Origin of the sequence: Acinetobacter sp. ANC 4218 (assembly GCF_002135245.1) — a bacterium.
In the GTDB taxonomy this organism is placed as follows: Bacteria; Pseudomonadota; Gammaproteobacteria; order Pseudomonadales; family Moraxellaceae; genus Acinetobacter.
This window is the reverse complement of record NZ_NEGD01000002.1, coordinates 288,358-330,820: the sequence shown is the minus strand read 5'-3', so window position 1 is coordinate 330,820 and position 42,463 is coordinate 288,358. Positions and strand designations below refer to the sequence as shown.

44 protein-coding genes (1 of these 44 cut by a window edge) are annotated in these 42,463 nt (G+C 43.3%); 21 read left to right on the top strand and 23 right to left on the bottom strand.

Annotated elements, in window-relative coordinates; all coding sequences use genetic code 11:
• The 5 genes from B9T38_RS03240 to tig form a co-directional block, all read right to left on the bottom strand.
• On the bottom strand, positions 1-171 hold a 171-nt coding region (locus tag B9T38_RS03240; RefSeq protein WP_126132691.1), incomplete at its 3' end, for a DUF4372 domain-containing protein.
• Positions 172-301: 130 nt separating this feature from the next.
• A complete protein-coding gene (locus B9T38_RS03235) occupies positions 302-1,015 on the bottom strand; it encodes a DUF2846 domain-containing protein (RefSeq protein WP_086195414.1) in 714 nt (237 codons plus the stop codon).
• Positions 1,016-1,201: 186 nt separating this feature from the next.
• Positions 1,202-2,512, bottom strand: coding sequence for an ATP-dependent protease ATP-binding subunit ClpX (gene clpX, locus B9T38_RS03230; RefSeq protein WP_086195413.1), 1,311 nt, complete (start codon positions 2,510-2,512; stop codon positions 1,202-1,204).
• A 27-nt stretch (positions 2,513-2,539) separates the two neighbouring features.
• Positions 2,540-3,145, bottom strand: coding sequence for an ATP-dependent Clp endopeptidase proteolytic subunit ClpP (clpP, locus tag B9T38_RS03225; protein WP_086175809.1), 606 nt, complete (start codon positions 3,143-3,145; stop codon positions 2,540-2,542).
• A 191-nt stretch (positions 3,146-3,336) separates the two neighbouring features.
• Positions 3,337-4,668 (bottom strand): trigger factor, encoded by a 1,332-nt coding sequence (gene tig / locus B9T38_RS03220; protein WP_086195412.1) that lies wholly within the window; start codon positions 4,666-4,668, stop codon positions 3,337-3,339.
• Between the two features lie 718 nt (positions 4,669-5,386).
• On the opposite strand from tig, the gene B9T38_RS03215 reads away from it, so the two are divergent.
• From B9T38_RS03215 to rdgB, 10 genes are all read left to right on the top strand, one after another.
• Positions 5,387-7,666 (top strand): TonB-dependent receptor, encoded by a 2,280-nt coding sequence (locus B9T38_RS03215; protein WP_086195411.1) that lies wholly within the window; start codon positions 5,387-5,389, stop codon positions 7,664-7,666.
• 107 nt (positions 7,667-7,773) lie between these two features.
• The gene (locus B9T38_RS03210) at positions 7,774-8,457 is read left to right on the top strand and encodes a Fe2+-dependent dioxygenase (RefSeq protein ID WP_086195410.1); all 684 of its coding nucleotides are present in this window, start codon (positions 7,774-7,776) and stop codon (positions 8,455-8,457) included.
• A gap of 369 nt (positions 8,458-8,826) precedes the next feature.
• Positions 8,827-11,076 carry a catecholate siderophore receptor Fiu gene (locus B9T38_RS03205; RefSeq protein ID WP_086195409.1) on the top strand — a complete coding sequence of 750 codons (2,250 nt, stop codon included), beginning with the start codon at positions 8,827-8,829 and terminating at the stop codon, positions 11,074-11,076.
• Between the two features lie 151 nt (positions 11,077-11,227).
• Positions 11,228-11,911 (top strand): Fe2+-dependent dioxygenase, encoded by a 684-nt coding sequence (locus B9T38_RS03200; protein ID WP_086195429.1) that lies wholly within the window; start codon positions 11,228-11,230, stop codon positions 11,909-11,911.
• The gene (locus tag B9T38_RS03195) at positions 11,908-13,002 is read left to right on the top strand and encodes an alpha-hydroxy acid oxidase (RefSeq protein WP_086195408.1); all 1,095 of its coding nucleotides are present in this window, start codon (positions 11,908-11,910) and stop codon (positions 13,000-13,002) included. The genes B9T38_RS03200 and B9T38_RS03195 overlap by 4 nt, the downstream gene beginning before the upstream one ends.
• A gap of 268 nt (positions 13,003-13,270) precedes the next feature.
• Positions 13,271-14,968, top strand: a complete 1,698-nt coding sequence (gene leuA / locus B9T38_RS03190) for a 2-isopropylmalate synthase (RefSeq protein WP_086195407.1) — start codon at positions 13,271-13,273, stop codon at positions 14,966-14,968.
• 88 nt (positions 14,969-15,056) lie between these two features.
• Positions 15,057-16,217, top strand: a complete 1,161-nt coding sequence (gene metX, locus B9T38_RS03185) for a homoserine O-succinyltransferase MetX (protein WP_086195406.1) — start codon at positions 15,057-15,059, stop codon at positions 16,215-16,217.
• A complete protein-coding gene (metW, locus tag B9T38_RS03180; RefSeq protein ID WP_086175817.1) occupies positions 16,217-16,810 on the top strand; it encodes a methionine biosynthesis protein MetW in 594 nt (197 codons plus the stop codon). Before metX ends, metW begins: the two co-directional genes overlap by 1 nt.
• The gene (locus tag B9T38_RS03175) at positions 16,807-17,394 is read left to right on the top strand and encodes a tetratricopeptide repeat protein (RefSeq protein ID WP_086195405.1); all 588 of its coding nucleotides are present in this window, start codon (positions 16,807-16,809) and stop codon (positions 17,392-17,394) included. Before metW ends, B9T38_RS03175 begins: the two co-directional genes overlap by 4 nt.
• A gap of 107 nt (positions 17,395-17,501) precedes the next feature.
• Positions 17,502-18,128, top strand: coding sequence for an RdgB/HAM1 family non-canonical purine NTP pyrophosphatase (rdgB, locus tag B9T38_RS03170; protein ID WP_086195404.1), 627 nt, complete (start codon positions 17,502-17,504; stop codon positions 18,126-18,128).
• Positions 18,129-18,310: 182 nt separating this feature from the next.
• On the opposite strand, the gene B9T38_RS03165 is transcribed toward rdgB, so the two are convergent.
• Positions 18,311-19,192 carry an AEC family transporter gene (locus B9T38_RS03165; RefSeq protein ID WP_086195403.1) on the bottom strand — a complete coding sequence of 294 codons (882 nt, stop codon included), beginning with the start codon at positions 19,190-19,192 and terminating at the stop codon, positions 18,311-18,313.
• 192 nt (positions 19,193-19,384) lie between these two features.
• Here B9T38_RS03165 and tatA point away from each other — a divergent pair, with 192 nt between their 5' ends.
• The 4 genes from tatA (at position 19,385) to B9T38_RS03145 (ending at position 23,209) form a co-directional block, all read left to right on the top strand.
• Complete coding sequence (gene tatA, locus B9T38_RS03160) at positions 19,385-19,618, top strand: twin-arginine translocase TatA/TatE family subunit (RefSeq protein WP_086195402.1); 234 nt, start codon at positions 19,385-19,387, stop codon at positions 19,616-19,618.
• A gap of 6 nt (positions 19,619-19,624) precedes the next feature.
• Positions 19,625-20,089 (top strand): Sec-independent protein translocase protein TatB, encoded by a 465-nt coding sequence (gene tatB / locus B9T38_RS17180; protein ID WP_424624223.1) that lies wholly within the window; start codon positions 19,625-19,627, stop codon positions 20,087-20,089.
• Positions 20,086-20,865, top strand: a complete 780-nt coding sequence (tatC, locus tag B9T38_RS03150) for a twin-arginine translocase subunit TatC (RefSeq protein WP_086195401.1) — start codon at positions 20,086-20,088, stop codon at positions 20,863-20,865. Before tatB ends, tatC begins: the two co-directional genes overlap by 4 nt.
• A 157-nt stretch (positions 20,866-21,022) precedes the next feature.
• Positions 21,023-23,209 (top strand): PhoX family protein, encoded by a 2,187-nt coding sequence (locus B9T38_RS03145; RefSeq protein ID WP_086195400.1) that lies wholly within the window; start codon positions 21,023-21,025, stop codon positions 23,207-23,209.
• Positions 23,210-23,252: 43 nt separating this feature from the next.
• Here B9T38_RS03145 and B9T38_RS03140 read toward each other — a convergent pair whose 3' ends face one another.
• The gene (locus B9T38_RS03140) at positions 23,253-24,035 is read right to left on the bottom strand and encodes an NRDE family protein (RefSeq protein ID WP_086195399.1); all 783 of its coding nucleotides are present in this window, start codon (positions 24,033-24,035) and stop codon (positions 23,253-23,255) included.
• Positions 24,036-24,128: 93 nt separating this feature from the next.
• Between B9T38_RS03140 and lgt the strand changes: the two genes are divergently transcribed.
• The 3 genes from lgt (at position 24,129) to B9T38_RS03125 (ending at position 25,881) form a co-directional block, all read left to right on the top strand.
• On the top strand, positions 24,129-24,941 hold the full coding sequence (lgt, locus tag B9T38_RS03135) for a prolipoprotein diacylglyceryl transferase (protein WP_086195398.1): 813 nt from the start codon (positions 24,129-24,131) through the stop codon (positions 24,939-24,941).
• Positions 24,942-25,129: 188 nt separating this feature from the next.
• Positions 25,130-25,516 (top strand): hypothetical protein, encoded by a 387-nt coding sequence (locus B9T38_RS03130; protein ID WP_086195397.1) that lies wholly within the window; start codon positions 25,130-25,132, stop codon positions 25,514-25,516.
• Complete coding sequence (locus B9T38_RS03125; protein WP_086195396.1) at positions 25,516-25,881, top strand: hypothetical protein; 366 nt, start codon at positions 25,516-25,518, stop codon at positions 25,879-25,881. The genes B9T38_RS03130 and B9T38_RS03125 overlap by 1 nt, the downstream gene beginning before the upstream one ends.
• Before the next feature lie 129 nt (positions 25,882-26,010).
• On the opposite strand, the gene rplT is transcribed toward B9T38_RS03125, so the two are convergent.
• Both rplT and rpmI read right to left on the bottom strand, forming a co-directional pair.
• Entirely contained in the window at positions 26,011-26,370 is a 360-nt protein-coding gene (gene rplT, locus B9T38_RS03120) for a 50S ribosomal protein L20 (protein WP_004867327.1), read from the bottom strand.
• Positions 26,371-26,382: 12 nt separating this feature from the next.
• Positions 26,383-26,577, bottom strand: a complete 195-nt coding sequence (gene rpmI / locus B9T38_RS03115; RefSeq protein WP_004637967.1) for a 50S ribosomal protein L35 — start codon at positions 26,575-26,577, stop codon at positions 26,383-26,385.
• Positions 26,578-26,813: 236 nt separating this feature from the next.
• Between rpmI and B9T38_RS03110 the strand changes: the two genes are divergently transcribed.
• A complete protein-coding gene (locus B9T38_RS03110; RefSeq protein WP_086195395.1) occupies positions 26,814-28,073 on the top strand; it encodes an MFS transporter in 1,260 nt (419 codons plus the stop codon).
• A gap of 103 nt (positions 28,074-28,176) precedes the next feature.
• A complete protein-coding gene (locus B9T38_RS03105; RefSeq protein WP_086195394.1) occupies positions 28,177-28,917 on the top strand; it encodes a TonB family protein in 741 nt (246 codons plus the stop codon).
• A gap of 38 nt (positions 28,918-28,955) precedes the next feature.
• On the opposite strand, the gene B9T38_RS03100 is transcribed toward B9T38_RS03105, so the two are convergent.
• The 4 genes from B9T38_RS03100 to B9T38_RS03085 form a co-directional block, all read right to left on the bottom strand.
• Positions 28,956-29,381 (bottom strand): YqaA family protein, encoded by a 426-nt coding sequence (locus tag B9T38_RS03100; RefSeq protein ID WP_086195393.1) that lies wholly within the window; start codon positions 29,379-29,381, stop codon positions 28,956-28,958.
• 15 nt (positions 29,382-29,396) lie between these two features.
• Positions 29,397-29,681 (bottom strand): hypothetical protein, encoded by a 285-nt coding sequence (locus tag B9T38_RS03095; RefSeq protein WP_086195392.1) that lies wholly within the window; start codon positions 29,679-29,681, stop codon positions 29,397-29,399.
• 65 nt (positions 29,682-29,746) lie between these two features.
• Positions 29,747-30,613 (bottom strand): hypothetical protein, encoded by an 867-nt coding sequence (locus B9T38_RS03090; RefSeq protein ID WP_086195391.1) that lies wholly within the window; start codon positions 30,611-30,613, stop codon positions 29,747-29,749.
• Positions 30,610-31,230 carry a glutathione S-transferase N-terminal domain-containing protein gene (locus B9T38_RS03085; RefSeq protein WP_086195390.1) on the bottom strand — a complete coding sequence of 207 codons (621 nt, stop codon included), beginning with the start codon at positions 31,228-31,230 and terminating at the stop codon, positions 30,610-30,612. Before B9T38_RS03085 ends, B9T38_RS03090 begins: the two co-directional genes overlap by 4 nt.
• A gap of 315 nt (positions 31,231-31,545) precedes the next feature.
• Between B9T38_RS03085 and B9T38_RS03080 the strand changes: the two genes are divergently transcribed.
• Complete coding sequence (locus B9T38_RS03080) at positions 31,546-32,013, top strand: Hsp20 family protein (protein WP_086195389.1); 468 nt, start codon at positions 31,546-31,548, stop codon at positions 32,011-32,013.
• A 127-nt stretch (positions 32,014-32,140) separates the two neighbouring features.
• On the opposite strand, the gene infC is transcribed toward B9T38_RS03080, so the two are convergent.
• The 3 genes from infC to B9T38_RS16710 form a co-directional block, all read right to left on the bottom strand.
• Positions 32,141-32,692, bottom strand: coding sequence for a translation initiation factor IF-3 (gene infC / locus B9T38_RS03075; protein ID WP_086195388.1), 552 nt, complete (start codon positions 32,690-32,692; stop codon positions 32,141-32,143).
• Positions 32,693-32,697: 5 nt separating this feature from the next.
• Positions 32,698-34,620, bottom strand: coding sequence for a threonine--tRNA ligase (gene thrS / locus B9T38_RS03070; RefSeq protein WP_086195387.1), 1,923 nt, complete (start codon positions 34,618-34,620; stop codon positions 32,698-32,700).
• Positions 34,621-34,878: 258 nt separating this feature from the next.
• Entirely contained in the window at positions 34,879-35,046 is a 168-nt protein-coding gene (locus tag B9T38_RS16710; protein ID WP_171263151.1) for a hypothetical protein, read from the bottom strand.
• A gap of 608 nt (positions 35,047-35,654) precedes the next feature.
• On the opposite strand from B9T38_RS16710, the gene B9T38_RS03060 reads away from it, so the two are divergent.
• Positions 35,655-37,295, top strand: a complete 1,641-nt coding sequence (locus tag B9T38_RS03060) for an acyl-CoA synthetase (protein ID WP_086195386.1) — start codon at positions 35,655-35,657, stop codon at positions 37,293-37,295.
• A 146-nt stretch (positions 37,296-37,441) separates the two neighbouring features.
• On the opposite strand, the gene yjgA is transcribed toward B9T38_RS03060, so the two are convergent.
• The 7 genes in view from yjgA to pcnB are tightly spaced (at most 47 nt apart) and all read right to left on the bottom strand, a layout consistent with a single transcriptional unit that may run on beyond the window.
• A complete protein-coding gene (gene yjgA, locus B9T38_RS03055; protein WP_086195385.1) occupies positions 37,442-37,975 on the bottom strand; it encodes a ribosome biogenesis factor YjgA in 534 nt (177 codons plus the stop codon).
• A 2-nt stretch (positions 37,976-37,977) separates the two neighbouring features.
• A complete protein-coding gene (locus B9T38_RS03050) occupies positions 37,978-38,247 on the bottom strand; it encodes an HPr family phosphocarrier protein (protein WP_086195384.1) in 270 nt (89 codons plus the stop codon).
• A complete protein-coding gene (gene rapZ, locus B9T38_RS03045; RefSeq protein WP_086195383.1) occupies positions 38,244-39,095 on the bottom strand; it encodes an RNase adapter RapZ in 852 nt (283 codons plus the stop codon). The genes B9T38_RS03050 and rapZ overlap by 4 nt, the downstream gene beginning before the upstream one ends.
• A gap of 26 nt (positions 39,096-39,121) precedes the next feature.
• Positions 39,122-39,967 carry a pantoate--beta-alanine ligase gene (panC, locus tag B9T38_RS03040; RefSeq protein ID WP_086195382.1) on the bottom strand — a complete coding sequence of 282 codons (846 nt, stop codon included), beginning with the start codon at positions 39,965-39,967 and terminating at the stop codon, positions 39,122-39,124.
• Between the two features lie 2 nt (positions 39,968-39,969).
• Positions 39,970-40,779 (bottom strand): 3-methyl-2-oxobutanoate hydroxymethyltransferase, encoded by an 810-nt coding sequence (gene panB / locus B9T38_RS03035; protein ID WP_086195381.1) that lies wholly within the window; start codon positions 40,777-40,779, stop codon positions 39,970-39,972.
• 47 nt (positions 40,780-40,826) lie between these two features.
• Positions 40,827-41,315 (bottom strand): 2-amino-4-hydroxy-6-hydroxymethyldihydropteridine diphosphokinase, encoded by a 489-nt coding sequence (gene folK, locus B9T38_RS03030; protein WP_086195380.1) that lies wholly within the window; start codon positions 41,313-41,315, stop codon positions 40,827-40,829.
• Positions 41,312-42,463, bottom strand: the 3' portion of a protein-coding gene (gene pcnB, locus B9T38_RS03025; RefSeq protein ID WP_086195379.1) for a polynucleotide adenylyltransferase PcnB. The gene runs 309 nt beyond the window's last position; 1,152 of the gene's 1,461 nt are visible here — the last part of the coding sequence; the start codon falls outside the window, past its right edge; the stop codon is at positions 41,312-41,314. The genes folK and pcnB overlap by 4 nt, the downstream gene beginning before the upstream one ends.

The following is a 42,463-nucleotide window of genomic DNA, read 5'->3' as shown; positions in this document are numbered from 1 at the left end:
TCTTAAGCTTTGCCGACAAGAAAGTTGGGACATCAATATGGCAACAAACTGATCCCAGCGGGTGGCTGATCTTAATTTTTGCCCAGAGTGGTGCAGTTTAGCCAGACGTTCAAAATCTTGTCTTAAAATGGGTTTGAGTAATTGATGAAATACGGTATTCTGATGTGACAAAACCTGAGTCCTTTATAGTTAAAGTGTTTGTTTGCACTCATATTTTAACTATTTAGACTCAGGTTTTTTTATTTAAAGCAAACTATGGGACAGCAGTGCCCATTAGGGTGCTTTTTTTATATTAAGACGATTACCACGTCAGTGGATTCCAAATCTTAAACGGTTGGGTCAGTTGCACATCTTCCGCTGGATCATATTTTGCAGGTTTCAGTTTTTGTGCTTTCTTGCGCTGCTTCCCGGTATTTTGATCTAGCGCAACAAAGTTATAACTTTCTGACTTCAGCTGAGTATAGGCGATTTCATTTAAGCCCGTTTTTTCCGGCATCAAGATTAAAGGCCCTGAAACTTCACGACGGGTAGTTAAGTTTTCTTCATCATACTTAATAAAATAAGACTGTCCTGCCTGTACGGTAAAATCCAGATATTTGGGCTTTTGGAAATGCTGCACACCCACGGGGCGGCTGGTGGAGATGCGATAAGTTCCGGCAGGCAGTTCAACCCAGTAATAATGATTGTTTAATAAACTTGGAATACGTTCACTATTGATAAACAAGCTGGATGCCACAATTTCCTGACGGTTCCACTTACTATCAGGACGGTATAAATAAACAATGGCTGCCTGATCGTTCTGTGCCTGAACTGGCTGAAAGCGCTGTCCTATCTTTTGATTAACCCAAGCACCAATGCTAAACATGCCAAAACGGTACTGTTCCAACAATCCCGGTTCATGTTCAGTATTGACAGGTTTTAAGGTCGATGTCGCTTGAGTGTGCTCCATAGCAGATTTGCCATGGCATCCCAATAAAATAAAGCTTGCACAGACTGCAATACAGACTCCACGCATGATTTTCCCTCACCGCGTATTTTTTTATTTTTGTACTAAACTGAATTAAGCACTTCATTGTTTGCTATATATTGATTTTATTTCGACGTCCACGCCGAGTTCTTGAGATTAACATTAGGTTTTATTTTTGGAAATAAAAAACGCGCGAAAACACAAGTTTTCCGCGCGTTTCTGACGAATAGCGAATTAAGCAGATTTAGAATTTATCACTTTTAAATCTACTTTAGCCGCATTTTCAGTTTCTGATTTAGGCTGACGTTCTGCTTTTAACACCGGTTTTGCTTCACCTGCAATCACTGCATCATTCACAATCACAGTCCCGACATCGGTACGGCTTGGTAAATCATACATGGTTTCAAGTAATGCATTTTCCAGAATTGAACGCAGACCACGCGCACCGGTATTACGTTCCAAAGCTTTTTTCGCTACGGCACGTAATGCTGAATCTTCAAATACCAGATCCACATGCTCCATATCAAACAAATATTGATATTGACGGGTTAAGGCATTTTTTGGCTCAGTCAGAATCTGCATCAAGGCTTCTTCATCCAGCTCATCCAGAGTTGCGATGACCGGCAAACGGCCAATAAATTCTGGAATCAAGCCAAATTTCACCAAGTCTGTTGCTTCAACCTGACGGAACAAATCAGACAACTTTCGGGTTTCATTTTTGTTCTTCACTTCAGCAGTGAAACCGATCCCGCCTTTTTCCTGACGCTGTTGCACGATTTTCTCTAGACCAGAGAAGGCACCGCCACAGATAAACAGGATATTTGAGGTATCAATCTGAATGAACTCTTGCTGCGGATGCTTACGACCACCTTGTGGCGGGATTGAGGCAACCGTACCTTCGATCATTTTCAACAACGCCTGCTGGACACCTTCACCAGATACATCACGGGTAATCGACGGGTTTTCAGATTTACGGGTAATCTTGTCAATCTCGTCGATATAGATAATACCCTTTTGCGCTTTTTCTACATCATAGTCGGCTTTTTGCAACAGCTTCTGTACGATGTTTTCCACATCTTCACCGACATAACCCGCTTCGGTCAAAGTGGTCGCATCGGCCATGGCAAATGGAACATCAAGCAAACGCGCTAAAGTTTGTGCCAGCAAAGTTTTACCTGAACCTGTTGGTCCAACCAGTAAAATATTACTTTTTGCCAGTTCAACCGCATCATCATGCTTATGGCCGCTATGGGTCACTTTTAGACGCTTGTAATGGTTATACACTGCAACTGAAAGCGTTTTCTTGGCAACATCCTGACCAATGACATATTGATCAAGTGCGGCACGAATTTCGTGTGGCTTAGGCAACGGTTTGCTCGCCCAATCGCCCGATTCAACTTGCTGGCTGGTTTGGACTAAATCTAGGCATACGTCCACACACTCATTACAGATGTAAGCGTCCTCACCTGCAATCAGTTTCCCGACTTCAGACTGCGTTTTACCGCAAAATGAACAATGCTTTTGTCCTTGAGGATGATCGGACATATTCACTCCAATATAAAAATCTGAAAATTATGGACGTTTAGTAAGTACTTCATCCACGAGACCGTATTCTTTAGCAGCCTGTGCTGTCATAAAGTTATCACGGTCAGTATCTCTGGCAACAGTTTCATAGTCTTGACCACTATGCTCTGCCATTAAACGGTTTAAACGTTCTTTAATAAATAGAATTTCACGCGCGTGAATTTCAATATCCGATGCCTGACCACGGAAACCACCTAGTGGCTGGTGAATCATCACACGGGCATTTTCCAGGCAATAACGTTTACCCTTAGCACCTGCATTAAGCAGGAATGCACCCATAGAGGCTGCCTGTCCCATACAATATGTCACGACATCCGGTTTAATGAATTGCATGGTATCGTAAATGGCCATACCTGCAGTCACTGAACCTCCTGGTGAATTAATATAGAGGTGTATATCTTTATCTGGGTTCTCTGCTTCTAAAAACAACATTTGAGCAACAATTAAATTTGCCATGTTGTCTTCAACTTCACCGGTTAAGAAGATGACGCGTTCACGCAAAAGACGTGAGAAAATATCGAAAGAACGCTCACCACGAGAAGACTGTTCAACCACCACTGGCACTAAAGCGTTATCAATTGTTGGAACATACATACGTTATTTATTCCTAAATTTTTTGTTACTCAACTCATAGTCACAATATGAGGGATAATTGCCGAAAATGCAAAATATTCCCAATTAAATAACAGATATTTTTTATATAAGCATTGTGAATTCAGGACAGGTCACGATAAGCCTGTACATAAAAAAAGGCGCATGATGCGCCTTTTTTCGGTCAGCTAAGCTTAGCCTTGTTGACGAGCTTGTTGCTCTTTCAATAAGTCTTCATAGCTTACTTTTTTGTCAGTCACTTTAGCAGATGCCAAGATGTGATCAACTACTTGATCTTCTAATACAACAGCTTCGATTTGAGCACGTTGCTGTTTGTCATTTTTGAAGTATTCAATCACTTCAGTTGGGTCTTCGTAAGAAGAAGCCATGTCTTCGATGTAAGCTTCAACGCGAGCAGCATCAACTTCAATTTTAGCGTCCGCTAAAACCTTGCTCACCAACACGCCAAGTTTTACAGATTTTTCAGCTTGTTCTTTGAACAACTCATCTGGAAGCATGCTGCTGTCAAATGCTTTTGCACCTTGAGCACCAAACTGTTGAGTGAACTGTTGAATCATTTGTTGACGTTGACGGTCAATTTCTTGAGACAACATAGAAGCAGGAACTTCAACTTCGTTTGCAGCTACAAGTGCATCGAAAGTCGCGCCTTTTACCTGATTACGAAGACCATTTTTCACTTCACGTTCCATGTTTTTACGAACGTCAGCTTTTAATTTTTCAACGCCTTCTTCTTCAGTTAGACCGAAGATTTTCAAGAATTCAGCATCAACTTCTGGAAGTTTTTGTTTTTCAACTAGCTTCACAGTGATTTTGAATTGAGCAGCTTTACCCGCAAGGTTTTCAGCCTGGTAGTCTTCAGGGAAAGTAACATCAATTACTTTCTCTTCGCCTTTCTTCATACCAACGATACCGTCTTCGAAGCCAGGGATCATACGACCAGAACCTAGAACCAGTTTAAAGTCTTCAGCAGCACCGCCTTCGAATTTTTCACCGTCTACAGTACCTTCAAAGTCGAAAGTAACTTGCATGTCTTTTTTAGCCATGCCTTTGGTTTCAGTCCAGCTTGCACGTTGCTTTTGAAGGTTTTCGATCATTTGATCGACGTCTTTGTCGTTGACTTCAGTTGCTTTACGTTCAACTTCCAAGCCGTCAAATTTCACTTCAACTTCTGGATAAACTTCTACAGTTGCTTCATAAACAAGAGCGTCTTCTTTGTTTTCAACTTTTTCAATGTTTGGCATGCCAACAGCATTGATTTTCTCTTGTTGAATCGCTTCGAATACTGTGTCACGAATTACATCGTTCACAACTTCTTGATAAATACCTGCGCCATATTCACGACGTACTACATTTAAAGGCACTTTACCTGGACGGAAGCCGTTGATCTTCACAGTTTTAGCAGTGCGTTTTAAACGAGCTTCAAATTGCTCGTTCACACGGCTCGTCGGTACAGATACATTTAAACGACGGGCAACGCCCGAAACCGCTTCAGAAGTTACTTGCATGGCTTCCTCGATATAGAAATAGTAATTGCAATTTTGAAAGTGCCACATTATATGACAACATTGAAAGATATACAAAACCGGATGTTTTAACCATTAAATTTTAAGTATTCTGATCATAAAAGTCTGGCTTAATTACAACTTTGAACATCTGTAGTGCATAAACATCGCCATTTTCTATATTTTTTTACCGCTTTCGCCTATTTTTCGCTGTTTGATACTTTTTATTTCAGTATTTTTTCTGGCTATCTTTTGTGGTTCTCATTCAGCCCTGTTTTAGCCACAGTTCATAATTTTTGTCTAAATCCCCTGTTCCTCCTGCAAAAAGCTCTTTTGAGTAGAAATTTCATGATCGCATTCCCTGTTTTTATTTTTTACGAAAAAGATTATTTACTTAAAATCAGGAATAGCCTTTAAAAGTAGAATTACACGCTTGGACTCAGCATAAACATTGAATACAAAATGAAATTTTTGTTGGTAATTGGCTATATCACTGTTAAAAAAATTAACATCAATATTCCCAATTAAAAATAGAAAAACCATTAAAATATAAGATACATATATAAATCAATAAATTAACTTTAAATAGCCACATTATTTGATTCAAAAAACAAATTGATAACTTAAAAATGATTACCAATTACAATTATAACTCATAGTGATAAAAAATAAGAATCATTATTATTCTCATACATTTTCACAGTACCCTTTTGAGTTCGAAATGGCCTTCATTAAAACACGCAAAAAAATCGTATCTTCTGCGATTGTTTCCTCACTTTCAGTGATGTCAGCGAATACATTTGCACAAGATCAAGTTGCTCAACTTGAAACTATTCATACTCAGGCGGAAGCAGAAACAGCTCAAGGTTTAAAAGTAGACCAATCTGCCAACTCCAAGTTTGTTGCTCCTTTGCTGGATACGCCTAAATCAGTTTCTGTAATTTCAAAGCAATTGATTGAAGATACTCAAGTGACAACTTTAAGCGATGCTTTGCGTACAGTGCCCGGTATTACTTTAGGGGCTGGTGAAGGGGGTAACCCGAATGGTGACCGTCCATTTATTCGCGGTTATAACTCAGAAAGTTCCATGTATGTCGATGGTGTGCGCAACGCGACTTCACAAAACCGTGAAATGTTTGCTGTAGAACAGGTTGAAGTCACTAAAGGTTCAGCTTCTGCTTTAAGTGGTGCGGGTGCTGCGGGTGGTAGCGTTAACATGATTTCTAAAGTCGCAAAAAAAGGTGACTTTTTGGAAGGCTCTGTTGGTGCAGGTACCGATAATTACCAGCGTATTACCCTAGATGGCAACAAAGATTTTGGTAATGGTATTGCAGCGCGTGTTGCAGTATTAGGACACCACAATGAAAAAGCAGGTCAAGCCGATGGGACTGAATACAAACGTGCCGGGATCGCTCCAAGTATTACTTTTGGTTTAGACACCCCTACCCGTGCAACTTTAAATTATTACTACCTAAAAACAGATGATACCCCTGATTCAGGTGTACCCTACAACAACCCAACTGGATATTCCCAATATTCAGGAAAACCAATTGATGTCAAACAAGGCATTTACTACGGTTGGGAAGACCGTGATTTCCAGAAACAGGAAAATCAGGTGGGTACAATCAAGTTAGAACATGACCTGACTGACAATCTAACCATTTCAAATACAGCTGTTTATAACAACTCTAAAAATGATTATCTGTGGACCAACCCAGATGATTCTCAAGGGAACATTTATAAAACCGGTAATGTATGGGCACGTGTAAACTCTCGTGTTGCCGATACAGATACCTTTACCGACCAATTAGCATTAACCGGTAAATTCAATACTGGTGCCTTAAAGCATAGCTTTAACTTAGGCGCAGAGTATTCAGATCAAGAAACAGATCGTACCCAATATATTATTAATGGCTTGTCTGCCACAGGTGCAGAATACAACAAATGTAGCCCTGCCGATATTGCTTCGGGCTGGTGTACTGCTGTTCAAAACCCTAATCGGGGACCATGGACAGGAAGTATCAGTACTGAAGGTGCAGACCAATACAATACACAAACCAAGTCCACTTCTGTTTACTTCCTGGACAGCATTGAGTTCCATCCACAATGGATTTTAGATTTGGGCGTGCGTTGGGATAAGTTTGATACAGAGCAAACCATGACCTATGGTGCACGAAATAGTGCTGTGACTGCAACAACCCCTACAGCTCAAGCTGGCGACAAAGTAACAACAGAAAGTGATACTGACTTCTTTACTTATCAAGCAGGCCTTACTTTTAAACCGGTTGAAAACGCTTCAATCTATGCCAGCTATGCAACATCTGCAAACCCTGTGGGTGTAGATGCTGGTGACGGTTCTGAAGGTATTGGTGCAAATTATAGCAACTTGGATCCTGAAGAAAGCCAGACTTTCGAAATTGGGACCAAATGGGACCTTTTACAAGATCGCTTGAATTTAACTGCCGCTATTTTCCGTACTGAAAAGCAGAATGCGCGTATCCAGTTGAGTCCTACTACTTATAGTAATATTGGCGAAAGCAAAGTTGACGGTATCGAGCTGGGCTTGAACGGTAAAATTACAGATCAATGGGAGATCAGTGCAGGCTATACCTATCTTGATAGTGAAGCGACCAAGAATGGCGTCAGCTGTCGCGGTACAACCTGTACTGACCAAACGGTATTTAACGGCAACCAAATGCCGAATGTTCCTAAAAACAGCGCTACACTTTGGACAACCTATCAGGTTCTGCCACAACTGCAACTTGGTGCTGGTGCAACTGCTATGGACAAAGTCTATGGTGATTTGGCCAATACCAAATACGTTCCAGGTTATGTACGTTACGATGCCATGGCACGTTACAACGTTAACGAAAATGTTGACCTGCAATTGAATGTCAATAACCTGTCTGATGAACGCTATTTCACTAAAGCATATGCATCTCACTACGCCACTGAAGCAGAAGGTCGTAGCGCAGTATTGTCACTAAATTTCAAATACTAAGCTCAATTAAAACCATAAATTAATTATGGATTTAATCTAAAATAGCCTCATAATAATGAGGCTATTTTTATAGCTAAAAGAATTCATTCTTCCAAAGGTGTATTGTCGTGATCCATCATATTCCTAACGTCCTGAGTAAAGAACAAGTTCAATATTTCCGTGAAGAAATGGCAAAAATTGAATGGGTCAATGGTAAAGTCACTGCCGGTACACTGTCTGCCACAGTCAAACAAAACCAGCAACTGCCTGAAGATCATCCCCTGACTCATCACTTAAGTACCATCATTTTAGAATCATTGGGTCAGCATCCCTTGTTTTTATCTGCGGCCATTCCTCTCGACATTATTCCGCCACTGTTTAACCGTTATGAAAACAATGAAGCTTTTGGTTTTCATGTCGACAATTCCATCCGCCGTATCCGTGGCAGCAATGACCGCTTACGAACGGATTTATCCTGCACGGTTTTTTTAAGCGACCCGGAAGAATATGAAGGTGGCGACCTGGTGGTTGAAGACACCTATGGCTATCATGAGGTTAAACTACCCGCGGGCGATATGATCCTCTACCCTTCCACCAGTGTGCATGAAGTCACGCCAGTAACCTCCGGCTGCCGTCTCGCGTCTTTCTTTTGGGTACAAAGCATGATCCGTGATGATGCGGAACGCCACATGCTGTTTAATCTGGATCAGTCCATTCAGAACTTGCGTATGCAGTTGGGTGACAAGCACGAAGAGGTCATTAAACTCACCAATCTCTATCATAATTTAATGCGTAAATGGGCTGAACTCTAAGCTTAAAATCATGAAAAGCGCATGATTCAAGTGCTGCATGAATGTTGAGGATGATTTTAATTTTCCTAAAACTGAGCAGCAGAGTTAAGCATTTCATTGTAAGTCAGTATAAAAATCCCAGCCTAATCATCATTCTTTTTCATTAGCGCAATGGATTGAGCACATCCACTGCGCTTTTTTAAACCACATTTTAAATAAAAACGAATAATCTTCTATAAATTTATTGCAAATAATAATAATTATCATTAATATTTGCACCATTGTTACAATCCATAACAATCTATCCACTTTTAGTTCCAGATTACTGACCACAAAAGTTGCAAAACAGTATTGGAATTCTGTCTTATACGAAACTAGGGATGACTGACCATGGCACAAATCAAAAGCCGTAAACACCACAGAAATGCTCAACTGGTTGCCTTAGCAGCCTCGTTCCCGCTCATGACTCATGCAGCAGCAAGCAATGGTGTCACCCAGCTGCCAACCATTACCGTGGAATCTAAAGCGGAAAATAAATATAAAGCCGATAGCGTCAGTTCCCCAAAATATACCCAGCCACTGGTCGATACCCCGCAAACCGTTTCCGTGATTAAAAAAGAACTATTAAAAGAACAAGGTGCGACGTCTTTGGTTGAAGCCTTAAGAAACACACCGGGAATTACCCTGCAACTGGGTGAAAATGGCAATACCAGTGCCGGCGATGCCTTTCAAATGCGCGGTTTTTCGACTCAAACCTCTACCTATGTCGATGGTATTCGCGATTTGGGTGCAGTCACCCGCGATGTCTTTAACCTGGAACAGATTGAAGTGGTCAAAGGCCCTTCTGGTGCGGAAGCTGGTCGTGGTGCAGCATCAGGGTATATCAACCTGGTCAGCAAACTACCACAGACTGAAAATAGCCGTGAAGTTTCTGCCACTTACAATACTGCAGAACATGCCCGCCTGACTGCTGATATCAATCAGGTAATTAATGATGGCATTGCAGTTCGTTTAAATGCCATGGGACAGGACGGCGGCGTTGAAGGCCGCGACTTTATTGAAAACAACGGCTGGGCCATTGCACCCTCGATTGCTTTTGGCCTGGATAGCGATACCCGCCTGTATCTCTATTCACAGCATATTCGTCAACGCAATATTCCGGATGGCGGTATCCCAACTATTGGCATGAAGGGTTTCTACAATGCCGATTCTGCTTTAGCTTCAGCACCTAAAGTGAATCGCGAAAACTTTTATGGTCACGTCGATGACCATGAAGATGTCGATGCAGATATGTATACGGCAAAGATCGAAAGTGATCTGGCTGAAAAGGTCAAACTGACCAACATCACCCGTTTGGGTAAAACCAGTATGAACCGTGTTTTAACCGGGATAAATACCGGTTCAGCCGGTTTAAGAACCAATGGTTCAAATGATCCAAAAGACTGGGAAGTTAACCGTTCACGTCAGGGTGTCGATCAGGAAAATAAGATTCTTGCTAACCAGAGTACTTTGAACCTGAATTTAACAACCGGTGCCATTGAGCATGATGTACTTGCAGGTTTGGAATTTTTAAAAGAACAGCAACATACGAAAACTATGGCTACGCAAATGCCGGGTCAAGCGACAGTAGCCACATCTTGGGCCAATCTTTATGATCCAGATCGCAATGAAGCAATGCCCGGCCTGATGTATAATGGGGGCTATACCCATGGTGAAACTGATACAGCTGCCGCCTATTTATTCGACACGCTTAAATTTGGCGAGCGCTTCCAGCTGAATGGTGGAGTACGGGTCGACTATTACGACACCGAATATGATGCTTTGACCTTGCCATCGGGTAGCAGCAGCTTGGTCCCTGCTAGTTTTGGTGCACATGACACCTTGGTCAGCTGGAAACTGGGAGGCCTATTTAAACCTACGGCTAAAAGTAGCGTATATGCTTCTTATGCCAAATCCCTGACTCCTCCGGGAAGCGCCAACTTTAGCCTTTCAGCAACCGGAATTAACAGTGCTGCTGCCAAACCGCAAGAAACCCATCACTATGAAATTGGCACCAAGTGGGATTTGCTCAATGATCAACTGGCACTCAATGCTGCTGCCTATTACACTGAAAATGAAAACCAGTTTACTCAGGATGCCATTACCCAAGAATCCATTCAACAAGGTAAAACGACCGTGAAAGGGGTTGAACTGAGTGCTGTGGGCAAAATCACGGATGCATGGAATGTATCTGCCGGCGTGGCTCATATGAAAACTGAACAAGAAGATCAGCTCAGCGTGAATGCAACCACAGGAGCAATTACCCGAACCAACAATGTGCGCTGGTCACCGGAATGGACTGCAAGCTTATGGTCTACTTATGATGTTTCCGGCTTTAAACTGGGCTTGGGTGCGCGCTATGTAGACGAACAAAAACGTGTCATTACCGACAGCACGGCAGCGGCGAATATGCCTAACATTCCAGGCTATGTGGTATTTGATGCCATGGCGGGCTACAGCTTGAATAAGAACGCTTCGGTCAACTTGAATGTCTATAATCTGGCAGACAAGGAATACATCAGTACCCTCAATAATGGCGGTGGCCGTGTGATATTAGGACAACCGCGTTCTGCAGCTTTAACCTTTAACTATAAGTTTTAAGCCATTCGCCAAGTCTTAGCAGATTGAGTATAAATATAGTGTGTTAGATTTAGTGACTGTTGACTCCTCGTGTATGAAATAGCAACTGTACCTAATGCACTACATGATTTATTTTTGAATCCAATTAATGTTAGGGATGCAGATCAAGCTGATGATGTTACATATTCCTGAAATTCTAAGCAAACAGCAGGTTGTCGAGCTACGACAACAATTAGATAACAGTCAGGCCTGGATTCAGGGTCAGCACAGTGCCGGCTTTCAGGCACAAAAAATAAAAAATAATCTACAGATTGATCCCAACAGCATTGCTTATCAATCCTTTGCGGCCAAAATTCTTCAGGCCTTACAACACAACCTCCTGCTCAAATCTGCGGCATTGCCCAAGCATATTCTTCCGCCTTTATTTAACTGCTATCAGGATCAGGGGCATTATGGCAATCATGTCGATAATGCCGTGCAATATTCCAGCAGCATTGGACAAGCCATTCGGACTGACGTTTCCATCACCGTATTTTTATCTGAACTGGATGAATATGCAGGCGGTGAACTGATTGTGGAAGACAATTATGGCAGTCATGAAGTAAAGCTCGATGCGGGAGATGCCATACTCTACCCGGCCACTAGTTTACATCGGGTGGAAGCGGTGACCCAAGGCAAACGGATTGCGGCATGTACCTGGATACAAAGCATGGTCAAAGATGACTGGCAGCGCAGCATGCTGTTTAACCTGGATATGAACATTATTCAATTACGCCAGCAGATTGGCGATAGCGAAGAAATTCTAGGTTTGACCAGTCACTATCATAATTTATTACGCCAATGGGGAGATCTATGAAAACCGTTGCTCCCCTCTCGCAGATTCCGGCCTATTTACAAACTATTGCCGATTATGAAATTCAGGCACAAAAGCATCTGTCTGATATGGTGTGGCAGTACTTGCAAGGCGGCTCTATGGATGAGGTCAGTGTTCGCGACAATCTGGATCAGTTTCAACAGATTCATCTACTACCCCGCATGCTCAAAGACCTGACCCAAGGTCATACCCGCTGTAAAATTTTAGGGCAGGAATATCCGCACCCGATTTTTCTGGCCCCGATTGGACACCAACAACAGTTCCATCCTGAAGCTGAAGCAGCAACCGCACTGGCGGCAGAAGTGCTGGGCAGCAACATGGTACTCAGTACCTTTAGCAATACTGACATGCGCCAACTGAAACAGGACAATCCATACAAGTGGTTTCAGCTGTACTGGCAAGGTGACCGGGAAAAATCGCTGGCGCTGGTGAAACTGGCAGAACAACAGAATTTTAAAGCCTTGGTGATTACCGTGGATTCACCGCATACTGGCATCCGTGACCGTGAACGCCGGGTATTTTTCCATTTGCCGGAAGGCATGCAGCATCCGCATACAGCGGCGCATATTCCCTTGCCTGAACTGCATGAGGGAGATCATCCCGTATTTAATGGTTTGATGAAAATTGCACCCACCTGGGAGGATATTGCCTGGATGGTTCAACAGACCTCATTACCCGTTATTTTAAAAGGAATCGTCAATCCGCACGATGCCCGGCTGGCCATACAGCACGGCGTACAAGGCCTGATTGTGTCCAATCATGGCGGTCGTGTATTAGATACTTGCATTCCTCCACTGACTGCATTGCAGTTGATTAAAAAAGTGCTGCCGGCCGATTTTCCGCTGCTATACGATGGCGGGATTCGCCGTGGTTCAGATGTGTTTAAAGCCATTGCCCTGGGCGCTGCGGCGGTTTTCATCGGGCGTCCTTATATTTATGGACTGGCAACTGCGGGAGCATTGGGTGTGGCGCATGTGATTAAAATACTGAAGGAAGAATTTGAGATTACCATAGCATTAATGGGAACAGCCACGCTAAATGACATCACTGATGAGTATATTTTCCATAAATAGTGCTGTTTATGGAAAATATTTCCCACACTCCAGTTTTATATGCAAAAAAAGAAAAATATTTCCAGAATAAATCCAGTAAGATTAAGTTATAGCTTTGCAAAAGCTGCGATAAAGCCAAGTAATAGGAATTGATGGTTTTTTTATAACTTTCGACCCATCCTTTTAGGTACCCAGCTTGCAAATTAATAGAATAGACACAATCTATATTCGTAGTACGTTGCCGTGATCTACCACTGAAAGCAACCCATGCTACTCAAGGAGTTACCTCATGATGTTGGCTGATCCAAGTAAAAAATATCGTCGCATGTACCAGCGTGTAGACTTGCCAGACCGTCAATGGCCAAATAACGAAATTACCAAAGCGCCAATTTGGATGAGTACCGACTTACGTGATGGTAACCAAGCCATTTTTGAACCGATGGATATGGATCAAAAATTCAAAATGTTCCAGATGTTGGTGAAAATTGGTTTCAAACATATTGAAATTGGCTTCCCGTCTGCATCGCAAATTGACTTTGACTTCACCCGTAAATTGATTGAAGAAGGTCATATTCCGGATGATGTGTACATTGAAGTTTTAGTGCAGGCGCGTGATCATTTAATTCAGCGTACTTTCGAATCCTTGGTCGGTGCAAAACGTGCCATCGTGCATATCTACAACTCGAACTCTCCGACTTTCCGTCAAAAAGTCTTGAACGTGGATGTAGAAGGTGCACGTCAGTTAGCAATTAATGCTGCTCAAAAAGTGAAACAATACGCAGCACAATATCCTGAAACTGAATTTGTATTCCAGTACAGTCCAGAATGTTTCTCTGCAACCGAATTGGAAGTGGCGAAAGCAGCCTGTGATGCCGTGACTGAAATCTGGGAAGCATCACCTGAAAATAAAGTCATTTTAAACTTACCTGCAACCGTAGAGGTATCTAGCCCGAATATCTATGCCGACCAGGTCGAGTGGATGCACCGCAATATCGAGCGTCGTGATGGTGTGATTATTTCCGTACACTGCCACAATGACCGTGGTTGTGGTATCGCAGCGACTGAATTGGCGATTATGGCGGGTGCAGACCGCGTCGAAGGTTGTGTCTTTGGCAACGGCGAACGTACCGGTAACGTCGATGTGGCAGCTGTGGCCTTGAACATGTATACCCAAGGTGTTGCACCGCACCTAGATTTCTCCAACATTAACGAAATTATTGCTACTGTGGAAGAATGCACCGGCTTGCCAGTCCACCCTCGCCATCCATATGCAGGCGACTTGGTCTTCACCGCATTCTCCGGTTCACATCAGGATGCCATCAAGAAAGGTTTTGAATTCCAGAAAAATGAAGAAATCTGGGATATGCCTTACTTGCCAATCGATCCTAAAGACTTGGGCCGTGATTACGATGCCGTGATTCGTGTGAATTCACAGTCGGGTAAAGGTGGTATTGCCTACTTGTTAGAATCCAATTACAACGTGGTGTTGCCGCGTCGTTTACAGATTGAATTTTCGCAAGTGGTTCAACAGGTGACTGACGAGCAAGCCAAAGAAGTTTCTGCACAAGACATCTGGGCATTGTTTAAAGATACTTATGTGGCCGTGAAAGATTCCCATTACTCTGCCAAAAACTATAAATTGTCCGATGAAAATGGCAATCAAGTCATTGAGTTAGATATTGAAGTAAACGGCGAAGTTCAGCACTTGCGTGGTGAAGGGAATGGACCGATCTCAGCCATCTTGAACGCATTACAGTTGCCAATTGATGTGTTGAACTATGAAGAACGCAGTATCGGTTCTGGTGCAAATGCCAAAGCCTTGGCCTTGGTTGAGCTTCAGGTCAAAGGTGCCGGTAAATCAGCCTTTGGTGCTGGAGTGCATGACAACATCGTGACCTCATCTATCGAAGCGATTATTGCCTGCACCAACCGCTTGATTGATCAGGGTGTATTAAGTACAGATCAGGTCATTGCTGCTGCAGTATAAGCTTTATCAAATAAAAAACTTTAGAAAGGATACCCGCAAGTGGTATCCTTTTGTTATTCATCCTAAAGATTTAAGGCGAAAATTTCCTGTGTCTTTTCCAGCTGACTCAGTGGGCTTAGTTACCCCGCAAAAGTTTATTTTCGAAGAGCCGTTAGAGCTCGAATGTGACCGAATTCTTCCACGTTTTGAGCTCATGGTCGAAACTTATGGCGAACTCAATGCCGACAAATCCAATGCCATTCTGATTTGTCATGCCTTGTCTGGCCATCACCATGCGGCAGGTTATCATCATGAAGATGACCGCAAACCGGGTTGGTGGGATGCATGTATTGGACCAGGTAAAGCCATTGATACCTCTAAATTCTTTGTCGTCGCCCTGAATAATATTGGCGGCTGCAGCGGTTCGACCGGCCCGATTTCTCCCAATCCGGAAAATGACAACCGTCCTTATGGACCGGATTTTCCTCTGGTCACCGTGCGTGACTGGGTCAAAACCCAGGCCCTGCTCTCTGACCGTATGGGCATTGATGTCTGGTATGCCATTATTGGCGGTTCTCTGGGCGGCATGCAGGCTTTGCAATGGTCGGTGGATTATCCAGAGCGTTTAAAAAAATGCGTGATCATTGCCAGTGCTCCAAAACTATCGGCACAGAATATTGCCTTTAACGAAGTGGCACGTCAGTCGATTCTGTCTGATCCCGACTTCCATAATGGCCGTTATCTGGAAAATGACAGCTATCCTAAACGCGGGCTGATTCTGGCACGTATGGTCGGTCATATTACCTATCTGTCTGAAGAAGCCATGAAACAAAAATTTGGCCGTGACCTGAAGTCAGGCAAATTTATGTATGGTTTTGACGTCGAATTTCAGGTGGAAAGTTATTTGCGTTATCAGGGCGAGCAGTTCAGTCGTAACTTTGATGCCAACACTTACCTGATTATGACCAAAGCGCTGGACTACTTTGACCCATCACGCGAGTACGAGCAGTCCTTGAAAAAAGCCATGGCCAATACCAAGTGTAAGTTTCTGGTGGTGTCCTTTACCACAGACTGGCGTTTTACCCCGCAGCGTTCACAAGAAATTGTCGATGCCCTGATTAGCAACCATAAACCTGTCAGCTATGTCGATATTGATGCAGAACAGGGTCACGACTCGTTCCTGTTTCCGATTCCGCTTTACGTTAAATCATTACGTGCATTTTTAGGTGGTGCAGAACACCTCGAAGCCACACCTAAGGAGACTGTGTAATGCGTATCGATCATCAACTGGCAGAAAAATGGATTAAGCCCGATTCCAGCGTGCTGGATTTAGGCTGTGGCGATGGCGAACTGCTGGCCCATATGAGCAAAAAGCACAATATTCGTGCATATGGCCTAGAAATTGATCAGGAAAAGATTGCAATTGCGGTAAGTCGGGGGTTAAATATTATCCAACAAGACTTAAACCTCGGTTTAAGCCGCTTTGCAGACCAGTCCTTTGACTATGTGGTGATGGCACAGGCCTTGCAAGCTGTAGATGCACCAGACGTATTATTGCGTGATATGGTGCGTGTGGGGAAACAGGCGATTATCACCTTTCCTAACTTTGCCCACTGGAAGACCCGGTCTTTCTTGGCATTAAAAGGAAGGATGCCGGTTTCGGAAGCTTTACCGTATATGTGGTATAACACGCCAAATATTCATTTATGTACTTTCCGTGATTTTGAAGCACTGTGTGCGGAAAATGATATCCGGATTATTAATCGACTTGCCGTGAATGGGGATCAGCAAGGTAGTTTACTCAGTAAACATATCCCGAATCTGTTTGGTGAAGTCGCTATTTATCGAGTGAGCGCACTATGAAAAAAATATTATTAAGCACACTATTGGCTGGACTGTTTAGCATTCAAGCCCATGCAGAATATGTTGCACCTACGGCATCGGTTTCGAGCCAGGCTGCGCAGTATTCTGTTATGGATATTAACAACCTGACCAAAGCTGCCAAAGCCGGTCAACCCGCTGCACAATTTTATCTCGGTACCCGATATCAGCAAGGCAGAGAGGTCCAGAAGGATGAGCAGCAAGCTTTTTCCTGGTACAAAGCTGCTGCCGATCAAGGTCTGACTGCTGCACAATTGAATGTCGGTCGTATGCTGGCTGATGGTATTGGCACCAAAAAAGATGAAGCTTTAGCACGTAAATATTTTGAAAAAGCAGCAAGCCGTGGCGATAACCGTGCCAGCTTTAACTTGGCGATGATGGAAGAACAAAAGAAAAACTATGTTGGCGCATATCAGTGGTATGAATTGTCTACCCGTGACGGTATGCTCGACAATAAAGTGATTTCACTGTCTGAAGGTAAGAAAACCGCTTTGGCTGCCAACTTGAGCCAGGAACAGATTCGTCAGGCACGTGACCGTGCGGACAAGTGGATTCAGGCACAGTAATTCTGCATAATTCTATAAAGCACCTTCGGGTGCTTTTTTATTGGCTGATTGTTAGTCCCCATTTCAGGTAAAATTGAACTTATTTTAAAGATTAGAGCTTTTATAGAATGTCTGCACAAGATTGGTTATCGCAAGGAACACTGGTACTGGCAAGCAACAACAAAGGAAAGATTGCTGAATTTGAAAAAATGTTTGCCGAGCTAAATTTACCTGTTGAGGTAATCCCTCAAGGCAAACTGAATATTGAAGATGCGATTGAAGATGGTTTGAGCTTTGTTGAAAATGCCATTATTAAAGCCCGTCATGCATCTAAAATTTCAGGCAAACCGGCGCTTGCCGATGATTCCGGGATTTGTGTTCCTGTACTGGGTGGTGCGCCAGGTATTTATTCTGCTCGCTTTGCCGGCGAACATGGCAATGATGCAGCCAATAATGAAAAATTGTTAACCCGACTTAAACCGCTGCGTAAAGAAGGTGAAAGTATTGAGGGCATGTTTGTTTGCGTACTTGCACTGGTTCAGCATGCTGAAGATCCGCTGCCTCAAATTTTTCAGGGCATCTGGACAGGTGAAGTGCTAGAAGCACCCCGAGGCGAAAATGGTTTTGGTTATGACCCGCTATTCTGGTTGCCTGAACTGGGTATTTCTAGTGCAGAAATGAGTAAGGAAGATAAAAATAAAATCAGCCATCGCGGTCAGGCAATGCAGTTGTTTAAAGCGAGCCTAGAGAAGTAATTTCCGCCTCTTATTACCCCCTCTCCCTTTGGGAGAGGGCTGGGGTGAGGGATTTTTAAAATACATCTCTCCCTAAACCTCTCCTAGTAGGATAGAAAAAAATTATCTTTCTCTAAAGCTTTTAGACCCTCTCTCTAACTCTCTCCCACAGTCCCACAGGGAGAGAGGACTTTTTTATATTTTTATAAACCCGGCACCAACGCATGCAACACTCCACCATAAACCCCAATCAATATCGCACTGGCCACAGTACCCGACGCAATATATTTTGCTGAATAACCCGTCCCCTGATAATGCGTTTCTAGCGCTACAATATTGGCCGCCGGCGGCAGTAGAAAGAACATCAACATCACGGCATAGGTCAGTATTTGATGCGGAATAGGCAAAAACAGATAAGCTGCTGCGCACAATAAAACCGCCAATAGCATACGGCTACTGATGATCAATAAGCTACGCTTCAAATCACTCCAGCCAATCCTGACCTTACTCAGCCACATACCCAAAACACACATACCGGCAAAGGTCACCAAGACTTTATTGGCCTGGTAAATCAGCTGTATTACGGGATGAGATTCATAGCTGCTAAAGTCCCAGAATGACAAAACAGCAGCCGTGGTCAAAGCAATAACAGGGGGCGAAAGCATTACATTTTTAATAATAAATCCCCTATCCTGCGGGGTTTCACTCACCGCCATCACTGCACAGATATTGCCAAATAAAGAACCGCCGATATACAAGGCCACAATGGTGCTGCTGGCTTCCGGTCCAAAGACGGCTAAAGCAAAAGGAAGGCCTAACCACGCACCATTCAAGTAACTAAAACACAGGGCACGTAATTTGTCTTTTTGAAAATAATAAAAACCACTAAAGAAAATAATCGAACTGAACAAGCTGAAACCGATCAGCCACAAACTGCCTTCTTTATAAAACACCATATTGTAAATGATCAGCAGGGGTATAAAGAGACGGGCCAGCAAAGCTGCCAATAATGGCCGGATCGACTTTAAAACATGCACTCCCCAATATCCGGCAAGAAAAGAAATAAGAGGAAGAATCAGTGCCATGAGGGTGCAAACTTGGTTTTTTACTGAAGAAGTCCATCCTAGCACAGCTGATATTCAAACATGATCTTGCAGGGCTCATTTTTCATATTCATCTAGCCATGAATCGCTTTGTCTTAAAACCGAAACAGAAACGTCACGGCAATGTCATACAGACCTGTTGAGATAGTTCTCAATAAAAATGAGGATATTTTCATGGCAGGATTATCAATTTGGCACGTTGTCATTTTTGCAATTGTAGTGATTTTATTGTTTGGCACATCCAAACTGAAAAATCTGGGTAAAGATGTCGGTGGTGCCGTTAAGGATTTTAAAAAATCGATCAAAGATGATGAAGTCACTACTTCTGCATTAAATGAACCGCGTACCATTGAACATCAAGGCAATCCTGCAGATGTTAATTCCACAGCAAAAACACATTCAGGCTAAAACGTTATGCTCAATATCGGTATGACTGAACTGCTGGCTTTTGGCATCATTAGTTTATTGGTGCTTGGACCGGATAAGCTGCCGGAAGCTGCTCGTTTTGTTGGCAAATGGTACGCCAAAATCAAGCGCACCATCAGCAATGTGCAAAACGATATTGACCGAGAGTTACGGGTGTCCGAATTACGTGAACAGATGCAACAGGAAATGCAGCGTATTCAAGCTCTCGAACAGAAAATGCAAGCTCAAATGCAGCAACTACAACAATCTCAGCCTGCTAAAGAAAATATCTTACAAAATGCAGTGCCACATAATAAAAATGCTTCTACTGTTTATATTTTTATTCAATCACAACAGTCTTGTCATATTTATCTAAAAATACCGGATTGTGCCAAGCAGACAATGGTTCAACCCGCACCATTAAATAACATGCCTGCAAGTACACAGTTCAATCCGTTAAAGGTGGCCGTATGAGTACTCCCCTAGAGCACCAGTTACCCGCTCCCCTAGCAACGCAACAGCAACCACCACTTGAAGAAATGCCTATTACCAAACATTTAATGGTATTGCGTAAACATCTTTTTAAAATGATGGCCTTACTGATTGGCTTATTTTTTTGTTTATTGCCTTTGGCCAATAAAACCTACCAAGTTTTGTCAGAACCATTACGCGCACAGTTGCCTAGTACCTCGACCATGATTGCTACCGATGTCACGGCAACATTTATGGCCCCATTTAAACTGAACTTTTTTGTGGCCTTGTTATTGGCCATGCCTTATATCCTGTATCAACTGTGGGCATTTGTAAAACCGGCCTTATATGAAAAAGAAAAGAATCTGGCTTTACCCTTACTGATCGGCAGTATCTGTCTATTTTATATAGGGATCAGCTTTGCCTATTTTGTTGCTCTGCCTTCTATTTTGCATTTTTTCATCAGTGTTTCACCCGAAACCGTTGCCCCAATGACAGATATTAATAGCTATCTGGCCTTTTGTTTAAAGCTGTTCTTGGTATTCGGATTTACTTTTGAAATTCCGGTGATTACCTTGTTATTGATTTTAATCGGGCTGGTCAATACCGAACAATTGGTAGAAAAACGACGCTTTATTGTGGTGGGTTGCTTCTTTGTGGCGATGTTTGTTACTCCGCCGGATGCTCTGTCAATGATTATGCTGGCTGTTCCAATGTGGCTGTTGTTTGAAATGGGTTTATGGCTAGGCAAGCTGCTGGAAAACCGGCGTACCGTTTAAATTCAACCGCGATGTTGCTGAGCAGACTGAGGTCTGCTTTTTTCATGAAAACGACTTATTTTCTTCACCAGACTGTCATTCAAACGTCAGGACGCTGTCATATTTTTCACCTAAGTTTAAAACAACTTTACAACAACCATACATTTGGAAAATTATCATGACAGACTTTACGCCATATCATGAAGATCAAGAATTAGACAATAATACTTCTGAGAATATCCATTTCCGTGACATTTTAGAGCAGGCGATTACACGCCGCAGCCTCATCAGCAAAACTGCGAGCGGTGCAGTTGCCTTGACTTTGGCTTCAACTTTGACTGCTTGTGGCAGCGATAGTGACAGTACCCCAAGTGCAACAACTCCATCTATTGATCCAACCAAATTACCGACAAAGTTAAGCTTTACCCCAGTGGCAAAGAACCTGAATGATATCGTCACGGTGCCAGAAGGTTATGAAGCCAAAGTACTGTATGCAATGGGTGATTCCATCAACCCATACTATGAAGCATGGGATGACAGCAAGATTCCTTCAGGTGCAAGCTTTCAGTTCCGTTCTGGTGACTGTCATGATGGCATGAGCTTTTTCGGTTTAAATACTTCGACAGGCCGTTACGATAACACCAAATCAGATCACGGCTTACTGGTGCTGAACCACGAATATATTAACCAGACTTTCTTACACCAGACAGGTCCGACCAATAAGGGAACGGGTCCTCGCCCTGAAGATGAAGTGATCCGTGAAGTCAATGCACATGGCGTATCCATTATTCATCTGAAAAAAGACAATAAAACCCAAGCCGTTGAAATTTTGAAAAATTCAATTTTTAACCGCCGTATCACAGCTTCTACACCCATGACTTTTACCGGCGTTGCTGCTGGTTCAGCTTTACTTTCAACCCGCTTCTCTCCATCTGGTGTAAAAACCCGTGGTACTCAAAATAACTGCGGTAATGGTTATACACCTTGGGGCACCTACCTGACTGCTGAAGAAAACTTTATCGGTTACTTTGTGCGTAATGCAGCAGATGATAGCTCGCGCACTGCCAATGAAATTGTGGCATTAAACCGTTACGGTTTAAAACAAGGTGCTAAATCGCGTTATCAATGGGAAACTGCAACAGGCAGCCTGGAACAGCAGGACATGTATGATCGCTGGAATGCATCTGTTGTAGGTGCATCTGCATCTGTCGACTATCGCAATATTGCGAATACTTTTGGCTGGATTGTAGAAATTGATCCATTCGATAGCCGTCAGGACCCTGTAAAACGTACCTCACTGGGCCGTTTTGCACACGAAGACTGTCGTACCAGCCGTGCCATTGAAGGCCAGAACCTGGCATTTTATATGGGTGATGACTCACGTGGTGAATACATCTATAAATTCGTTTCTGATGCGAAATGGGATGCAAAAGATGTCAACGGTGGCTATGCAGCCGGTGATAAATATATGAATAGCGGTAAACTGTATGTTGCCAAATTCAATAGCGATGGTACAGGTCAGTGGATTGAGCTATCGATTAGCAACCCGGCAATTTCTGCTTACACGACTTATAAATTTGCAGACCAAGCGGATGTCGTAACGCATGCACGTATCGCTGCAGATGCTGTTGGCGCAACCAAAATGGACCGTCCTGAATGGGTTGCAGTCAATCCGAACAATGGTGAAGTATATGTCACTCTCACCAATAACAGTAACCGTGGTACCAGCTATGTAACTGATGCCGCCAACCCACGTAACTATACAGATCCTGAAGGCGGTAAAGGTAACGTGAATGGTCACATTATCCGCTTCCGTGAAGATGCCGACAAGACAACAGCTACCACATTCAAATGGGATATTTACCTGTTTGGTGCTGAAGCAAAAATGCTTGAAAATATTAACCTGTCTGGCCTAACTGACAATAATGACTTTTCTAGCCCGGATGGTATGTGGTTTGACCCACGCGGTGTACTCTGGATTCAAACCGATGATGGTGCCTATACGGACATAACCAACTGCATGATGCTGGCTGCATTGCCAGGTACAATGGGTGATGGTGGCACAGCAACTGCACTTTCAGGTGCTGGTACACAAGACACCTTTATGGGTGCTAAAGTGACCGATGAAAATTTACGTCGCTTCCTGACTGGTCCAAAAGAGTGTGAAATCACCGGCGTAACCATGACACCAGATTACAAAGCCATCTTCATTAACATTCAGCATCCAGGTGAAGATTCGGCTGCTTATAATAACGCAACCAGCCACTGGCCTGCGACACAAACAGATCCAAGCAATACCACTGCACGTCCGCGTTCAGCAACGGTAGTGATTACCCGTAAAGATGGTGGAGTAATTGCTGGATAAGTTTCCAACGTTTTTAAAATGCCGACCTCGTGTCGGCATTTTTTTATTTACTTAAAGGTAAATTTATCTGGATAATATTGCCCTGGGTTGTCCCTTGCTGGGATTTTTCCTGCCATTGCCATTGCTGATTTTTCATCCGTAGAAAATTGGAACAGCGTGTACCATACACCGGGCTTTGAATAAAGGTCGAAGAGAGTAATTCCTCCATCTCCAGACTAATGCCGGTTTGGGGCAAAAGCTCGGGAATAATTTTCCGTTCATCTTCCAGAATATCCCATACCGCAAATTCCAGATCTGCTTCGGGTGTCGCTGCCTGCTGGAGCATCGGTAAAAATTCCTGGGTAAAACGTTTACGTAAATGTCGGGTCTTTTCCCAATGCTCGGTCATTAAACCATTGGACACCACATACACACCTTGCGCTAAAACCTGCGGTGCCTCACCACGGTTACTCATATAAACCGCCTGATTTGAATCACCTAAAAACAAGTTAAATCCTGCATAATCACACTGGCGTTTTTCCAATGCTTGCGCAAAGCGGATCGGGGTTAAATCGGATTCCAGAAAAGTCTGAATCAGATGACCACGAGAAGTCGGATACTGTGTTTTATCGCTCGCATCCCTGAAATTGGTCAGTACAGCCCAGCGGCCTGATGCAGTAATGCCCATCCATGTGCCGCCTGACTGCAAGTCTTTTCCGGCAATAATCCGACTGTTTTCCCAGCAATGCAATGCTGCACTCGGCCGCTGATAAAACTCATCCCGATTGGAAATCAGACATAGTGGAGTATCCGGCAAAACTTGCCAGGCTAAAGCGACAATACACATAATTCATGCTCTTCATCTTTACACATTGAATGTACAACATTTTTCCCAGGTTTCAGCTAAAATCTGTGCAAAACATAATGACAAGGAACAGGAATGCTGACCTATCCAAATATAGACCCGGTTGCGGTATCGCTGGGACCATTACAAGTCCACTGGTATGGATTGATGTATTTACTGGCATTTTTATTTGCCTGGGGACTTGCCACCTATAGAACCAAACAACGTGATGGCTGGACACCTGACATGGTCTCTGACCTGATCTTCTATGGTGCCTTAGGGGTTGTGGTGGGTGGTCGTGTAGGCTACGTATTCTTTTATGGCTTTGAACAATTCATGGCCAATCCACTGTGGTTATTTCAGGTCTGGACCGGCGGCATGAGCTTCCATGGCGGATTCCTGGGTGTGATGCTTGCCATGCTGTTCTGGTGCAAAAAATACCAGAAAACCTGGTTTCAAACGCTGGATTTTATTGCCCCTTGTGTCCCGACTGGCCTAATGTTCGGTCGTATTGGCAACTTCATTGGTGGTGAGCTTTATGGCCGCCCGGTTTCTGATCCGAACTTTGCACTGGGGATGATCTTCCCTACCGATCCCTTGCAATTGGTCCGTCATCCCTCACAGCTTTATCAGGCTTTGGGCGAAGGTTTAATCCTGTTTATTGTATTGTGGTGGTTCAGCTCCAAGCCGCGTCCACGTATGGCAGCTTCTGCCCTGTTCCTGATCGGTTATGGTATTGCCCGTTTTGTGGTGGAATTCTTCCGTGAACCCGACAATGGCCAGCTATTTATTGGCTGGATGAGTAAGGGCCAGTTCCTGACTGTACCGATGATTTTGATTGGCCTCTGGATGATGTGGTATGCCTATCAAAAGAAAATCTATGATTGGGGTCCACAGAAAAATAGCTAAATAAAATTCCTTCTCCCTTTGGGAGAAGGTTAGGATGAGGGAGACAAAAAATGTCTCCTTTTTTTATCTCTCTGGTTATGTGCTCTTAAGAAAGAGATTTAAAATAATCTACAAGTAGGTTGAATCTGTGCTTCCCTCTCACTCGTATGCTAAAGTGCCCTTAGTTCTTATTCATCCAATAGAAAAACATGCTCGAATTTTGGTTCAATCCTAAAGCTTCCATTCTTCATAAACTGCTGATCTTTGTGGTCATCGCAATTGCCACGGGCGGACTGTACTGGATGGAACCTTTAAAACCGGATGCTATCCTGATGTTCATGGGTACAGGTATTATTTTCCTGATTTGCCGTTACTGTAAAATTCATTTTGCTGCTAAAAATCCGACCGGCCTGTTCTATCGACTCTTGGTCTGGATTCCGCTTGCCTTGCTGCTGGCCCTGATTTTCATGCATATGCAGAATGGTGAAATTCTCATCCCCGGTGCCCAAGGCATCGGTTTTATGGCTTTGGCCATTTGCCTATTTTCACCCTTGTCTTTATTGAATAAAAATGCCCCCTTGGATGAGCAAAAATAATGCTGGAGTTCTGGTATTCCGACAGAAGTAGCCGCGAGCTGAAACTGATGGTCTGTATTGCAACCTGTGTGATCATTTATCTCTGCTCTACGGTACAGCGACTTTCCCCCATCTTGACAGGAATAAGTGTAGGTATCGGTCTGAGCATACATGTATTAAGAGCATTAAGCTTAAAAATTGCAGCAAATAACCCTTATAAGAAAGGTTTTGAGATTCTTGTGTTCATCATGCCGCTGATGGCATTCATTACCTTAATTTCTGCATTGCCTACCCAGCATAAGCTGATGCTCGCCATTCAGGCGATTGGCTTTGCTGCTATTGGCCTATTTATATTATCGGGCTTTCCAAAGCGCAAGTTTGATTAGATTGAACTGAATTAGCTTCTCGTGTATTTCACACCCTTAAATAAGCCGAAATCCATATTGGATGTATTTTAAAAAGCCAAAATAAAAAAGACCGCTAAAAAGCGGTCTTTTTCAATCATCGAGAGATGATTAAGCAGCTAATGCGCCTTTAGCTTTTTCAGCTAAAGCAGCAAATGCAACTGCGTCATGCATAGCGATGTCAGCAAGTACGCGACGGTCGATGATCACTTGAGCTTTTTTCAAGCCATCGATCATACGGCTGTACGACAAACCATTTTGACGAGCACCAGCGTTGATACGTGCAATCCACAAAGCGCGGAATTGACGTTTCTTTTGACGACGGTCACGGTAAGCGTATTGACCTGCTTTGATTACTGCTTGGAACGCAACGCGGTAAACGCGTGAGCGAGCGCCATAGTAACCTTTAGCACGAGCAAGAATTTTTTTATGACGGCGATGAGCCTGTACACCACGTTTTACACGAGCCATTTATAAATCTCCTTAGATGTATGGGCACATAGCACGAACTGAAGCAACGTCACTTACGTGAACCATCACACAGCCGCGCAATTGACGGATACGTTTAGCAGATTTTTTGGTCAAAATGTGGCGTTTGAACGCTTGTTTACGCTTGAAACCGTTAGCAGTCGCTTTGAAACGTTTAGCTGCACCACGGCGAGTTTTTAACTTAGCCATAACAACCTCTTTAAACACCTGTTCAGCACGTCTGCACCATTGCAAAAACGACCTGCAGGTAAGGGAGGGAATATTCTAAAGCATCTTTGCTCAAAACAAAAGCAGAGATACTGAAAATTGCACACCAATGATCAGATTCTCTTAGTCTTATTTTCACTATCAAAAGCGGGATGTTTTTATTAATAAATCCACTATTCAGCATTATAATTATCAGCCCATAAGAATACTGGACTGCTATGAACCCTGCACAGGATGCTTTTGCCGCCCTGCGTTATCGTGACTTTTCCATTGTCACGATGAACCAGTTCTGCCTGACGCTCGCCATTTTAATTCAAGAAATTATTGTCGCGTATTCACTGTATCAGATTACCAAAGATCCTTTAACACTGGGTTTAATTGGTCTGGCCGAAGCCATCCCTTTTATTGCCTTGTCCTTGTGGGGCGGTTATTTTGCCGACCGCTTTAACAAACAGACCATCATGAAAATCTGCCTGTTTTTTGCCGTGCCCTTGCCTGTGGTTCTATGGTGGCTATTCCATGCCTATGGCCTAGGACAGATCGACGTGACTACACTGTCCTGGGGCATATACGCGGTTATTTTTGGTTTGGGTACAATTCGCGGTTTTTATAATCCCTCCGCCACATCATTAAAACCTTTCCTGATTCCACGCGAGCTCTATGCCAATGGTGCCACCTGGACCACCATCGGCTGGCAAAGTGGCGTGATTATTGGTCCCATGCTGGGCGGTTTTATGCTGGCTTTTTTAGGTCGTGAAAACAGTTTATGGGCGGTAACCGGATTATTGTCCGTCTGCTTTATCCTGATTAACCTGCTAAAAAAGCGGAGTTTTCCCAAAATTGAAACTAACAACCTGCTGGAAAGTTTGGGAGATGGTTTCCGCTTTATCTGGAAAACCAAAATCGTACTCTGGGCGATTTCGCTGGATCTGGTTTCGGTGCTGTTTGGCGGGGTCATTGCCTTACTGCCGATCTTTGCTGAAGATATTTTAAAAGTCGGGCCTGAAGGTTTGGGTTACTTGCGTGCAGCGCCATCGATTGGTGCTCTCATCACCATGATTGCCTTAACCAAATTTCCACCAACCCAAAATGCCTGGCGTAATATGTTGCTCGCCGTTGCCGGATTTGGCCTATTTACCCTGCTGTTTGCCTTCTCGAATAACCTGTGGCTATCGCTGTTCGCTTTGGCCATGACTGGTGCCTGTGACAGTATTTCAGTGGTCATTCGCCAGACCATTCTGCAAATTTATCCGCCAGAAAATATGCGTGGCCGTGTCGCCGCGGTGAATGGCATGTTTGTCTCATCCAGTAATGAACTTGGCGCTTTTGAATCCGGCTTAGCCGCCAAATATATGGGCACCATCATTGCAACCGTCTTTGGAGGCTGTATGACCATGGTAGTAGTAGCGTTGAGCTGGGCAAAAACCCATGATTTATTTGGCGTCGACATTACCAAAGTGCATGATCATGAACATTAATTTAGTTTTTAGACTTGCCAGTATTTCCAATTCAGGAAATACTGCGCACTCATAATACTCCGCTACCACTGCAACATCTGGTTTGACTAAGAAATAAATATTTATGAAGCAAATACTGTGTTTTTCTCTACTCATGTGTGTACCCTTCAGTACTGTTTACAGTGCTGAATCTAAAGCAACCAAACAGCTTGCCGTTCAGAAAAGCGCAGCCCTTCCCGCGCATTTGACCACACGCATTCAGTGGACCAAATTCCCGCGTCCAGACTATAAAAATGAAGATTTAAAAGAGCAAAACCGCAGTGCCATTATTCGCATTTATGCAGATGAAACCGGTAATGTCATCAAGGCCAGCGTACAGGAAAGTACCGGCTTAAGCCATCTGGATAACCTGTTGGTTCAAGCCGTGCGTGAAGCACATGTCAAACCCCATATCGAAAATGACACGGCAACACCTCTCATTGGCTATCAAACCTTTAGTTTAAAGTTAGACCAAGAGGATGTTGACGCCTGTCCCTATCAGTTTGAATCGAAAAATTGGCAAGCTCAACAGCAGAATAGAAAAACACCTTTTTCATACCGTACCCAGCCACAGCTAGACATCGATTCTGAATTGCTCAACGGCCACAATCGCGCGGTTAAATTTAACTTTAAAGTGAATAAACACGGTGAGGTGAAAAAGGTCAAAGTTACTCAGGGCTCGGGGATTTATGCTTTAGACCAGAAAGTTGTTCAAGCCGTATCAAATAGCCAAATTAATGTAAAGCGCACGGCCAGCACTTTATGGATGTATAAAAAATCCAGCTTTAAAGATGAAATTAAGTTCAACCTAAATCACTGTGAATAAGCAAAATTAAAAACGAGATGCAAAAGCATCTCGTTTTTTTAAAACAGGCTAAAAGCCAGATAGATAAACAAGTAGCGCCCTATTTTAGCAATTGCAACCATCAATAAAAATCGGGCAAAATTTTCTTTTAGCAGACCGGCAATAAGGGTAATGGGATCGCCAATGATGGGCACCCAACTCAACAATAATGACCAGTAGCCATATTTGTGATACTTCGCCTGTGCTTTCACCATTTGCTGCTGTGAAACAGGAAACCATTTTTTGTCTTTGTAACGTTCAATCTTAAAACCGAGCCACCAGTTCACGCAGGATCCCAAAATATTTCCCAAGCTTGCAACAAACAGTAGCCAAGGAACTGAATGACTGCCCTCCGCCAAAAAAGCCAATAAAACCGCTTCGGATTGCAAAGGCAATAAAGTTGCCGCACCAAAGGCAGAAATAAACAGTAACAGGTAAGCCGGCATCAGGCTGCTACCGTTTTAAAGCCCGAGTTTTTTCTTGGTTGAGGTGTATTCATAAACTGTCCAAAGCAAAGCCAGAACAAGAATCAGATAACGGCTATAGCTATAACGCTGCGTCAAAGGCTGGATGGCTGCGTATAAAGCATTCTGGTCCTGCGTATTTAAAGTCGCCATAAAATTCTGGATGTGCACGGCTTCGGCAATAAAAAGAATCAAACAAGCCGCTATACCAAAGATAATGCTCCAATAGATTTTGGCATTGTGTTCCAGAATACGCGTTGAATTTAAAAAGAATGCTTTCATAAGATGCTGATCCAGTAAAAAACCACCGCATGGGTGGTTTATTTAACAATTGATACCACTATAACTTACTTCCGCTTGATTATGAAACGAGGAGGCTTTTGTTCGTAATAACGAGTAAATTTGATTACTTCCATGATAAAACTTCTTGCTCTTAAAGCAAAATCAACTATTTCTAAAAATTCGTTATCTATTGCATAGTATCTAGATTTAGCAAAATTAGGAAAACCAATAATATATTTTTTTAAAGAATCTTTTTGTTTTTCATCAGCAAAAGGTAAAAGTTGAATAAGCTTTTTTAGATTATGGCCTGCTCTATCTTTATCACTGAGTATTTTTTCCTCTATACCATTATGTAGCAAAACCGCCTTAATTGTTAATTCAGCCAACAAATGTATGTTTTGAAATATCGTATTATTTTCAAAATTATTTATAAGACCATATGTCACAAGCTCAAGATGATTTCTAGCCTCACTCCATAATGTACCTTCTAATCCACTTGCTTTTTTCCCCTGCAATGAAATCAATCCAAAATAGATAAAGTGATCAACACTCAAAATTATTTCTTCATAAATTTCATCATCTCGGAAATAAAAAGCCTCAAATTCAGAGATATCTTTAAATTTCAATAATTCTTCAGGATCTATGACAGGGAATCCGTCAAATGCATAAAATTCGAATTTTTTAACGCGATCTAAACTAGCAACAAAACCAGTAATTTTAGGTTTCCACCCCAAAGCGCCCTGTGGAAATTTTTCTCTATAGTATACTTGCAAGGCCAAATACTGCGGATCACCTAATGAATCAATACATTTTCGCTTATATAATTTCGGATAGATTGCTGTTGCAAATCTATCCGCTCTATTATGAAAAGATACTTTCTGTTTGATTAATTTCTTTTCAATTTCAAAAAGCTCATTTATATCAATGTTCATTGTACTTTAATCGACAATGCTTTCTGAATAGCAGGACGTGCAGTCAGGTGATCTACATATTCTTTCACATAAGGATAATCTTCAAGCTGAATTTGCTGCCATTCATGGCGTAGTATCCACGGTAAAATCGCCATATCGGCAATCGAATACTCGCCCGCCACATACTTTTGCCCCATCAGCTGCTTATTCAGCACACCATACAGACGCTTGGTTTCATTGACATAACGGTCTATGGCATAGGGAATTTTTTCCGGTGCAAAGCGGCCAAAATGATGGTTTTGCCCCAGCATCGGCCCGAAACCACCCATTTGCCACATCAGCCATTGCTCGACTTCAACGCGCTGTTGCTCATCTACTGGATAATACAATCCGGTTTTACGGCCCAAATACTGCAAAATTGCCCCAGACTCAAATACTGAAATGGCTTCACCACGCGGTCCGTCCTGATCCACAATCGCGGGAATTTTATTGTTAGGTGAAATACGTAAAAAGTCAGGCTGAAACTGATCATTTTCTAAAATATTGATGGGGAAAATTTGGTATTCCAAACCCATTTCTTCTAATGCTATTGTAATTTTATGACCATTGGGTGTTCCCCAATAATAGAGATCAATCATGTTTCCTACCTTTTGCCTTTTTCGTTTTACATGACATGCTTAAAATTTATTCCAGTTATAGCATGATTTAGTACCATACATCCGCATATTTAATTATAGATTCATCAGTAAAACCACTAAATATAAAGCATTATTTTCAGGCAAAAATCAGCCCCGGATGTTGTTACATATTGATGCTTGAAAAGCCTCCACCCAATCTTATATTAGACATGAAGCAATCATCCATTCAGGATATTGCTTCACATTACTTATGCCATCCATTACAGAATTATCATCATGCTTCTATAACTGTTCTGAGAACCGGAGGTTCTATCCATGAGCAATTCCAGTCTTACCCCACTGTTCCGACGTAGCATCGGTTTTGACCGTTTTAATGACCTGTTTGACTACGCAATGCAAAGTGAAACACCGAATTATCCACATTACAATATTGAAAAAACCGGCGATAATAATTACCGCATTGTCGTCTCTGCAGCTGGATTTAACGAAGACCAACTCGAGATCAACCTGGAAAATCAAGTTCTGACCATTAGCGGCAAAGCGGTTGAAGAAAAATCGGATACTACGGTAGAATTTTTACACAAAGGTATCGCCCACCGTTCCTTTAAACTGTCTTTACGTCTGGATGAACATGTAGAAGTACAACAAGCTGACTTTGCAAACGGTTTGTTAAAAATCGACTTACAGCGCAATGTTCCAGAAGAAAAATTACCTCGCCAGATTCCGATTGGCAGCAAAACCACGGAAAAACTTGCGTCACCTCAACAGGAAACAACAAAATAACACCCCCAAAAGACTGGTCAATGACTGGTCTTTTAAATAATTGAAACGATCTCTTAAAAAACCGATTCAAAAAATCATCGCTATAAAAAAGCCCTGCTTTTGCAGGGCTTTCTTCATCAATAGAGGCTTACTTTTTCTTTTTAGGACCAAGTAGCATACCCATTTGACGACCTTCCATTTTTGGTGCTTGTTCAACTACACCGAATTCAGCCACATCTGCTTCAACTTTTTGCAATTGAGCCAGACCCAACTGTTGGTGAGCCATTTCACGACCACGGAAGCGTAAAGTGATTTTTACCTTGTTGCCTTCTTCAAGGAACTTGATAATGGCACGTAATTTTACGTTGTAATCACCAACATCAGTCGCAGGGCGGAGCTTGATTTCTTTCACCTGTACTTGATGCTGTTTTTTCTTCGCTTCTTTCTGCTTTTGTTTCAGATCAAACAAATGCTTGTTGAAGTCCATGATTTTACACACGGGTGGCTCAGCATTTGCAACAATCTCAACCAGGTCAAGATCGACAGCTTCAGCTGCACGTAAAGCATCATTTAAGCTTACGATGCCTTTTTGCTCGCCATTTTCGTCTACAAGACGGACTTCTTTTGCACGAATTTCATCATTCAAAGCAGGACGGTTTGATTTGTTACCGCCCTGTTGATTACGGTCAGGCTGTTTAATCGCTTTTACTCCACAATATACCGGCCGCGTTCGGCAACGGCTGCTTTTACTAGGTCAACGAAAGCATCGATTGACATAGTACCCAAATTTTTTCCTGAGCGGGTACGCACATTCACTGTACCTTCCTCTACTTCACGGTCGCCAAGTACCAGTAAGTAAGGAATACGCTCTAAAGTACGTTCACGAATCTTAAAGCCGATTTTCTCATTTCTCAAGTCGGAAATGGCACGAATACCGTTTTCTTTAAGTTTAGCGACGACTGACTCACATGCTTCCGCTTGAGAATCGGTAATGTTCATCACGCACGCTTGTGTAGGTGCCAACCAAGGTGGCATAAAGCCTGCGTAGTGTTCAATCAGTATACCAATAAAACGCTCGAAACTACCAAGAATTGCACGATGTAACATAACAGGCTGATCACGGTCGTTATCTTCTGTTACGTAAGATGCATCCAGACGCTCTGGCAGGTTGAAGTCACACTGAATGGTACCGCACTGCCATACACGACCTAGGCAGTCTTTCAATGAGAATTCGATCTTAGGACCGTAGAATGCGCCTTCACCCGGTTGCAGTTCCCATTCCAGACCAGCAGCATCTAAAGCATCAGCCAAAGATTTTTCCGCCATGTCCCAAAGTTTGTCATCACCGACACGTTTTTCCGGACGTGTAGAGAGTTTCATTTGAACGTCTTCAAAACCGAAGTCTTTGTACACATCTAAAGTCAATTTAATGAAATCTGCAACTTCAGTTCCAATCTGTTCTTTGGTACAGAAAATGTGTGCATCATCTTGGGTAAAGCCACGAACACGCATAATGCCGTGTAATGAACCTGATGGCTCGTTACGGTGACACGAACCAAACTCAGCCAGACGGATCGGAAGATCACGGTAAGATTTCAACCCCTGGTTGAATACCTGTACGTGACATGGACAGTTCATTGGTTTAACCGCATAGTTACGGTTCTCTGAATGAGTCGTAAACATGTTGTCTGCATAGTTTGCCGCATGACCCGATTTTTCCCAAAGCGTGAAGTCCACCACTTGCGGGGTACGAATCTCAAGATAACCATTATCTTGCTGAACTTTACGCATGTACTGTTCCAGTACCTGGTAAATGGTCCAGCCATTCGGATGCCAGAACACCATACCCGGTGCTTCTTCCTGCATATGGAACAAGTCTAAAGCTTTACCGATTTTCCGGTGATCGCGTTTTTCTGCTTCTTCAATACGTTTTACATAAGCCGCAAGCTGTTTTTTATCCGCCCATGCTGTACCGTAAATACGTTGCAGCTGTTCATTCTTCGCATCACCGCGCCAGTAAGCACCAGAGATTTTAGTCAGCTTGAACGATTTTAAGAATTTGGTATTCGGTACGTGCGGACCACGGCACATATCCAGATAGTCTTGATGGTAGTACAAGCCCATTTGCGTTTCTTCAGGCATGTCTTCAATCAAGCGGAGTTTGTATTCTTCGCCACGCACAGTGAATTCTGCAATCACTTCATCGCGTGGGGTCATTTTTTTGATGACATCATAGTCTTGGTCGATGAGCTTTTTCATACGCTCTTCAATCGCCGCCAAGTCATCTAAAGTAAACGGACGTGGCATCCAGATGTCATAGTAGAAACCTTCTTCAATGACCGGGCCAATCACCATCTTTGCTTCGGGGAACAATTGCTTAACTGCATGGCCGACCAGGTGCGCACAAGAGTGACGAATGATGTGAATACCATCTTCATCTTTAGGCGTGATAATTTGTAAGGTTGCATCTTCAGTGATGAGATCAGACGCATCAACCAAACGGTCGTTTACGCGACCCGCAACTGTATTTTTTGCAAGACCCGGACCAATGCTCAGTGCAACGTCCATCACAGATACGGCTTGATCAAACTGTTTTTGATCGCCATTTGGCAAAGTGATAATTGGCATAAAAAATCCTTAAGGAGTGATGCCCCGTACCATAGGGCATGTCACCGCGAGATTATGATCGAGGCAGAACCTCAAAAGATAAAAACGGTGGATAAATAAAAATCGATTCGAATTTTACACGTCTTATCCACAGGATTAAACCTTTTCACCTATAAAATTCGCAATTTGGCACATTTTGAATTTATTTGCCAATGCCTTAGCTCTAGCTCAATCAAGGAATTTTCACTTCCCTTTTTATGCTCTAAAGTTATCCCATGCTTAGAACTTGCACTGAGCATAGGCAGAAAGCGGAGCAAATTGCGGAATCACAGCTTCGCTCTGGGTGGGTCTTAAAAACACATAATCAGCCCGGTCAATCTCACAGGATTTCGGCACCAGCAGCAGTTCCAGATCAGGTAACTGGCTATAGTGCAAAACTTTTAACATGGGTGTAGCTATCCATAAGGCACCTTGCAGTTCAGCCAGACTTTGCTGGTCAATATCCCCCTGATTGGCTAAAGACTGATTGATCGGAACAACATATTTCCCTAAGTCATATAAGCGTGTACCCGCTTAAACTGTGCATTGACTTTTATCTTCATCAAAGGCCAGCACGCCTTTGAACTGATCGAGATTAAGCAAAGTTTCATCCGTCTTGGCCAACACACTAAATGAATGCCTTGCACCAACGACAGGAATATGACCATAGAATTTGACTCATTTTTGTAATTCATTGACATGCTGAGGTTGAAAAATTTATGGATGTGCCTGCTGGCTTCCAGACCAATTACGCCATCCTTTATCCGCCTGTTGTATTTTCATTATTATTCCCTGGCTAATGTTATTTAAATTGCCCATTTAGAGTAAAATACCTAAAAAAGCAAATATGGGAACCCATGCGTTCAAAAAAAATCCACCCCATAAAATAATTTTTTAATTTTCAATATGTTAAAAATTATAAAATAGCACTCGACTAAAGCATAACTGCAAGATTTCTGATAAATGCATATCTTTTTCAAAAGGATATGAAAACAAATATAGAATGGAGTTTTAACATGGTTAGCGCATATGATGAATTACCGCGTACCCCCGCAAATTTTGTAGCGTTGTCACCTTTACGCTATCTGGATCGGGCTGCTTATATTTACCCGAATCAAAATGCAATTATTCATGGTAAACGTCGTATTACCTGGCGTGAAAAATATAATCGTTGCCGCCAGTTTGCCCACCAACTCCAAAAACTCGGGATCGGTAAAAATGATACCGTTTCGGTACTGCTGCCTAATGTGCCGGCAATGATTGAAGCACATTTTGCCATACCAATGGCAGGTGCCGTACTGAATACCTTAAATACCCGTCTGGATGCTAAAACAGTTGCCTTCATGCTGGAACACGCCGAAAGCAAGGTATTGCTGGTTGACCCCGAATTCAGCCAGCTTGCTACAGAAGCCTTGGCGCTGATCCCGCAAGAAATCTATGTCATTGATGTCGCCGATGAAGAATATGAGGGTGAAGATACCCGTATTGGCCAGATTGAATATGAAGACTGGATTGCACAAGGTGATACCAATTTTGAGTGGCATTTACCCACAGATGAATGGGATGCCATCAGCTTAAGCTACACCTCGGGCACCACGGGGAACCCGAAAGGCGTGGTCTATCATCACCGCGGGGCCTACATTAATGCAGCCAGTAACATCATTGCTTGCGGCATGATGCCTCGCGCGACCTATTTATGGACCCTGCCATTGTTTCACTGCAATGGCTGGTGCTTTGCCTGGACCATGGCTGCCAATGGCGGGACCAACGTCTGCTTGCGCAAAGTTGATGCAGAACAGATTTTCAAATTGATTGCCGAACATAAAGTCGACTACTTCTGTGGTGCACCGATTGTCCTGTCGATGCTGATCAATACCCCTGAAGAGAAAAAGACCCAGATTGATCACCGTGTTGAAGTGATGGTGGCCGGTGCCGCGCCTCCTGCGGCGATTATTGAAGGCATGCGTAATATTGGCATTAATGTCACTCACGTCTATGGTTTAACTGAAACTTACGGCCCTTCTGCACTGTGTGCATCACAAGCGGGCTGGAGCGACCTGTCGATTCAGGAACAGGCACACTTGCACTCTCGTCAAGGAGTTCCATATCCACTGCAAGATGGCATGAAAGTACTTGATCCGGAGACCATGCACGAAGTGCCGCATGATGGTAAAACCATGGGCGAGATCATGTTCCGCGGCAATATCGTCATGAAAGGCTATTTAAAGAATCCTGAAGCAACCGCCGAAGCCTTTGCTGGTGGCTGGTTCCATACCGGTGACCTTGCCGTTTGCCAACCGGATGGCTATGCCAAAATTACCGACCGCTCTAAAGATGTGATTATTTCCGGTGGTGAAAATATTTCCTCGCTCGAAGTGGAAGAGGTGCTGTATCAGCACCCAGCAGTCCTGACGGCAGCGGTAGTGGCAAAACCGGATCCACGCTGGCAGGAAGTTCCATGTGCCTTTGTGGAACTCAAACAAGGTAAAACTGCAACAGCTGAAGAACTGATTGAATACTGTAAACAGCATTTGGCCCGTTTTAAAGTACCTAAAGATGTGGTGATTACCGAAATTCCAAAGACATCTACAGGCAAACTGCAAAAATTCATTTTGCGTGACTGGGCCAAAGAACGTGCTACAGGCGAGTTTCAGTAACTCTCCCTCACTAGCCCTCTCTCTAACTCTCTCCCTGAGCAAGCGACAAAGCAGTGCATTGTCGCAAAGCGCAAGAGAGCAATCTTAAGGCATAAAAAAGCGACTTCATGAGTCGCTTTTTTAGTTTGAGTATAGAAATAAGAAAGTCAGTTATCTGAAATCAAAGCCACTTGCTGAATATAGTTGAACAGTTTTAACTTGGATGCAGCCAGCTCTTCTTCCGTCACCTGATTTTTGATATCACGATGGATACGCAAAATATGCTGACGAATCGCATGATGCTCGGCAGCATTATGCGCTTTCATGAATTCTTTAATCACCGGATCACCTTGCGCGATCATACGATCGACCCAACGTTGCAACTGCGCAGTTTTTTTCGCGCCTTGCTGTGGAGTAAGGTAAGACAAAATCATGGTTTCATCTTCATTACGCAATAATTTTCCTACACGCTGAAACTGACGGCGACGTGCTTCATGTGAAGTAATGGTTTGCACATCCAGTAAAGCATCAATCAAACGTTCTTCCACCGGAAGGTTTTTAATTTGTTTGATACTCAACTGAGCCAGTTGCTCACCTAAAGCAGCCATACGCTGAACTGCTTTTTTCTGTTCGGTTTTACTCGCCCGCCCTTCTAAACTTTCAAAGTCATCTTCAGTAAAACGGTTCGGTCGACGTGCCACGATTAATCTGCCTCGTAAAATTTTGCTGCAAATAATGCCTGAATTTCAGATAAAGCCTGTTCTTCATCTGTACCTTCAAGCACTAAACGTAAAGTTGTGCCTTTGCCTGCACCGAGCATCAGCAAAGACATAATATTTTTTGCATCTACTAATTTGTTGCCTTTACCAATTTGAATCGATGAACGAAATTTGGTGGTAACTTCGATTAGCTTTCCAGACGCACGCGCATGTAAACCTAGTTTATTAATTACGTCAACAGTTGTGTCAATCATGACCAGTGCTTCATTTCTCTGTGGAGGACTTGGATAGACCATTTTTCCTCAAGGGCTTTTTTGAGTCTATCTACGATATATACTGAACGATGCTGCCCGCCGGTACAGCCAATGGATACCGTCATATAGTGACGATGCCCTTCTGCAAAGGCAGGCAACCACTTATCTAAAAAATGATAAATGTCTTGGAACATTTCATTGGTTTGTTCACTTTGCAGCAAAAACTGTTGTACAGGCAAATCCAAACCTGAATATTTGCGCAATTCCAGATCCCAATGCGGATTCGGCAAATGACGTACGTCAAAGACATAATCGGCATCAAGCGGAATACCGTGTTTATAACCAAATGATTGTAAAATTAAAATAAGGTTATCTGATTGTCCAAGTTTAGACAACAAGGTATGTTTCAGATCATGTACGCTTTTATCGGTGGTATCAATATGTACCGTTGAACGCAACTGTATCGGAAGCAATAAGGTTTTTTCTTCCTGTATACATTCAATCAGGCTTTTAAAACGACCGGCTAAAGGATGCGGACGCCGCGATGCACTAAAACGCGAAATCAGTTCCTGATCTTGCGTGGTCAAATAAATGATATCCACCGAACCAGATTTCTGCAGTTGTTCAAAAACATGATCAAATTCCTGCAAATCTGCACGCGTACTGCGTACATCTACGCCCAGCGCCAACTGTTCCAGATTATTGTCACGATCCAGCTTTTCCACAATTTCCGGCAGCAATGCCAGCGGTAAATTATCAATACAGTAATAGCCCAAATCTTCAAGCACCTGCAGGGCAGATGATTTTCCCGATCCAGATTGTCCTGTGACGATTAAAATACGCTTCATGGCAAGGCTGTCCTTAATAGTGAAGTCTATGCGGTATGCTTAACCAGCAAGTTATCAATCAGTCTGGTGGTGCCCAATTTAGCGGCAACAAACAGCACCACATCCTGATCAAAGGCTTCTATTTTTTGTAATTCCGGAGTGCGTGCTTCCACATAATCCACAATAAAACCAGCTTGTGTCAACTTTTGCTTTATATTTTCTAGCACGTCCGCAAGGCTGACCCCACTGTGCAATTCCTGCTCGGCAGCAGTTAAACTCTGGTAAATGGTCGGAGCAATGGCACGGTGTTCTGCACTCAAATAACCATTACGTGAACTAAGGGCCAAACCATCTTTGGCACGGGTAATCGGCACGCCAATCACTTCTAGCGGAATATTCAGGTCACGTACAAACTGACGAATCACCGCCAGTTGCTGGTAGTCCTTTTGCCCGAAGAAAGCAAAATTTGGCTGCACAATATTAAACAGTTTAGTAACCACTACCGCCACGCCATCAAAATGACCCGGACGCTGCAACCCGCATAAGTCATTGGTAATCTCAGACACGCTAATGTTGGTTAAACGCGGCTTGTTGCCATACATTTGCTCAACGCTAGGGGCAAAAATAATGTCACAGCCGACATCTGCCAACAAATGACTATCCTGCTCCAAAGTACGCGGATAGCTGTCAAAGTCTTCATTAGGCCCAAATTGAATCGGATTGACAAAAATACTGACCACAACAACATCACAGATTTTTTTTGCTTCACGCACCAGGTTTAAATGCCCTTCATGCAAATTCCCCATGGTCGGAACAAAACCGATAATTTTTCGTGCCGATCGAGCTGGACTCAGTGAAGCGCTTAATCCCTGAATGGTAGTTTCTGTTTTCATGTTTACAGCTCAACTTGAAAAGTTTGTTCTTTAGCAGGAAAAGATTGATCTTGTACCGCTGCATGGTAAGCTTTAAAAGCATCCAGAATTGCAGTTTCCCCTGCCTGTTCTTTCATAAAATTACGGACAAATTTGGCCACATGACCACCGGTCAGTCCAAGCATGTCCTGTACAACCAGCACTTGGCCGTCCGTATCTGCCCCCGCCCCAATGCCAATCACAGGCGTATGTGGAAACAACTCACTAATTTCCTTACCCACCTGCGCCGGAACACATTCCAGTAGCAGTACCGCAGCACCGGCTTCCACCACAGCCTTACAATCGGCAATCAGCTGATCGGCAGCTTCACGGGTACGCGCCTGAACCTTATAGCCACCAAACACATGCACAGATTGTGGAGTTAGGCCCAAATGCACACATACAGGAATACCATTGCGGGTCAAGACCTGAACGGTTTCAGCCAGCCATGCACCGCCTTCAATTTTCACCATGTGCGCACCAGCTTGCATGACTGTTTTTGAACTCGATAATGCCTCATTGAGGGTGGCATAACTCATAAACGGTAAATCAGTCAGAATAAAGGCATGCTGGTTACCACGGCGAACAGCTGCGGTGTGATAAGCCATATCCTGTACCGTCACAGGCAGGGTAGAATCACAGCCCTGAATGGTCATTCCTAAAGAATCACCTACCAGAATCGCATCAATTTCAGCAACTTCCATTGCTTTCGCCATGCTTGCATCATAGCAAGTCAGGCAGGAGAATTTGCGGCCTTGCGCTTTAAATTTTCTTAAGTCACTTAGACTAATCATCCGGATATTCCTCTTATGACGACTTTCTCAAGCGGTCATGCAAAAAATTAAATATTTGCCCAATTTCCCTCATCCAATACGGTAAGCGATGGATGTTGCAATATCGGTAAATCTTTTAATAATTGTCCTTTGAGTTGTAAATTTGCCTCTAAATCGAGCAATGGCATCAGCACGAAATCACGTTCCATAACACCAATATGTGGCACGGTTAAACGCTCATGATGAATCTGTTCTTCGCCATACATGAGGAGATCCAGGTCCAAAGTCCGTTCACCCCAACGGCGCAGTCGCACTCGACCAGATTCTTGCTCAAAACGCTGCAATTCATCCAGCAATGCAAGGGGTTCCAGATCTGTAACCAGCTGTACAGCCGCATTTAAATAATTGGGCTGGTCTTGTGGCCCCATTGGAGGGCTTTGATACAATCTGGATGTTTTCACGGTTCCCAGCGTCGCCAGCTTCTGTACTGCCTCTGCTAAAATTTGCCGCGAATCACCCAGATTACTGCCTAGGCCGATGTAGGTTACTGTGCTCATTGTGTCGGTCCAAAAATAACCTGGCTTAAGTCCCGTTTGACCCGTTTGCGTTTTAAAATCGGATGGTCATAGCCAATTTCCGAGCCATTTGATGAAGTGGACTGAACGGGTCTTTCAGATTTTGTCCGGCTCTTGCGTTCACGGCGACTACGCGGTTCCGGCTCGTTCACCAAAGGTTCAATTTCAGTAATTGCAGCAACCGGTTTGGTTTCCACCACATCGTCTGTAGTTGCCTTACGGCGGCTTTTTGCACGCTGGCGGTTATATTGACTGATGGCACGTTCTTTTTCATCAGTAGACATCTGTTGATACGCATCCCACCATACACCCATGCCTTGAGTGGTATCGTCACCCGATTTCTCGCGCAGTAACAGAAAGTCAAATCCGGCACGGAAACGCGCATGGGTCGATAAAGCCTGAATTTGCTGCGGCTTCGGATTGAGTAAACGCGTTTGCATTTCCCATACTTCACGAATAAAAGTTTCTGCAAAACGTGGAATGATGGTCCGGGTAGCCTGACGTTTTAACACATCCAAACCGGCTTGTGCTCTTGCCTCTGCCGGAACAACGCCTTTACTTAAATAAAATTCACAACGCTCTAAAAAAGGTTTCCATAACAATACCGCATAGAAGAATGCAGGATTGATGGTCTTGCCCATTTGAATGCGCTGATCGGTATTGATCGCAGCACGTTCGATAAAGGTGGAGATATCCGGGCTGATGTCCGCAAACAGCTGATGCCAAATACCGAAATCAATCAGCATTGGCAGCACCCGGTTCAAATGTCCCATGGTAAACAGCTTCTGCGATTCATCATATAAGCGGTGCGGAGAGATATCACGCAACAGCTGGGTCAGCTCTGGGGTAAAAATCTCTAAAATTTCAGGTGCAATACTAAAATTTAATTTTGCAGCAAAACGTAAAGTACGCAGCATACGTACCGGATCTTCTTCGAAACGTAAGGTCGGGTCACCCAACAAGCGCAAGGTTTTATTTTTTATATCATCAATGGCATGACAGAAATCCAGCACAATCCCTTTACGCGGCTGGTAATACATCGCATTAATGGAAAAATCACGACGCACAAAATCCTGTTCAATTGTGCCCCAGTTATTGTCGCGCAGAATCATGCCTGAGGCAGAAGTGAC

Excerpts from the sequence above, each read along its gene's own strand:
- tatC (WP_086195401.1), top strand. The coding sequence starts at position 20,086 with ATGAGTACTCCCCTAGAGCACCAGTTACCCGCTCCCCTAGCAACGCAA.
- rapZ (WP_086195383.1), bottom strand. The coding sequence starts at position 39,095 with ATGAAGCGTATTTTAATCGTCACAGGACAATCTGGATCGGGAAAATCA.
- B9T38_RS03050 (WP_086195384.1), bottom strand. The coding sequence starts at position 38,247 with ATGATTGACACAACTGTTGACGTAATTAATAAACTAGGTTTACATGCG.
- rpmI (WP_004637967.1), bottom strand. The coding sequence starts at position 26,577 with ATGGCTAAGTTAAAAACTCGCCGTGGTGCAGCTAAACGTTTCAAAGCG.
- B9T38_RS03105 (WP_086195394.1), top strand. The coding sequence starts at position 28,177 with ATGAAGCAAATACTGTGTTTTTCTCTACTCATGTGTGTACCCTTCAGT.
- tig (WP_086195412.1), bottom strand. The coding sequence starts at position 4,668 with ATGCAAGTAACTTCTGAAGCGGTTTCGGGCGTTGCCCGTCGTTTAAAT.
- B9T38_RS03235 (WP_086195414.1), bottom strand. The coding sequence starts at position 1,015 with ATGCGTGGAGTCTGTATTGCAGTCTGTGCAAGCTTTATTTTATTGGGA.
- B9T38_RS03175 (WP_086195405.1), top strand. The coding sequence starts at position 16,807 with ATGAAAAAAATATTATTAAGCACACTATTGGCTGGACTGTTTAGCATT.
- B9T38_RS03165 (WP_086195403.1), bottom strand. The coding sequence starts at position 19,192 with ATGGCACTGATTCTTCCTCTTATTTCTTTTCTTGCCGGATATTGGGGA.
- B9T38_RS03205 (WP_086195409.1), top strand. The coding sequence starts at position 8,827 with ATGGCACAAATCAAAAGCCGTAAACACCACAGAAATGCTCAACTGGTT.
- metW (WP_086175817.1), top strand. The coding sequence starts at position 16,217 with ATGCGTATCGATCATCAACTGGCAGAAAAATGGATTAAGCCCGATTCC.
- thrS (WP_086195387.1), bottom strand. The coding sequence starts at position 34,620 with ATGCCAATTATCACTTTGCCAAATGGCGATCAAAAACAGTTTGATCAA.
- B9T38_RS03080 (WP_086195389.1), top strand. The coding sequence starts at position 31,546 with ATGAGCAATTCCAGTCTTACCCCACTGTTCCGACGTAGCATCGGTTTT.
- B9T38_RS03100 (WP_086195393.1), bottom strand. The coding sequence starts at position 29,381 with ATGCCGGCTTACCTGTTACTGTTTATTTCTGCCTTTGGTGCGGCAACT.
- panC (WP_086195382.1), bottom strand. The coding sequence starts at position 39,967 with ATGAAAACAGAAACTACCATTCAGGGATTAAGCGCTTCACTGAGTCCA.
- B9T38_RS03090 (WP_086195391.1), bottom strand. The coding sequence starts at position 30,613 with ATGAACATTGATATAAATGAGCTTTTTGAAATTGAAAAGAAATTAATC.
- B9T38_RS03140 (WP_086195399.1), bottom strand. The coding sequence starts at position 24,035 with ATGTGTATTGTCGCTTTAGCCTGGCAAGTTTTGCCGGATACTCCACTA.
- B9T38_RS03195 (WP_086195408.1), top strand. The coding sequence starts at position 11,908 with ATGAAAACCGTTGCTCCCCTCTCGCAGATTCCGGCCTATTTACAAACT.
- leuA (WP_086195407.1), top strand. The coding sequence starts at position 13,271 with ATGATGTTGGCTGATCCAAGTAAAAAATATCGTCGCATGTACCAGCGT.
- B9T38_RS03200 (WP_086195429.1), top strand. The coding sequence starts at position 11,228 with ATGATGTTACATATTCCTGAAATTCTAAGCAAACAGCAGGTTGTCGAG.
- B9T38_RS03130 (WP_086195397.1), top strand. The coding sequence starts at position 25,130 with ATGCTCGAATTTTGGTTCAATCCTAAAGCTTCCATTCTTCATAAACTG.
- clpX (WP_086195413.1), bottom strand. The coding sequence starts at position 2,512 with ATGTCCGATCATCCTCAAGGACAAAAGCATTGTTCATTTTGCGGTAAA.
- B9T38_RS03215 (WP_086195411.1), top strand. The coding sequence starts at position 5,387 with ATGGCCTTCATTAAAACACGCAAAAAAATCGTATCTTCTGCGATTGTT.
- B9T38_RS03095 (WP_086195392.1), bottom strand. The coding sequence starts at position 29,681 with ATGAAAGCATTCTTTTTAAATTCAACGCGTATTCTGGAACACAATGCC.
- folK (WP_086195380.1), bottom strand. The coding sequence starts at position 41,315 with ATGAGCACAGTAACCTACATCGGCCTAGGCAGTAATCTGGGTGATTCG.
- B9T38_RS03110 (WP_086195395.1), top strand. The coding sequence starts at position 26,814 with ATGAACCCTGCACAGGATGCTTTTGCCGCCCTGCGTTATCGTGACTTT.
- B9T38_RS03060 (WP_086195386.1), top strand. The coding sequence starts at position 35,655 with ATGGTTAGCGCATATGATGAATTACCGCGTACCCCCGCAAATTTTGTA.
- tatB (WP_424624223.1), top strand. The coding sequence starts at position 19,625 with ATGCTCAATATCGGTATGACTGAACTGCTGGCTTTTGGCATCATTAGT.
- rdgB (WP_086195404.1), top strand. The coding sequence starts at position 17,502 with ATGTCTGCACAAGATTGGTTATCGCAAGGAACACTGGTACTGGCAAGC.
- tatA (WP_086195402.1), top strand. The coding sequence starts at position 19,385 with ATGGCAGGATTATCAATTTGGCACGTTGTCATTTTTGCAATTGTAGTG.
- B9T38_RS16710 (WP_171263151.1), bottom strand. The coding sequence starts at position 35,046 with ATGTTAAAAGTTTTGCACTATAGCCAGTTACCTGATCTGGAACTGCTG.
- B9T38_RS03085 (WP_086195390.1), bottom strand. The coding sequence starts at position 31,230 with ATGATTGATCTCTATTATTGGGGAACACCCAATGGTCATAAAATTACA.
- lgt (WP_086195398.1), top strand. The coding sequence starts at position 24,129 with ATGCTGACCTATCCAAATATAGACCCGGTTGCGGTATCGCTGGGACCA.
- B9T38_RS03145 (WP_086195400.1), top strand. The coding sequence starts at position 21,023 with ATGACAGACTTTACGCCATATCATGAAGATCAAGAATTAGACAATAAT.
- rplT (WP_004867327.1), bottom strand. The coding sequence starts at position 26,370 with ATGGCTCGTGTAAAACGTGGTGTACAGGCTCATCGCCGTCATAAAAAA.
- panB (WP_086195381.1), bottom strand. The coding sequence starts at position 40,779 with ATGATTAGTCTAAGTGACTTAAGAAAATTTAAAGCGCAAGGCCGCAAA.
- clpP (WP_086175809.1), bottom strand. The coding sequence starts at position 3,145 with ATGTATGTTCCAACAATTGATAACGCTTTAGTGCCAGTGGTGGTTGAA.
- B9T38_RS03125 (WP_086195396.1), top strand. The coding sequence starts at position 25,516 with ATGCTGGAGTTCTGGTATTCCGACAGAAGTAGCCGCGAGCTGAAACTG.